Annotated in this window: 45 protein-coding genes and 1 pseudogene (1 of these 46 only partly in view); 23 read left to right on the forward strand and 23 right to left on the reverse strand. The window is 46.2% G+C overall.

Annotation, left to right across the window (positions count from 1 at the left end; all coding sequences use genetic code 11):
* Positions 1-628: 628 nt before the first annotated feature.
* Both ACK5NH_RS09680 and ACK5NH_RS09685 read right to left on the reverse strand, forming a co-directional pair.
* Positions 629-1,480 (reverse strand): alpha/beta fold hydrolase, encoded by an 852-nt coding sequence (locus ACK5NH_RS09680; protein ID WP_416919586.1) that lies wholly within the window; start codon positions 1,478-1,480, stop codon positions 629-631.
* A gap of 82 nt (positions 1,481-1,562) precedes the next feature.
* The gene (locus ACK5NH_RS09685) at positions 1,563-3,485 is read right to left on the reverse strand and encodes an alkyl sulfatase dimerization domain-containing protein (RefSeq protein ID WP_416919588.1); all 1,923 of its coding nucleotides are present in this window, start codon (positions 3,483-3,485) and stop codon (positions 1,563-1,565) included.
* Positions 3,486-3,597: 112 nt separating this feature from the next.
* Here ACK5NH_RS09685 and ACK5NH_RS09690 point away from each other — a divergent pair, with 112 nt between their 5' ends.
* Positions 3,598-4,494 carry a LysR substrate-binding domain-containing protein gene (locus ACK5NH_RS09690; RefSeq protein WP_416919590.1) on the forward strand — a complete coding sequence of 299 codons (897 nt, stop codon included), beginning with the start codon at positions 3,598-3,600 and terminating at the stop codon, positions 4,492-4,494.
* Between the two features lie 612 nt (positions 4,495-5,106).
* Here ACK5NH_RS09690 and ACK5NH_RS09695 read toward each other — a convergent pair.
* The 7 genes and pseudogenes from ACK5NH_RS09695 to nadK all read right to left on the reverse strand — a co-directional run bounded on the left by ACK5NH_RS09695 (position 5,107) and on the right by nadK (position 15,366).
* Positions 5,107-6,029 (reverse strand): annotated as a pseudogene (locus tag ACK5NH_RS09695) (IS5 family transposase).
* Between the two features lie 172 nt (positions 6,030-6,201).
* Complete coding sequence (locus ACK5NH_RS09700; RefSeq protein ID WP_416919592.1) at positions 6,202-6,771, reverse strand: LutC/YkgG family protein; 570 nt, start codon at positions 6,769-6,771, stop codon at positions 6,202-6,204.
* Between the two features lies 1 nt (position 6,772).
* The gene (locus ACK5NH_RS09705; RefSeq protein ID WP_416919595.1) at positions 6,773-8,167 is read right to left on the reverse strand and encodes a lactate utilization protein B; all 1,395 of its coding nucleotides are present in this window, start codon (positions 8,165-8,167) and stop codon (positions 6,773-6,775) included.
* A 10-nt stretch (positions 8,168-8,177) separates the two neighbouring features.
* Positions 8,178-8,921, reverse strand: coding sequence for a (Fe-S)-binding protein (locus ACK5NH_RS09710; protein WP_011626788.1), 744 nt, complete (start codon positions 8,919-8,921; stop codon positions 8,178-8,180).
* 303 nt (positions 8,922-9,224) lie between these two features.
* Complete coding sequence (locus ACK5NH_RS09715; protein WP_416919597.1) at positions 9,225-12,029, reverse strand: FAD-binding and (Fe-S)-binding domain-containing protein; 2,805 nt, start codon at positions 12,027-12,029, stop codon at positions 9,225-9,227.
* A gap of 63 nt (positions 12,030-12,092) precedes the next feature.
* Positions 12,093-13,736, reverse strand: a complete 1,644-nt coding sequence (locus tag ACK5NH_RS09720; protein WP_416919599.1) for an L-lactate permease — start codon at positions 13,734-13,736, stop codon at positions 12,093-12,095.
* 751 nt (positions 13,737-14,487) lie between these two features.
* Positions 14,488-15,366 (reverse strand): NAD(+) kinase, encoded by an 879-nt coding sequence (nadK, locus tag ACK5NH_RS09725; protein ID WP_084789193.1) that lies wholly within the window; start codon positions 15,364-15,366, stop codon positions 14,488-14,490.
* A 99-nt stretch (positions 15,367-15,465) separates the two neighbouring features.
* On the opposite strand from nadK, the gene grpE reads away from it, so the two are divergent.
* Complete coding sequence (gene grpE, locus ACK5NH_RS09730; RefSeq protein WP_416919601.1) at positions 15,466-16,086, forward strand: nucleotide exchange factor GrpE; 621 nt, start codon at positions 15,466-15,468, stop codon at positions 16,084-16,086.
* A 137-nt stretch (positions 16,087-16,223) separates the two neighbouring features.
* On the opposite strand, the gene dxs is transcribed toward grpE, so the two are convergent.
* Genes dxs through xseB form a run of 3 tightly spaced genes read right to left on the reverse strand, consistent with a single transcriptional unit; the run spans position 16,224 to position 19,237 of the window.
* Positions 16,224-18,092 carry a 1-deoxy-D-xylulose-5-phosphate synthase gene (gene dxs, locus ACK5NH_RS09735; RefSeq protein WP_416919603.1) on the reverse strand — a complete coding sequence of 623 codons (1,869 nt, stop codon included), beginning with the start codon at positions 18,090-18,092 and terminating at the stop codon, positions 16,224-16,226.
* 21 nt (positions 18,093-18,113) lie between these two features.
* Complete coding sequence (gene ispA / locus ACK5NH_RS09740; protein ID WP_416919605.1) at positions 18,114-18,995, reverse strand: (2E,6E)-farnesyl diphosphate synthase; 882 nt, start codon at positions 18,993-18,995, stop codon at positions 18,114-18,116.
* Positions 18,996-18,997: 2 nt separating this feature from the next.
* Complete coding sequence (xseB, locus tag ACK5NH_RS09745) at positions 18,998-19,237, reverse strand: exodeoxyribonuclease VII small subunit (protein WP_416919607.1); 240 nt, start codon at positions 19,235-19,237, stop codon at positions 18,998-19,000.
* Positions 19,238-19,551: 314 nt separating this feature from the next.
* Here xseB and pomA point away from each other — a divergent pair, with 314 nt between their 5' ends.
* From pomA to thiI, 3 genes are all read left to right on the forward strand, one after another.
* Entirely contained in the window at positions 19,552-20,319 is a 768-nt protein-coding gene (gene pomA, locus ACK5NH_RS09750; RefSeq protein ID WP_416919609.1) for a flagellar motor protein PomA, read from the forward strand.
* Between the two features lie 3 nt (positions 20,320-20,322).
* Complete coding sequence (locus ACK5NH_RS09755) at positions 20,323-21,243, forward strand: flagellar motor protein MotB (protein ID WP_416919611.1); 921 nt, start codon at positions 20,323-20,325, stop codon at positions 21,241-21,243.
* 216 nt (positions 21,244-21,459) lie between these two features.
* Positions 21,460-22,914, forward strand: a complete 1,455-nt coding sequence (gene thiI / locus ACK5NH_RS09760) for a tRNA uracil 4-sulfurtransferase ThiI (RefSeq protein WP_416919613.1) — start codon at positions 21,460-21,462, stop codon at positions 22,912-22,914.
* A gap of 114 nt (positions 22,915-23,028) precedes the next feature.
* Here the strand turns inward: thiI and ACK5NH_RS09765 are convergent, their stop codons facing one another.
* Positions 23,029-23,262 (reverse strand): hypothetical protein, encoded by a 234-nt coding sequence (locus tag ACK5NH_RS09765; RefSeq protein ID WP_416919615.1) that lies wholly within the window; start codon positions 23,260-23,262, stop codon positions 23,029-23,031.
* A gap of 176 nt (positions 23,263-23,438) precedes the next feature.
* Between ACK5NH_RS09765 and ACK5NH_RS09770 the strand changes: the two genes are divergently transcribed.
* The 4 genes from ACK5NH_RS09770 to rlmM all read left to right on the forward strand — a co-directional run bounded on the left by ACK5NH_RS09770 (position 23,439) and on the right by rlmM (position 26,721).
* Positions 23,439-24,350: a transcriptional regulator GcvA gene (locus tag ACK5NH_RS09770; protein WP_023268106.1), complete on the forward strand. Its 912-nt coding sequence runs from the start codon at positions 23,439-23,441 to the stop codon at positions 24,348-24,350.
* A complete protein-coding gene (locus ACK5NH_RS09775) occupies positions 24,331-25,002 on the forward strand; it encodes an alpha/beta fold hydrolase (RefSeq protein ID WP_416919618.1) in 672 nt (223 codons plus the stop codon). The genes ACK5NH_RS09770 and ACK5NH_RS09775 overlap by 20 nt, the downstream gene beginning before the upstream one ends.
* A gap of 87 nt (positions 25,003-25,089) precedes the next feature.
* Entirely contained in the window at positions 25,090-25,482 is a 393-nt protein-coding gene (locus ACK5NH_RS09780; protein ID WP_416919620.1) for a DUF423 domain-containing protein, read from the forward strand.
* Between the two features lie 153 nt (positions 25,483-25,635).
* A complete protein-coding gene (gene rlmM, locus ACK5NH_RS09785) occupies positions 25,636-26,721 on the forward strand; it encodes a 23S rRNA (cytidine(2498)-2'-O)-methyltransferase RlmM (RefSeq protein ID WP_416919622.1) in 1,086 nt (361 codons plus the stop codon).
* A 134-nt stretch (positions 26,722-26,855) separates the two neighbouring features.
* Here rlmM and ACK5NH_RS09790 read toward each other — a convergent pair whose 3' ends face one another.
* Positions 26,856-27,866 (reverse strand): isocitrate dehydrogenase, encoded by a 1,011-nt coding sequence (locus tag ACK5NH_RS09790; protein ID WP_011717756.1) that lies wholly within the window; start codon positions 27,864-27,866, stop codon positions 26,856-26,858.
* Positions 27,867-28,120: 254 nt separating this feature from the next.
* Here ACK5NH_RS09790 and ACK5NH_RS09795 point away from each other — a divergent pair, with 254 nt between their 5' ends.
* Positions 28,121-30,937 (forward strand): prolyl oligopeptidase family serine peptidase, encoded by a 2,817-nt coding sequence (locus ACK5NH_RS09795; RefSeq protein WP_416919624.1) that lies wholly within the window; start codon positions 28,121-28,123, stop codon positions 30,935-30,937.
* A gap of 329 nt (positions 30,938-31,266) precedes the next feature.
* Here ACK5NH_RS09795 and ACK5NH_RS09800 read toward each other — a convergent pair whose 3' ends face one another.
* Entirely contained in the window at positions 31,267-31,980 is a 714-nt protein-coding gene (locus ACK5NH_RS09800; RefSeq protein WP_416919626.1) for a FadR/GntR family transcriptional regulator, read from the reverse strand.
* Positions 31,981-32,397: 417 nt separating this feature from the next.
* On the opposite strand from ACK5NH_RS09800, the gene ACK5NH_RS09805 reads away from it, so the two are divergent.
* The 3 genes from ACK5NH_RS09805 to ACK5NH_RS09815 all read left to right on the forward strand — a co-directional run bounded on the left by ACK5NH_RS09805 (position 32,398) and on the right by ACK5NH_RS09815 (position 35,888).
* Positions 32,398-33,639, forward strand: coding sequence for an OprD family outer membrane porin (locus ACK5NH_RS09805; protein WP_416919629.1), 1,242 nt, complete (start codon positions 32,398-32,400; stop codon positions 33,637-33,639).
* A 177-nt stretch (positions 33,640-33,816) separates the two neighbouring features.
* The gene (locus tag ACK5NH_RS09810) at positions 33,817-35,478 is read left to right on the forward strand and encodes an FAD-binding protein (RefSeq protein WP_416919631.1); all 1,662 of its coding nucleotides are present in this window, start codon (positions 33,817-33,819) and stop codon (positions 35,476-35,478) included.
* Between the two features lie 68 nt (positions 35,479-35,546).
* Complete coding sequence (locus ACK5NH_RS09815) at positions 35,547-35,888, forward strand: cytochrome c3 family protein (protein ID WP_416919633.1); 342 nt, start codon at positions 35,547-35,549, stop codon at positions 35,886-35,888.
* Between the two features lie 102 nt (positions 35,889-35,990).
* Here the strand turns inward: ACK5NH_RS09815 and ACK5NH_RS09820 are convergent, their stop codons facing one another.
* The 5 genes from ACK5NH_RS09820 to ACK5NH_RS09840 form a co-directional block, all read right to left on the reverse strand.
* A complete protein-coding gene (locus ACK5NH_RS09820; protein WP_416919635.1) occupies positions 35,991-36,419 on the reverse strand; it encodes a DUF3192 domain-containing protein in 429 nt (142 codons plus the stop codon).
* Positions 36,420-36,530: 111 nt separating this feature from the next.
* On the reverse strand, positions 36,531-37,313 hold the full coding sequence (gene xni, locus ACK5NH_RS09825; RefSeq protein WP_416919637.1) for a flap endonuclease Xni: 783 nt from the start codon (positions 37,311-37,313) through the stop codon (positions 36,531-36,533).
* 14 nt (positions 37,314-37,327) lie between these two features.
* Positions 37,328-38,683: a nucleotide 5'-monophosphate nucleosidase PpnN gene (gene ppnN, locus ACK5NH_RS09830; protein ID WP_416919639.1), complete on the reverse strand. Its 1,356-nt coding sequence runs from the start codon at positions 38,681-38,683 to the stop codon at positions 37,328-37,330.
* A 56-nt stretch (positions 38,684-38,739) separates the two neighbouring features.
* On the reverse strand, positions 38,740-40,296 hold the full coding sequence (locus ACK5NH_RS09835; RefSeq protein ID WP_416919641.1) for a diguanylate cyclase: 1,557 nt from the start codon (positions 40,294-40,296) through the stop codon (positions 38,740-38,742).
* 149 nt (positions 40,297-40,445) lie between these two features.
* Complete coding sequence (locus ACK5NH_RS09840; protein WP_416919643.1) at positions 40,446-42,608, reverse strand: tetratricopeptide repeat protein; 2,163 nt, start codon at positions 42,606-42,608, stop codon at positions 40,446-40,448.
* A gap of 140 nt (positions 42,609-42,748) precedes the next feature.
* Between ACK5NH_RS09840 and ACK5NH_RS09845 the strand changes: the two genes are divergently transcribed.
* Positions 42,749-44,560, forward strand: coding sequence for a M61 family metallopeptidase (locus ACK5NH_RS09845; RefSeq protein WP_416919645.1), 1,812 nt, complete (start codon positions 42,749-42,751; stop codon positions 44,558-44,560).
* 176 nt (positions 44,561-44,736) lie between these two features.
* Here ACK5NH_RS09845 and rdgC read toward each other — a convergent pair whose 3' ends face one another.
* Positions 44,737-45,651 (reverse strand): recombination-associated protein RdgC, encoded by a 915-nt coding sequence (rdgC, locus tag ACK5NH_RS09850; RefSeq protein ID WP_416919647.1) that lies wholly within the window; start codon positions 45,649-45,651, stop codon positions 44,737-44,739.
* 291 nt (positions 45,652-45,942) lie between these two features.
* On the opposite strand from rdgC, the gene ACK5NH_RS09855 reads away from it, so the two are divergent.
* The 5 genes from ACK5NH_RS09855 to ACK5NH_RS09875 all read left to right on the forward strand — a co-directional run bounded on the left by ACK5NH_RS09855 (position 45,943) and on the right by ACK5NH_RS09875 (position 52,625).
* Positions 45,943-46,887 carry a porin gene (locus ACK5NH_RS09855; protein WP_416919649.1) on the forward strand — a complete coding sequence of 315 codons (945 nt, stop codon included), beginning with the start codon at positions 45,943-45,945 and terminating at the stop codon, positions 46,885-46,887.
* Between the two features lie 185 nt (positions 46,888-47,072).
* A complete protein-coding gene (gene phoB / locus ACK5NH_RS09860; RefSeq protein ID WP_011623460.1) occupies positions 47,073-47,762 on the forward strand; it encodes a phosphate regulon transcriptional regulator PhoB in 690 nt (229 codons plus the stop codon).
* 80 nt (positions 47,763-47,842) lie between these two features.
* Positions 47,843-49,141: a phosphate regulon sensor histidine kinase PhoR gene (gene phoR, locus ACK5NH_RS09865; protein ID WP_416919652.1), complete on the forward strand. Its 1,299-nt coding sequence runs from the start codon at positions 47,843-47,845 to the stop codon at positions 49,139-49,141.
* Positions 49,142-49,365: 224 nt separating this feature from the next.
* Positions 49,366-50,337, forward strand: a complete 972-nt coding sequence (locus ACK5NH_RS09870; RefSeq protein ID WP_416919654.1) for a PstS family phosphate ABC transporter substrate-binding protein — start codon at positions 49,366-49,368, stop codon at positions 50,335-50,337.
* Positions 50,338-50,807: 470 nt separating this feature from the next.
* A complete protein-coding gene (locus tag ACK5NH_RS09875; RefSeq protein ID WP_416919722.1) occupies positions 50,808-52,625 on the forward strand; it encodes a M1 family metallopeptidase in 1,818 nt (605 codons plus the stop codon).
* 595 nt (positions 52,626-53,220) lie between these two features.
* On the opposite strand, the gene ACK5NH_RS09880 is transcribed toward ACK5NH_RS09875, so the two are convergent.
* Positions 53,221-53,706: a glutathione peroxidase gene (locus ACK5NH_RS09880; RefSeq protein ID WP_416919656.1), complete on the reverse strand. Its 486-nt coding sequence runs from the start codon at positions 53,704-53,706 to the stop codon at positions 53,221-53,223.
* A gap of 147 nt (positions 53,707-53,853) precedes the next feature.
* Between ACK5NH_RS09880 and ACK5NH_RS09885 the strand changes: the two genes are divergently transcribed.
* The 3 genes from ACK5NH_RS09885 to ACK5NH_RS09895 all read left to right on the forward strand — a co-directional run bounded on the left by ACK5NH_RS09885 (position 53,854) and on the right by ACK5NH_RS09895 (position 56,465).
* On the forward strand, positions 53,854-55,224 hold the full coding sequence (locus ACK5NH_RS09885) for a magnesium transporter (RefSeq protein ID WP_011626763.1): 1,371 nt from the start codon (positions 53,854-53,856) through the stop codon (positions 55,222-55,224).
* 28 nt (positions 55,225-55,252) lie between these two features.
* Positions 55,253-55,762 (forward strand): GNAT family N-acetyltransferase, encoded by a 510-nt coding sequence (locus ACK5NH_RS09890; protein ID WP_416919659.1) that lies wholly within the window; start codon positions 55,253-55,255, stop codon positions 55,760-55,762.
* 163 nt (positions 55,763-55,925) lie between these two features.
* Positions 55,926-56,465, forward strand: coding sequence for a YfaZ family protein (locus ACK5NH_RS09895; protein ID WP_416919661.1), 540 nt, complete (start codon positions 55,926-55,928; stop codon positions 56,463-56,465).
* 59 nt (positions 56,466-56,524) lie between these two features.
* Here ACK5NH_RS09895 and ACK5NH_RS09900 read toward each other — a convergent pair whose 3' ends face one another.
* Complete coding sequence (locus ACK5NH_RS09900; RefSeq protein ID WP_416919663.1) at positions 56,525-57,376, reverse strand: DMT family transporter; 852 nt, start codon at positions 57,374-57,376, stop codon at positions 56,525-56,527.
* Between the two features lie 197 nt (positions 57,377-57,573).
* On the opposite strand from ACK5NH_RS09900, the gene ACK5NH_RS09905 reads away from it, so the two are divergent.
* On the forward strand, positions 57,574-57,671 hold the start of the coding sequence (locus ACK5NH_RS09905; RefSeq protein WP_416919665.1) for a diguanylate cyclase. 1,570 nt of this gene lie beyond the right edge of the window; 98 of the gene's 1,668 nt are visible here — the first part of the coding sequence; the start codon lies at positions 57,574-57,576; its stop codon lies beyond the right edge, outside the window.

Raw genomic sequence — 57,671 nt, forward strand, 5'->3', positions numbered from 1 at the left:
CTATAACTGGAATCATCTGTATTTCTACAGAGCAGCAGATCCTTGATGTTACTGTGTTGATGAAGATGATTAGGCACCTAATAGCGACAAGCTAGCAGTAACCCTAGTCATGTATAATTACTGATAAATGCATGTTTTCAGTATGGTTACCCCTCACTTCTGCTATCTTCCTCTTTGCAAATTACATATTAGTTCAGATTTGTGAATAATTTTATTTTATTTCGCAATTAAACTGTGAGGGCTATAACATTAATAAAAAGTTCATTTAGCCAGCGTGCTGATATGCTTGTTATCGCTTTGGGTTCGATCATTTTAGTTGGTGTGACTGATATATGACACTAAATGTCCGTTATTACTGGAGCCAAACACTTAGTGAGATGTTCAAAAGTATTGGCTCAGCTCTATGTAAATAGTGAAGCAGTTTTGGGTAAAAATTAACAGGAACAGATCTGATTTTGATGTTTAGCTATCAAATGATATACAAGATCATGAGTATTGCGTTTACCATTTTAGCAGTATAAAAACTTGGTAAAGCTTAGAAAAATATCGCTCACTTTGAGAGTTTACAGCCCTTATCTGTGAATCCCTGTTTAGATAAGGGCTGCGTTAGAACATCTGTAGTGAAGCTTTAAATATGTTTAGCCGTAAATTTTAGTAATAGTTCATTGACTTCATCTGGCTTATCAAGCTGTACCCAGTGTGTAGCATCATTGATTCGAGCATATTCAAAGCTAATCTTTCCTGCAAAAAATTCCGCCGTATCTTTCATCTGTTTTTCACCACAATAGTAGTCAAATTCAGACCAGATACCTAGGCAAGGTGCTTTTATTTCGCCAATGTCTTCCGGTGTCATAGGGCTCTCTAAGTCAACCGCATTGCGATACCAGTTTAACGCTGGAACGATATCTTTAGGTTCTTTAAAGGCATTTTTCCAATGTTCCCATTCTGGATGATTACGGATCCATTCTTTAAATAGCTGCCAGTCATTCGCTGCGAGCATGTCTTGTGCAAAGGGGAGTTGGAACAAGAGTACATACCATGACATTTCACGTTGGCGTATTTCTGGCGAACCTAGTATCACAAATGGATGGCCTACTGAGATAATGCTTAGAGACTTTGTCTTTTCAGGATAGTTTCCCGCAAATGCTTGGGACACAACAGAACCCCAATCGTGTCCAACGACATGAGCTTTTTCAATATTTAAATGATCCAATACTGCTTTAACATCAGAGGCCAGTATCTTAACGTGATAATGCCCTTTTCCTTCTGGCTTAGAAGTATTACCGTAGCCACGCATATCTAGAGTCACAACACGGAAACCTGCATTCACAAATGGATTGATTTGGTTACGCCAGGCATTTGCAGAGTCAGGAAATCCATGTACAAAAATTATCGGTTCGCCTTGACCTTTTTCATATGCTTGAATGGTGATATCACCGTTTTTAACTTGAAAGCTTCGGCCTAGATTTGATGTATTCATAGAGTCTCTCCAAATTAGTTTTAGTAGCCGCAATTAGCTACTAAAACTAGTTACAATGACTTATTTACTTAGTAGTTGCGGCTTATTTGCTCGACAGTTTTTGAAGGTATTGCAACCCTTTGTCATTTTGCCAATCATACATTGGGTCAAATAAGCCCATTAGCTGAACAGCTTTGGCTTCATCACCTTGAGTTATTTTGATTTTTCCTGATTTTAGCAAGTTATCCAGCGTTGCTGTGTTGTTGTAAATTTCTGCCCATACCTCAGGCTTCATTTGCATCGTAACGTCTGCTTTTGCGTTCTTGATTTTCTTGTTGTCTAGGTATTTGACAACAGCCCGATTAATTTCAAGTCCAAACACATTGTCACCGCCAAAATCAAACTGCATGGTGGCCTGTGTATTACCTGAACGTTCTGGGTTAATACGGATACGATAGTAGTTAACAAAGTCAGCAATGTTTGCGACGACTGATTCTGGATTTGAAGGCACATTAGTGATGATGCTTACTTCCCCTCGTAGATCAGCTGCTTGTGCTAAGTAGAAAGAACGCGAGTTAGTTGATGTTGTACGGTAGCCCATTTGCTCCAGAGCATCAGCTTTTAGGTCTTTGTTTGCCTTAGTTGGGTTTGTTTCTACCAAATAATCAGCAACTTGAGCTGACCATAAGTAGTCACCATTATTGAAAGCTTCTTTTGCTACTGCATATGTTTTTTCTTCCCCTCCCATAGCTTTAACCATGCGCATAGCTTCATCTTTGGGGTGCAGTTTATTCAAATGAGCAGCATCACGATCAAACTGACCAAATAATGCCGTAAAAATACGTGGTCCCATGAGTGAAATTTCTCCATAGTTTTGGACTAACAGAGGAGAATCTGCAAGATATTTCGGCAATTTTACGCTATAGCGAAGTTCGTCAGGACCTTGGCCCATAGCGATATGTTTCAATGACTGGTCAAGCACATAAGCTAAGCCGTCACGATAATAATCGAGGCGGGCTTTAATCTTATCTTTACCAACTACAGTAGTAGAGTGGGTTGAAAGCAAAATTTCAGGATTTAATTCTTCAATCTTGGTTACCGCCGCAGCCCATTCATTAGGATTTCGATAGCGGCCTCCACGCGCACTGTAAATATTGGGGAACCAACCCCACATCACATTATTTAGTAACACTTTTTTACTGGGAACATAAACCATTAATTGGTTCGAGGTGTCAGTTCCGATGCCCTCAATATAAAAAATCATGTCAAGGCCAGCTATGTTGATTTTTTGACCGTCATGAGTCGGCGATAAGTTAACAGGAATAAAGCCGGTCGCATCTACGTGTACAGTATTTTTAAATCCTGCGTTGTCACCAGTATTTGGTAGATAGAAATTAAACTGCTCGATACTACGAGCCATTAACACACCACTTGTTTCAGGGTGGATTGATGATAAACCACCATTTTTTGCAATCGAGCCGTTAGTATTGGGGTGACCTATAATTTTTATATCTTTGTTACCACGTTTTGCCTCTTGTTCTAACAGATAGCGTGTACCAAACGTGTAATGTTCATGTGAATAAACAATCGCAGCAATCGGTTTATCCGTCTCTTTGCGTAGCATCGTATAGAACTCTTCTGCATCCTTTGCATTATCTCCGGTATCGAAAATAATTAGGCCTTTAGGTGCTTCAATTGCTTGCATATTGACAAGTGAAGGTGAACCAAAAGTCCAGATACCCTCTGCAACTTTTACCGTAGTAAGTTCATCATAAGATGCTCGTTGTTCGCTATTTTTAGCGAGATTCCAATATCTTGCAGTTTCTTGATTGACTTTAGCTTTATTTCCATTTTCAGGTAAATTAACTAATGGCGTACCTTTAGCATTCATATAAGGCGAGCTAAAATCTACATCATTGACAGCAAATGACGCTGTTGTCGTCAAACTAAGTGCTGACAATAACGAAATGTTAATAATCGTCTTTTTCATCGCAATATTACCTATGCTATTGAAATCCATTTTCATCGCTTTATCACCTGTGTTGTTAAGAACTTTTATCAGTATATGCTTGTTATTCTAATTTTTCATAGTTAATATGTTCTTGCGTTTTGATCAAGATGGCTGAATGGAGCTGCGAATGGAATTGCCACCAGCGTTTACAGATTTGTCTTTAGATTTGATGAAAACAATGGTTCTGCTTAATCGTTATCGTAATTTAAAAAAAGTTGGGCAAATTCTTAATAAATCAGAAAGTGCAGTTAGCAGAGATGTCACCAAACTGCGTGAAAAAATAAATGACCCTATTTTTATCCGCAGTGCACAGGGAATGGAACTTACTCCTTTAGTACAAGAAATTGCGCCGCAAATAGAAAAATGTTACAACCAAATAGCCTATTTATTAAAACAGGCTACGATAACAAAATTAGACTTTTCTCAATATTCAAAACCAGTTGTAGTTGCTCTCAACTCTTATTTTTATCAATACGCTACTGCAAAAATTGCTACAGTGTTACTTCAACATTTACCGCAGGCCAGAATCCATATACAACGCTGGAATAGCAATACGATAAATGAAATTAGCCAAGGGCAGGTGGACATTGGAGTTCATTTTACTGATGTGGAAACAAATAAGGATATAACTCAGAAAAATATTTCTAATCACCATGTTTTTTTAGCAAGCCATCCTGATATTTATATTAATAAATTAGATGATGTAATGGATCATTTATTGGTTGTGGCTAAATTGCCTTCTTGGAATGAACATCGATACCGCCTATTAGAAAGGCTGAAAATTCAACCCAATAAAGTTCTTTATGTCGACTCGTTATTGTCAGCATTCGAAATTATTCAAAATGTTCCCGCAGTTTCCTTTTTGCCGGATTACATGTGCAATAATACTAAAGTCAATATTTGGGATTTTGAAGCTATGGGCAGCTATTCCCTTTCGTCATTTTTTAAACAAAGTTATCGCTCTGCTCCATTAACATCATTTCTGCATGAGCTAATAAAGTCAGTTCTGGTAGTTACCAAATAATCATCACTTCATTGTAGTTGAGTTCATAAGTTGAGTTTGTGCAGTATGCTAAGTGCCACATTGGTGTTATCTAAACAACTAGCATTTTAGGTTTTTTATTATTAAAGCCATTGCCACTTAGTGGTAAGTTATTGTTCCTCTGACATAGACACAAATATATCTGTCCCTGCTATATATTGCTCTATAGTAAGCATTTTTCTGCGGATTACCCGGTTGAATATATCACAATGGTGTTCTTTGATATTGTTAATTATTCTTGTTTTTCAGTGGTTTGGCCTTTCATTGGCATGATGCGTAGTTTTAATTCCTGCTCCAAGTAAATTAGGTAAACACACTAACGGTTCCGATGATAGCCAAAATCTGTTCAAAGCAACCATTGTTTTAGTTGCTTGTTAACCGTATCAATCAATCTGCAATTAGACATTCTAATGTGAGTTTTCCAATAAAAGTGATAATCGCTTCTACTGATTTGAACGCCTGAAAAGCCAATGTAAATGCTTTGCTGCTAATGCACCTTTTACCATCTCGCAGCGTTCAGGTGGCATCATCTCTGATGAGGCTTTGTTTCCTAAATCGACTCAGCGAACAAAGCCCCTCATAATTGTTCAAATTTCAAATTACATAGTGAGTTTCAGGCATACCTAGCCCTGTGAGCTTGTTCAACGCCCTTATCATCGCGTAAGTTTCTCCTACCTGACCGTTATAATTTCGCAAGCTTAATCTGCCACCTAATAGTTGCTTCACCCTGTACATGGCAGTTTCTGAGATCGACCGACGATGATACCCATAGCGCTTCTCCCACTGTTTATTTGAACCAGAAGTTGTTGCCAACTGACTGCTAAGTTACGTGGATGTCCTGATTCCCAGAGTGCGGCACCTTCCCTCGGTGGAATGAGTACTAAAGCGCGTTTTCTAAGAACGGCATCGTGACAGGCTCTTGTGTCGTAAGCACCATCACCTGAGATAATGCGGATTTTTCGATGGGTTTGTTTGAGCAAATTCGGCATGACTTCAGCGTCGGTCACATTTGATAAGCTGAGTTCTGCACCAATGAGCTCGTGAGTATGTGTATCAACGGCAATGTGTAGTTTACGCCACACTCGGCGTTTGCCATCTGTACCATGTTTCTTCACTTTCCACTCACCTTCGCCGTAAACCTTTAAGCCTGTGGAGTCGATAGCCAAGTGCTCGATGATGCCGCGAGTCTTGGTTTTAAAAGCAATATTGACCGTTTTTGCGCGTTTGCTGATGCAAGTGTAATGTGGACACATTAGCGGAATGCCACCCAATTTAAACACCGAGTTAATGAAGCTTTGCAGCGCTCGCCGTGGCACAGAGAAAACACGTTTAACCATCAGCGCAGTGGTAATGGCTAAGTCGCTAAACACGCGAGGGCGACCTTTCCCAGGTTGCTCTGCATTGGCCTTCCACTGGGCAATAGCGCCTTCATCAATCCAGAAGGTAAGTGAGCCACGATTGATTAAAGCTTGATTGTATTGCTTCCAGTTGGTTGTTTTATAGCGAGGTTTTGGCACGGTTGAGGGGGTAGTTGATAGGCTGTGTCGATCAGATCAGCGGCTACAGCTTTAGTTCAACCGATTTAGGAAACAAAGCTCTCGATAGTCTCAATTAGTCAAATTTAAAGATTTATCCCAATAAAAAGCCGCCATTTAAGGCGGCTTTTAGTGGTTTATAGCGTGCTAGCAATTAAACCAGATACACATTTAAGCTGCAGGCACCATGGGCACCGACGACAAGGGCTTGCTCGATATCGGCGGTTTTCGAGGGGCCCGCGATAAACACACCAAACTCACCGGCATCTAAGTTAATGTCTTTTGCGGCTTGATGCATATTGGGGACAATTTTAGTGCTCGGTAGCGCTAAGATCAGGTTTTCACAGATAAAAGGCGTCACTCTGTGGCCTATATTCTTATTGTTCACCCAAATGGCACCATTTTCGGCAACGCCAACATCCCCAGGAATTACCGCATAATCGATATCCCTAAGTTCGTGGGCGGTTGGCGGTACTTCACGGTTCGCCGTGACGCCTTCAACGAGGGAGATAACCTGTAAGCCTTGGGCGACAAGCTCATCCACTTTGGCTTGCAGCGCCGCAAGACCGCCTTCGCGATGCAGCGTGCCCGCCACGGTTTTAAGATTGGTTTCAAACTGGCTAACCAGATCTTCCACCCTTGGGGCTACATCGATGCTTGGCATTGGATGGTTTGTTAAAGCCGACAGTTTGAGCGCATTGAGAATTTCGTGCTTACTAGACATCTTATAGGCTCCTGTGTTTCTTAAACCAAGCTTCGAAGCTGGAGTTAGGGGCGACTGGCAGTTCCCGGTATTTACCCCAGGCACCGCTAAAGGGTTTGAGCAGACTGCCAGGCAGAATGCGCAGGGCGGTACGGGCCGCACCCATTGAGCAATTGAGCAGGGTAGTGCTTGCCATAAATTTACCCACTAATGGCATATAACCATTTTTGCCATAGGGGAGTTTTCCTGCTTCGGCCTTAAGGCGTCGATGGTGGAAAATAATCTTATCGAGCGGCACCTTAGTCGGGCAGATATAAGTACAACTGCCACACAGGGTACAAGCCCAAGCGATGGAGTTAGTGTCATCATGCTTGGCACCTACGGCAATCCCAATCGGGCCGGGAATAGTGTAGTTGTAACTGTAACCACCGGAGCGGCGATACACAGGGCAAGTATTTAAACAGCCGCCGCAGCGAATACATTTCAATGATTCGGCAAGGATTTTATCCTTGAGCATCTCTGTACGGCCGTTATCGACGATGATGACATGCATCTCGCCATCGACCTGTGGCCCACGGTAGAAGGCGCTATAGGTGGTGACGGGTTGACCGGTTGCGTTACGCGCTAGGGTGCGCAGTAACACGGCGGCGCTGTCGATATTGGGGACAATTTTGTCGATACCCATTGAATGCAACTGCAACTTGGGCAGGTTCGCGCCCATATCGGCGTTACCTTCGTTGGTACAAACGACCACGGCGCCCTTATCGGCAATCGCCATGTTTACCCCTGTCATGGCGGCATCGGCGCTGAGGAATTGCTCACGTAAATGAGCACGGGCAGCGCGGGTCAAATAAAGCGGATCGGACTCGCCTGTCTTAGTGCCTAATTTGTCATGGAACAGATCGCCCACTTCTTCTTTCTTCATGTGGATGGCGGGCACCACAATGTGCGAAGGCGGCATTTTTGCCAGCTGAATAATCCGCTCGCCCAAGTCGGTGTCGATGACTTCAATTCCACGTTGCTCTAAGTAAGGATTGAGGTGACATTCCTCGGTGAGCATGGATTTAGACTTAACTAACTTCTTCACTTTATGGCTAGCTAAGATGTCGTGCACGATACGGTTGTGCTCGGCGCCATCCTTTGCCCAGTGGACTTTGATACCATTGGCAAGGCAGTTTTGCTCGAAGGTTTCAAGGTATTGTGCAAGGTTGGTTAAGGTATGCAGCTTGATTTCGGAGCCTAACTGACGCAGTTGTTCCCACTCGGGTAAGCTGCCTGCGGCGCGGTCACGTTTTTCCCGCAGCACCCAAAGGGCTTTTGAGTGCCAGTCAACACGGGTTTCATCACGGCAGAAAATATCGGCCTTGTGGGCGTGAACCTGTGAACCCGTTGCCTCGTGATTATGTTGATATGCCATAGTGGGTCTCCTAGAGCGCGGCGTTAAGCACTTGCGCTATGTGGCGAATTTCAATTGGCAATTGTTGTCTGCGGATCATGCCATCGAGGTGTAATAGGCATGAAGGGTCGAAGCCAACCACATATTGCGCGCCCGTTGCCGCGTGGGCTTGGGCCTTATCTTTACCCATCTTGGCGGATACGGCGCCTTCATCAACGGCAAAAGTTCCACCAAAGCCACAGCATTCGTCGCGACGGTCTGGATACACAATGTCGATTCCGGCGATATTGGCGAGCACGGCTTCTACCTTGTTGAATCGTGGGCCCATTTGCTCGCTCGGTGTGGCAAGGCTCAACATACGAATGCCGTGGCAGCTCAGTTGCAGGCTGATCTTATGGGCAAAAGGCTTGTTGAAGGCGGGGATTGGGGCGACATCGTGGAGGAACTCGGTCAGTTCATAGAGTTTGTCGATAACGGCTTGGGCTTCAGGGCTGTTGTCAAACTCGTGGAAGTTCTCTTTGGCGGCCACTAAACAAGAGGCGGCAGGGCAAACAATGGCATCACATTCCACTCCCTTGAAAGCATTGAGTAATTTCAAGGTAGTACTGCGTGCTGCATCGAAGCAACCCGAGTTGGTCATAGGTTGGCCACAGCAAGTTTGGCCTGCGGGTAGAATCACTTGGTGTCCGAGTTTTTCCAGTAATTCCAGGGTTGCAATCGCCACGTCTGGCATCATTTGGTTAACGAGACACGGGATGAAAAGAGCGATTTTCATTGTGTTTTTCTCTTTCTTGTTAGTGAACGACATTGCCTTGCATTGTGACCCCAAAGTCCACACAAATGCTAAGGTAGTTGATCAAATATAGGCTTATCTTAAGTAAATAAGTAGCGCTAATTTAGTAAATGACCCTGTTGATTTTTTCAAAAATGAGAATATTTTAATATATTGATTTTTAATTATTTATTTAGGTTTTTATTTTGTGGTTTGGCTCCTGTTTTTATTGTGTTAGTCGATAAATGAGAATAGTTTTCTTCTTAAGAAAAACGGGGCTAACCCTAGCCCCGTTTATTCAGTGTTTTAGCGGCTGCACTCTTCGAGCAGATACGCTAAGTGGCGGTAGGAAATGCCACTGTGCTGCGTTAAGCCGACCTCACACATACGGTTGGCGTAATAGCCTTCCTTAATCTCGACAGGAATGAGCTTTTTGATATTACGCAGTGCGCTGGCGTTGATTTCTGGCTTATACAGGCCTTTTTCACCGGCGTAACCACAACAATCAATGCCCGCAGGTTTGAGTACTTGGCTCGAACAAGCATCGGCAATGGCTTGCATCTTAGGCTCTAACTTCATCTTACGAGCACTACAACCTAAGTGCAGAGCCACATTGACCTTTTTGTTGATGCTCAGCTTATCCAGCAGCTTGTCGTGCATAAACTCAACCAAGTCGGTGATTTGCACCTGAGGGTTACCCGTGAGGGTACGATAGGTACAAGACAGAGCATCGACTAATACTGGGATTTTGCCGCCATTACTCATCTTGCTGACCACATCGATAAGCTCTTGGCGTTTAGCGTCGGCGTTTTTAAAGTCGCCCTTAGATTCCCACATCTGGCCGCAGCATAAATCGCGGGTCTTCTCTGGGGTAATAACGTTATAGCCCGCACGTTCAAGTAGCGTGACGACTACCTCAGGTAAAGTGCGATTATCGGGATCCTTCGGTGTTGGGCCAAAGGTGCGACCACCACAGGCAGGGAAGTAAACCACGGTTTCTTGACCTGCTTTGGCGGGCGACGGTTTAGGCAGTTTACCGCCTTTCGGGAAATCAGGATTCCAATAGGGCACTTCTTTGGAGAGTAAGCGGCCGGTTTTCATCAGCGCGTTGGTGATACCATCGCCAGTGATTTTATGGATGACTCCCAACACATCAAAGCCTGTGCTGATCACTTGGTTGACGGCGCCGAAGTGTTTGGCTTGGAAATCCAACACTTTTTGCTCAGTGGTGCTGATATAAGGCGTGCGCAGCTTACGCACTAACTGACCCATGCTGTTGTCGACAGGGCAGGCGATAGTACAGAGCTGACAAGCTGCGCAGGTATCAATCACATCATACTTGGCATCGGCACGCATTTTATCGGCGGCGACTTTATCGCCAGACTGCTCTAAGCGTTCAATTTCACGCAGGGTGGCGATCCGTTGCCGCGGTGAGAAGTTCAGCGCCGAAGTCGGGCAGGTCTTTTCGCAGAAACCACACTCGATACACTTATCGACAAAGTCATCGACCACAGGACAAGGCTTGATGTTTTTGACGTGCACTGTACTGTCGTCGTTCAAGATCACGCCGGGGTTGAGCAGGCCTTCTGGGTCGAAAATATGCTTGATGCGTTTCATCAGAGTGTAAGCATCGGCGCCCCATTCCATTTCCACAAAAGGTGCGACGGCGCGGCCAGTACCGTGTTCGGCCTTCATCGAGCCATCGTACTTATGGATCACCATTTCGGCCACATCTTGCATAAAGCCTTGGAAGCGCTCGATATCGGCTTGGGAGGCGAAAGTCGGGGTGATAATAAAGTGGAAGTTACCCGCCAGTGCATGGCCGTAAATTACGCCTTCGGGATAGCCGTGCTTATGGAATAGCTCGGTTAAATCGGCGGCTGCGGCGGCTAAATGCTCAACGTTAAAGGCCACGTCTTCGATAATGACTGAGCTGCCCTTTGGTCGCTCGCCACCGATAATGGGGAACAGGCCTGAGCGCATTGCCCAGTATTTACTGTACACGTTGGCGTCGCTACTGAAGCTAATCGGGCGCTCGGTTTTGATGTGCGCGAGTTTGGTAATCACATCTTGGGTATAGCTTTCTAAGGTTTGGGCATCGTTAGCGCGGGATTCAATCAATAGAATCGCCGCGCCTTCTGGCAGCTCATTGAGCCAGTCTGGCATGCCTTTTTTGCCGGTGACGGCCTTGATGGATGCCCAGTCGAGTAATTCGGCGGCGGCAACGCTATCGCCAATAATCGGCGGAATGGCACTCGCCGCATCCACCATGTTGAAAAATACCGCCATGGCCGAGGCTTTAAACTTGGCTTCATCGACCGTGTGGTAAGTGACTTCTTCGACGAAGGCTAAGGTACCTTCGGCGCCGACGATGAGGTGGTTAATCAGATCGAACGGGTCTTCAAAATCCACGAGGGCATTGATGCTATAGCCAGTCGTATTTTTGATGGAGTATTTCTTGCGAATACGCTGCGCTAATACTTCATTACTGCGGGTCAGCTTAGCGAGGGAGGTCAGAGAATCGAGTAGCTCGCCGTGGCTTTGAGTAAAGGCGGCCTTAGACTTATCACAACCCGTGTTGAGCTCAGTGCCATCGGCAAACAGTAGTTTAGCGGACGCGATAGTCTGGTAACTGTTTTGCGCGGTACCACAGCACATGCCAGAGGCGTTGTTAGAAACGATACCGCCGACCATGGCCGAGGCAAGTGTTGCGGGATCGGGACCGATTTTTTTATTGAGTGGCTTGAGCGCCGCGTTGGCATCGGCACCAATCACCGCCGCGCCTAAAGTGATCTTATTGCTGTCAGAACTGATTTCTATGGTTCTAAAACCATCGTGGCCCAAGATCAATAAAATCCCTTCACCAATGGCTTGTCCCGATAAACTGGTACCCGCCGCACGGAAGGTTACTGGCACTTTATGGGCGCGGGCGATGGCTAAGGTCTGTTTGGCTTGTTCTAGGGTATCTGCGTGAACGACGATTTCTGGCACAATACGGAAATAACTGGCATCCGTTGACCAAGCAAAGCGGCGCACAGGGTCATTTGAGACGGCTGACTCACCGAGTTGTTGAATTAGTTCTTTATAAACAGCGTCATAATTAATAGACATAAGTTACTCTCTCAACGCTAAAAATGACTAAGGCCGCCAACGCGGCCTTAGGTTTAGATTGGCTTAGAAGCCACCCCAAAGTGTTGCGATAGTGCCTGCAAGTAACGCGTAGCCAATGGCAACAGGCATAGTTTTACGGATGATTTCAGATTCTCTACCCGCCATACCCACAACGGTCGCAGCTGCCACCACGTTCATTACACACATCATGTTACCCGCGTTAGCACCGATACCTTGTAGTGCTAATACCAATGTGTGGTTCATGCCAATGTTGTCGGCCACACTATATTGTAGGCTGGAGAACATCATGTTGGAGAAGGTGGCTGAACCTGATAGGAACGCACCAAAAATCCCCACAATCGGTGCCATCCATGCCCAAACAGCGCCCATAGATTGGCCTAACATATCAGCTAAGGCGACTGGCATAGACGCAAGACCAGCACCATTAACACCTGAGTTTAAGAAGATTTTCACCATAGGCACGGATGCGCCTAATGAAATGATAGTCGGTAACATAGACTTGCATGAAACGCCGATGGATTGCTTAATCGCAGGGCTTTTCATCTTGAATAGGAAGAAACCTAAGATACACACGGCCACGAAGAAGGCGCCAGGAGCATATAAGGTTGCAAAACTGGCTTTAAGCTCAGTGCCCATTAGGCCTGTCCAGCTGATGTTGAAACTGGATAACCAAGCTTTTAGTGGCGCAACGGTACGTGATAACACTAATAGCGCAGCCATGATGATATAAGGTGTCCAAGCGGCAATTTGTGAGAACTTAGCAGTAGTCTCTATTTTTGCGCCTTCTTGAGTATCATTTTCGGCAAAGTCATTCCAAGGGGTTTTTGGTAATAGGTAGCCTTTACGGGCAACAGGGATGACTAAGGCCATACCGACCAATGAACCGATAACAGATGGGAATTCAGGACCTGCAAGATAGTTGATAATCCATGCTGGGACGGTAAAGGCAAGACCGGCGAAAATCGCAAATTTCCAAATCGCTAAACCTTCTTTAAAAGATTTATTGCGGCCAAAGAATCCTGTCAGTATGGTCACCATGACCAGTGGGATTAAGGTACCTGTAACTAAGTCGATAGTGATCATATGCATCACGATAAAGCGAGCATAACCAACGTAGCTACCGCCATGGGCTGCGAACTGCTCAGCTGCCAAGCTTACACCGCCTTGGGTTAAACCTTGCTCCATACCAAATAGCACTGGTAGACCGATCGCTCCGAAGGATACGCAGGCTGAGTCGGCAATCAAGGCCACAACCGCGGCGGCAACTGGGGGAACACCCAGTAATACTAGCAGCGGCGCACCAATCGCGGCAGGAGTCCCAAAGCCAGCACTACCTTCAATAAAGGCTCCGAATAACCAACAGATGATGATCACCTGCACACGGGCGTCGGCACTGATGTTAGTGAAGCCCGCACGGATAGTATCCATGGCCCCCGAGTATTTCAGGGTGTTGAGCAGGAATACCGCGCCGAAGATGATGGTTAAGGGAGTGATGGCTGACAGCAGTCCTTCGAGAACCGATGCGGCTAACAGCGTGGTATCCATTTGCCAAATAAACACGGCGGCAAGCGCTGTGATTACCATGGAGATGGGCATAGCTTTGGACGCTGGCATTCTGAGTAATACGAGAAAGATCATTACACTGATTACTGGCGTCAAGCTGGCGAGGAGTTGAAGTATTGTCATGCTTGCCTCTACATAAAGTGGTCTGTCTTATTATTTATATTTGGAGCTTGCTAGTGTTTTCCTGTCAGACTCTCCGACTGATAAATCAGCAGTTTTCACTGCCAATACCATGAGTCACAACATTCTGTGGTGTGTACTAGACGCTATTCGGGGCTTAACTAATATGATCTAGATCATTTTGGCTGCTGTATAAAATGCTAATTTACAGTGCTGCGGGAGGCTTCTCTCATGGGATTTTCTTAACTGTGATCCATATCACTTGAAGGCAGTTTTTTATATTTCGATATTGGGATTTTTTGCTAACTTCTATTCCTTCAAGTTCTAAAAATCGACATATTCGCTAAATTAGCTATCAGTATTGCAATTAACTGATCCATTTATTTCATTAATGAGCGCTTAATGAATTTTTAAGACAATATTAAGGTGTGATTTGCATCTCGTTTTTATATGGCGCAGAAAATATCTCGGTTGAATGATATTTGGTAACCTAATGAATTTATCAGTTTTTATTTGGCTTTGTGCAGCGAAAAATAATGAGATCGCGATCAAGTTTTAGTGATAACTAAATTTCACGTGATGAATGTCACTTAATGAAATTTGTTTTAATTTGAAATTTAATAACGATTAGTAAAGCTGTTTACAGCCTCGCAGCCGTTAAGCTCCATAGTGTTAACAACAGCTGTTAGCCATTATCTTTTGTGATTTACAATGAAAGCCCAGCGCGAGTTGGATGGGCTTTAATCTGGTGAGCTTAAAACAACTTACTGCCCCAGCCGAGTTTGCTTCGTAACACATGGAAGTAATTATGACCTTTAGGATGGATAAGCCTGAGTTGCTCAGAACTACGGCGCACTATGATTTCATCGCCGGGCAATACAGCTAAATGCACGTGGCCATCGCAGCTTACCTCTAAATTTTCGCCATTTTCAGGGGAAACGACCATCTTAATGGTGCTGCAGGCATCGACCACAATAGGGCGACACGACAAGGTATGCGGAAACATAGGCACTAGGATTAATGCCTGTAGATTGGGAGTGAGGATAGCGCCACCTGCCGACAGGGCATAGGCGGTAGAACCTGTCGGCGTTGAGACTATCATGCCGTCGGCGCGCTGGCTGTACATGAATTGATTGTCTATATAGACTTCAAATTCAATCATATGGGCGATTTTACCCGGGTGCAGCACCGCTTCATTAACGGCGGTATTGCTCGCTTTTAACATGCCATGGCGATAGACCTCGGCCTCGAGTAAAAAGCGGTGCTCGGTATCAAATTCCCCATCGAGCACTTTGGCGAGCGCTTCTTCAAAGGCATCGGGAGGTAAATCCGTTAAAAAGCCCAAGTTGCCACGGTTTACACCAATCACGCCCACATCGAAGCGGGCCAGCACTCTGGCGGCGCCAAGCATATTGCCATCGCCACCCACGACTATGGCTAAATCGCAGCGTGCGCCAATCTCTAATAAATCGACCGCGACGATATTGGTCCCTAACTCGCTGGCAACGCGCTCTTCCACGAGGACTTCATACCCTTGCACCGTCAGCCAGTGGTGCAGACGTTTGAGGGTTTGATTTGTCCCTGGGTGGTGCGGTTTGCCAATCAGGCCAATGGTGTGGAACTTTGTGGTCATATTTATGCTAGATCTGGCCTTAGGCCTTGAAACGTCAAAATTGATCCCCATAATATGCCCAGAGTATTTAGAAACAAAGCATTTTTAGCTGGAGTGAAAATGAGCAACGAGTCGATTAAAGCAGAACAGGATCTGATCCAAGAGGGTGTAGAGTCTGAAGTTTCTACCGAAGAAGCGAGTCTGATTGACGAGCTTACCCAAGCCAATTTCCGTATTGAAGAGCTGGAACAGTTACTCGCTGACGCTTTGGCGAAAGTTGAAGAGCAAAAAGATTCAGTTATCCGTGCTGCTGCCGAAGTAGATAACATTCGTCGCCGCGCTGCGATGGATGTGGAAAAGGCTAACAAATTTGCATTGGAGAAATTTGCCAACGAATTACTGCCAGTGTTAGACAATATGGAACGTGCGCTGCAAGGTACTAATCCACAGGACGAAACCACCAAAGCGCTGTTTGAAGGTGTTGAGCTCACGCAAAAGAGCTTCTTGACCGCCGTGGCTAAGTTTGGGGTAAAACCTATCGATCCACAGGGGCAAGCCTTCAACCCTGACCAACATCAAGCTATTGGTATGCAGCCAAGTGCTGAATTCCCTGCCAATACTGTGATGTTAGTGATGCAGAAGGGTTATGAGCTAAACAGCCGTTTATTGCGTCCAGCCATGGTTATGGTGTCACAGGGCGGCCCTAGCCAAGAATCCGCTTCAATTAATATCGAAGCCTAAGTTAACGCGTCGAGTGTTAAGCGTTAAGTAATAAAAAGGACTGCCGAGGTAGTCCTTTTTATTTGTCTGTTATTTGCCTGCTAATCGCGATTCATCACGCTTTGCATTGTTGCTGGGAGCTTAGCCCCCATCAACACTCAATCGGCAAGAAAGGCATTAATCTGCGCTAACATGCCTTCGGCATCGAGTTGTAAATCATGGGTCACTTCTTCCGGTGAGCCGTGTTTAATAAACTCATCGGGTAGGCCGATTTGTAGCACAGGTTTTGGCATTTTAAGCTTTTGCAGCAGTTCTAATACACCAGAGCCTGCGCCGCCCATAATGGCGTTTTCTTCCACTGTGACTAGCACATCGTGGGTTTGCGCCATCTCTTTGACTAAATCCGCATCTAATGGCTTAACAAAGCGCATATCGACGACGGTGGCATCTAAGCTTTCTGCGGCGGTTAAGGCGGCAGCTAAAGTGGTACCAAAGTTCAGCATGGCGATACGTTTGCCTAAACGCTTAATCACGCCTTTACCGATCGGCAGTGCCGTCATGGCTTCTACCTGAGTCGCGCCAGTGGCGCTGCCCCTTGGATAACGCACCGCGCTCGGGCCTGCATCGTAGCAATAACCGGTATACAGCATCTGGCGACATTCATTTTCATCCGATGGCGCCATGATCACCATATTCGGAATGCAGCGCATAAAGCTTAAATCGAACGCTCCTTGGTGGGTTGGGCCGTCGGCACCGACGATACCGCCACGGTCAATGGCGAACAATACAGGCAAACGCTGTAGTGCCACATCGTGGATCAGCTGGTCATAACCCCGTTGCAGGAAGGTCGAGTAAATGGCGACCACAGGCTTAAAGCCTTCACAGGCAAATCCGGCACCTAAAGTCACCGCATGCTGCTCGGCAATGGCGGCATCGAAATATTGTTTCGGGAAGCGCTGCGAAAATTCCACCATGCCCGAACCTTCACGCATGGCAGGGGTAATGCCTAAGACTTTTTCGTCCTGCGCGGCAATATCACATAACCATTTGCCAAACACTTGGGAGAAGGTTGGCAGTCCCGGCTTAGTGGCTGGCTTTTTAAATTGTGATGGGTCAAATTTAGGTACCGCGTGCCAACCGATAGGGTCTTTTTCGGCAGGCTCATAGCCGCGACCTTTTTTAGTCATGATATGCAGCACTTGTGGACCCTTCAGAGAGCGCATATTGCGCAGGGTTTCCACTAGGGCGTCGACATCGTGGCCATCAATTGGGCCGATATAGTTAAAGCCTAACTCTTCAAACAGGGTGCCAGGCACTACCATACCTTTGAGGTGCTCTTCGGTGCGCTTGGCCATCTCTTTGATGACTGGCATGCCCTTGAGCACTTTCTTACTGTTTTCACGGATCGTGGTGTAGAGGCGGCCCGACATTAGTTGTGCCAAGTGATTGTTGAGCGCGCCGACGTTTTCTGAAATCGACATTTCGTTATCGTTCAGCACCATCAGCATATCGTTGTGCAAATCACCCGCGTGATTCATGGCCTCGAACACCATACCGCCCGTCATGGCGCCATCGCCAATCACGGCGACCACTTTACGGCCTGCCTGTTCTTTTTCGGCGGCAACGGCCATGGCTAATGCGGCACTGATGGATGTGCCAGAGTGACCCACGCTAAAGGTGTCGTATTCACTTTCTTCCCGCCAAGGGAAAGGGTGTAAACCGTTCTTTTGCCTAATGGTATGCATTCTGTCACGGCGACCGGTGAGGATTTTATGGGGATAGGCTTGGTGGCCAACGTCCCAAATCAAACGATCAAACGGGGTGTTATAGACATAATGCAGGGCGACAGTCAGTTCGACCGTGCCGAGTCCAGAGGCAAAATGTCCGCTGGACATGCCAACGGACTTAAGAAGAAACTCCCGTAACTCATCGGCCAATTGAGGTAACAGGGCCTGAGGAAGCTGGCGGAGTTCATTAGGAGTGTTGGCCTGAGCCAACACGGGAAACTGTGAAATGTCCAAACTCATAGCGAGATACTTCGTCTCTTATTATATTCTTCGCTCAATGATATAGCGGGCGAAGTCTGCGATTAACTGGCTATTGTATGGCAATTTAGCCAGCGCTGATAGTGCCTCTTGGATCAGTTGCGCGGCGGTATCTTTGGCGCCTTGCAGTCCAAGTAGTTGCGGAAAAGTACTCTTATTGGACTCGGCATCAGAGCCTTGGGGTTTGCCGAGTTCTTCCGTGGTGGCAATGATGTCCAGAATATCGTCTTGCACTTGGAAGGCAAGTCCTACCGCATGGGCAAATTCCATCATAGTCTGATATTCATCTTTTGGCGCATTTGCGGCGATTAGGGCTAACTCAACGGCGCAGCTGATAAGGGCGCCCGTTTTCATATTATGTAGTTGAGTTAGGGCCTTAAGGTCAATGAGCTTATCGGTAGAGGCTAAGTCAATCGCTTGGCCGCCACACATACCACGATAACCCGAGGCTTTTGCCAGCGCTCTTACCATAGCGATATGCTGCTCGCTGCTGATCCCTGACACAGCTTCGGTAACAATTTCAAAGGCTAAGGTTTGCAGTGCATCCCCAGCAAGAATTGCGGTCGCCTCATCGAAGGCAATATGCACTGTGGGCTGACCACGACGAAGGTCGTCATCGTCCATGGCGGGTAAATCATCATGGATTAACGAATAAGCATGAATACACTCAATGGCGGCGGCGCAGGCGTCGAGTTTTTCTAGCGGCACGCCAAACATTTGCCCCACGCTGTAAACTAGGAAGGGACGGATACGCTTACCGCCTAACAGCGCGCCATGGGTCATGGCGGCTTTCAATTGCGGCGCTGTGTCTTCGAGTGTGCTAAAACGTTGTTTTAATTGGTCATCAACCCGTAGTTGATATTCTTTTATTGCATTGACTAACACGCTTATTCGCCCTCAACGGCATAGGGAGATAGGGGCGCATTTTCATCCTGTTTGAGTAAAATGCCCACTTTTTGCTGAGCTTGCTCGAGTTTTGCTTGGCTGTTACGCACCAGATTGATGCCACGTTCAAATTGTTTTAACGCATCATCCAGAGAGACGTCGCCCTGTTCTAATTCGGCAACGATGCGCTCGAGTTCACCAAGGGATTCTTCAAAACTGAGATTTTCGGGTTTCTTCGCCACGTTAATAATTCCTTTGAAAGAGCGGACACAAGGTATATCAGGGCGACTCAAGGGTCAAATTCAGTCGACGGTTATTTGCTCAATAGCACGCTTTGTTGCTGAATTTTTTTCAGAAAATTGAAATTGTCGCTAAACTTGCTTAGTGCTTGTCCGATAAATGACAATAATAGCATTATGCTTATAATCATCCTTTGACATCATAGAATAAGGCTCAGGTTAAAACCAAAGTGTAACCCGTATGCGGGTGACATTTTGTGTTATTTTGCGAATAGAGTCAGTATCATGTCGTTTATACCGAATATTGAGGAGCCGTTGTGGATTTAGCTACAGTTATAGGACTAGTCGGGGGCTTTGGTTTTATCATTTGGGCTATGGCCACCAGTGGCGGCATTGCAATTTTTATCGACGTGCCCTCTATCTTCATCGTATTTGGTGGTTCCTTCTTCGTCGTCATGATGAAATTCAATCTTAAACAGTTTTTTGGTGCGGTAAAAATTGCCGTCAAAGCCTTTATGTTTAAGATTGATAAGCCTGAAGATCTTATCGAGCAATCTGTCACTATGGCCGATGCCGCCCGTAAAGGCGGATTCCTAGCCCTTGAAGAAGCGCAAATTTCCAACAGTTTTATGCAAAAAGCCGTCGATATGCTGGTAGACGGTCACGATGGTGAAGTGGTGCGTGCCGCACTGGAAAAAGACATCGCCCTCACCGAAGAACGTCACCGCAATGGGATTGCGATTTTCAGGGCCTTTGGTGATGTTGGCCCTGCGATGGGGATGATTGGTACCCTTGTGGGTCTAGTGGCCATGTTATCCAATATGTCAGATCCTAAATCTATTGGTCCCTCCATGGCGGTTGCCTTGTTAACGACGCTGTATGGTGCCGTGGTTGCTAACATGGTGGCTATTCCTATCGCCGATAAACTCACCCTACGTATGGGTGAAGAAATGCTTAACCGTAGCTTGATTATGGATGCGGTGCTGGCGATTCAAGATGGCCAAAACCCGCGGGTGATTGAAGGCTTCTTAAAGAATTATCTTGCTGAAAAACAGCGGAAAATCGATACAACGGACGGAGAGTAGCCCATGGCTAAGTGCAACTGTCCACCCCCCGGAGCACCGCTCTGGTTGGCTACATTTGCCGATTTGATGTCCCTCTTGATGTGTTTCTTCGTGCTGCTGCTGTCATTCTCCGAAATGGATGTGATGAAGTTTAAGCAGATCGCAGGCTCGATGAAGTATGCCTTCGGGGTGCAAAATAAGGTCGAAGTCAAAGACATTCCTAAGGGAACGTCAGTGATTGCATTGGAGTTTCGTCCTGGCCGTCCCGATCCCACGCCGATTGAAATCATTAACCAACAAACCAATGAAATGACCGAACCCGTATTGGATTTTCAAGCGGGCGAAGATGATAGCGCGGGTGGTGTGCAACAGCAAAATGGTTCGCAGCGGGGCGGCGAAGCCTCGGCGACGGCCCAAGAAACGGCGGATGCGGTTAAGGCTGAAGCTGCTGCGGCGCAGGATAAAATCAATCAGCAAGTGAAGAAAATGGCGCAGGAACTCAATAATGAGATCACCGATGGGGCGATCGAAATTGAGTCACTTGGGCAGCAAATTATTATCCGTATCCGCGAGAAAGGCTCATTTGCCTCGGGATCGGGCTTCCTGCAACCAAGGTTTAAGCCTGTAGTGCGCTCGGTGGGTGAGTTGCTAAAAGATGTGCCAGGAATTATTACAGTATCCGGTTACACCGATGATATGCAGATAAGCGATGAGCTATACAGCTCGAACTGGGATCTCTCCAGCAAACGCGCTGTGGCGGTGGCCGATGTGCTGCTGCAAGTGAAGGGCTTCGATCCTAAGCGGATGAAAGTGGTCGGTATGGCGTCGAATAATCCCATCGTGCCCAATGACTCACCTGAAAACCGCGCGCGAAATCGCCGCGTTGAGATTGCGATTGAACAGGGTAAAGCTAAAGAATCCGAAGAAATTCAAGTAGGTAAATAGCTTTTAATCCAAACCTGTAATTCGATAAAAACGCCGTGACTTGCTCACGGCTTTTTTATTTGTGATTTTTTGACTATAAGTTCAACTGTGCATAAGCGCACGCCACGAGCAGCTCGAGTGTGGAAACAGGTGCGCCAATCGCCGTGAGTTTGTTATAATCCGGCGATTATTCTTTTAACCAATTTTGCTGTTTACAAAATTGCCCGCGGAAATCCCATGAAGTTTATTGTAAAGCTGTATCCAGAAATCATGATGAAGAGCAAGCCCGTGCGCATGCGCTTCACCAAAATGCTTGAAACCAACATCCGTAACGTGCTCAAAAAAGTTGATGAAGATGCCAAAGTGCAACGTCAATGGGACCGTATCTGGGTAAAGGTGCCAAATGATAAACCTGAATTAGCTCAGGCCTTTGGTGAGCGTTTAGCCTGTATTCCTGGGATCGCCCATGTGGTGCAAGTGGATGAATACAGCTTTACCTCTGTTGACGATATCTACCAGCAAGTTTTACCCGTATATCGCGACCAAATTGCCGGTAAAACCTTCTGTGTGCGCGTAAAACGCACTGGCTCACACGATTTTAACTCTATTGAAGTCGAGCGTTATGTCGGTGGTGGTTTAAACCAGTTTACCGATGCGATTGGCGTGCGTTTGAAGAACCCAGAAGTGACAGTTAACCTCGAAATCGAGGGCGATAAACTGTATATGGTGACTAAGCGTATCGAAGGCTTAGGCGGCTTCCCTATGGCGACGCAGGAAGATGTGTTGTCTTTGATTTCAGGCGGTTTTGACTCAGGCGTGTCGAGCTACCAATTTATTAAGAAGGGCGCTCGTACCCATTATTGTTTCTTCAACCTCGGTGGCGCGCAGCATGAAATTGGTGTTAAGCAGGTTGCTTACCATTTGTGGAAAACCTATGGTGAATCCCACAAGGTGAAGTTTGTGTCTGTACCGTTCGAGCCTGTGGTGGCCGAGATTTTAGAGAAAATCGACAACGGTCAAATGGGCGTGGTGCTCAAGCGTATGATGATGCGCACCGCGGCGCGTATTGCTGAGCGTATGGGCATTCAGGCGATTGTCACAGGTGAGAGTTTAGGCCAAGTATCGAGCCAAACCTTAACTAACTTGAACGTGATTGACCGCTGCACCGATATGCTGATCCTGCGCCCGCTGATTGCCATGGACAAGCAGGACATCATCAACGAATGTCGCCGTATCGGCACCGAAGATTTTGCTAAATCTATGCCCGAGTATTGCGGCGTGATTTCGCAAAAGCCAACCGTGAAGGCGGTACTGGCTAAGGTTGAGGCCGAAGAGACCAAATTCTCTGAGGACTTGATTGACCGTATCGTTGAGCAGGCTGTTGCCATTGATATCAGGGAGATAGCAGAACAAATGAATACGCGTATCACTGAAACTGAAACCGTTGTTGCTATCGACACCAATGAAGTGGTGATTGATATTCGTGCCCCTGAGGAAGAAGAGAACAAGCCGCTGGAGATTGAAGGCGTGGAAATCAAGCGCATTCCTTTCTTCAAATTAGCGACTCAGTTTGCCGATCTCGATAAGCAGAAGACTTACCTGTTGTACTGCGAGCGTGGTGTGATGAGTAAATTACAGGCGCTATACCTGATTGAGCAAGGTTATCACAATGTTAAGGTTTTCCGCCCTTAAGCGATAGCCAGTAACGCGCATTAATTGGGGCCTCGATGTGCCAATGAGCAGGTAAATTAATACAAAAAAGCCGCATCGGAATGCGGCTTTTATTTTACTGATCAGCAGTGCAATTTATTCGGTCTTGACCACTTGCTGGGCTGGTAACACTTCATCGGCAAGCAATAAGGTAGGATCCTGCAGCGCTTCTTCATGCATTTTTTCCATCGTCGCAGTCAGTTCGGCATTGATGCTTGCCTGTAAATCACTGGTGTCGATGATAATTTCTGCATCGATAACATTTGCGCTGACATTGGCACTGAGTGCGGTGACTAACACTAACGCAAAAGCAGATTTTAAATTGAACATAGTCGCCTCCGGGCTGACAAAGTATTGCTGTCAGACATTCCCATCACCCGTTCGAGATTGTCCAACTCATGTGTTTCGTTGGCGCAAAATTTAATCAAAAATGCTGGCCTTTACAAACGATTAAATGTAACAATACGGATTAGAAAAACTAATTAAAAATTGAGATAGAGATCACTATGTCAAGACGCTTACCACCACTGAATGCGGTTAAAGCATTTGAGGCCGCCGCACGGCATTTGAGCTTTACTCGAGCGGCTGAAGAATTGTTTGTGACTCAGGCTGCGGTGAGTCATCAAATTAAAGCGCTGGAAGATTTTCTCGGATTAAAATTATTTCGCCGAAAGAATCGTTCGCTGCTACTGACCGAAGAAGGCCAGAGCTATTTTCTCGATATTAAAGATATCTTCACCCAACTGGCAGATGCGACCGACAGGCTGCTTGCACGCAGCGCCATTGGTTCGTTGACCGTGAGCATGTCGCCAAGCTTTGCTATTCAGTGGCTGGTGCCGCGCCTGTCCAAGTTTAGTGAAAAAAATCCCGATATTGACGTACGAATTAAGGCGGTAGACACAGAGGCCAGCTCCTTAACCGACGATGTCGACGTTGCCATTTATTATGGTTTAGGCAATTGGCCAGGGCTTCGCGCCGATAAACTCCGTAATGAAGTGCTGATCCCCGTATGTTCGCCCATGCTGTTAAACGGCCCTAAGCCCTTGTCTAAGCCGGAAGATTTAAAACACCACACGCTGCTGCACGATATGAGCCGTCACGATTGGCAGGCCTGGTTTAGACAATGTGGCATTCACGATATCAACGTCAACCAAGGGCCGATTTTTAGCCATTCCTCCCTCGTTTTGCAGGCGGCGGCCCACGGCCAAGGTGTGGCGCTGGGCTATAGCGTACTCGCTCGCCCCGATATAAAGGCGGGTCGACTGGTGTGCCCATTCCAAGAAGTGTTAGTGAGCAAAGATGCCTATTACCTCGTCTGCCAACAGAATCATGCCGAGCTGGGTAAAGTGGTCGCGTTCCGTGAGTGGATGTTAGATATGTTTGCCGAGGAGTCACGCAGTGAGTTGTTGCCCGGATAAGCCCTTGGTCAACGAGGATGTTGCGCCAAGTGCCTATGTGTTAGAAGGCGAGCCCTCAGAGACCTTGATTTTATTTGCTCACGGCGCGGGAGCAAATCGAGATTCAGACTTTATGTGCCAAATGGCCGCAGGTCTTGTCGCAAAGGGTTTTCAAGTGATGCGCTTTAACTTTCCCTACATGCAGGCCAATGCCCTAGATGGTAAAAAGCGCCCGCCTGACAGAGCGCCAAAGCTGCTTGTCTGTTTTAGTGAGATGCTCGATGTGGCGCATGCTCAGCCTAAGGTTAAGCGTGTGGTCTTGATGGGCAAATCCATGGGCGGACGCATGGCGGCGTTACTAGCCTGCGATAGCGCGCAAGCGAGCCGTATCGATAGGGTCATTTGCTTAGGTTATCCCTTTATTCCGCTTAAGGGTGGTGAACCTAGGTTAGAACCCCTAAACGACTGCCAAGTGCCGGTGTTAGTGCTACAGGGTGAGCGGGATAAGTTTGGCACTCAGGCGCAGATCCTAAGTTGGCCACTTAACAGTGATATACAAATTGAATACTTAGCCGATGGGGATCATAGTTTTGTCCCAAGAAAGTCGTCAGGTACGACCGAAGCGGCTAACCTTGCATTGGCTGTTGATTTATCAGCAAAATTTATTGGCTAATGCTTATTCTTGATATGGCCTAAAGCGCTCAGGCGTAACAGCTAGAGCGTCGTCTGTTGTAAAGCCTATTGGTTTTTGGAGGTAAAAATGCGTAAAGGATTGTTGTTACTCGCCGCGGTAAGCGGATTTTTTGCTGTCGCGCTAGGCGCCTTTGGTGCCCATGGACTCAGGGCTGTCGCGCCGCCTGAGCTGATTGATGTGTTTAATCTAGGCGTGCAATATCACTTCTATCATACCTTTGCGCTGATTGCCGTGGCCTTTGCCGGGCAGTGGTTAACCTCACGCTTGCTAGATTGGGCGGCGTACCTGTTTATGGCAGGCATAGTGCTGTTTTCTGGCTCGCTCTACGGTTTAGCACTGGTCGGTAGCAAATGGTTAGGCCCTATTACCCCAATGGGTGGTGGCTGTTTCCTGTTAGGGTGGTTATTGCTGGCCGCGGCCGTATGGCGCCATAAAGTGGTGGATGGCAACGAGTCATAATGCTTGTGTGGCGTAGCCACTGCGCCGTGCGTTCATGCTGCCAATAACACAAAAGCCCGATAGCAAATCGGGCTTTTGTGCATTGAAATTGCTATACTGGCGCCCAAATCGATAGTCGGCCATGTTTATGGCTTGGATTTCTTAAGGATCTCCATGAAAAACCTATTTTTATTTTGCCGTGCAGGTTATGAGAAAGAATGCGCAGCAGAAATCCAACAGCGAGCCGCCGAGCTCAATGTGGGTGGCTTTGTTAAGGCCAACAACAACGATGCCTACGTGGTATATCAATGTTTTGAAGAAGACGGCGGCGATACCTTAGTGAAGCAATTGCCGTTAAATTCGCTGATTTTTGCCCGTCAGATGTTTTCCGCAAGCGAGCTGCTGGCCGATTTACCCGAGTCTGATCGTGTCAGCCCGATTGTGGCGGCGCTCGGTGAGGTGAGTAAAGCGGGTGAGCTGAGGGTTGAAACCCCTGACACCAACGAGGCGAAAGAGCTGTCGGCATTTTGCCGTAAGTTTACCGTGCCTTTGCGCCAGCATTTGAAAAAATCCGGCAGTTTGCTGGCACAGGAAAATCCTAAGCGTCCGATTATCCACGTCTGTTTTATCGGCCCAGGTCGCGCCTACGCAGGTTATTCCTTCAGCAACAACAGCTCACCCTATTTTATGGGGATCCCGCGCCTGAAAATGGCTGCCGATGCGCCGAGTCGCTCAAGCTTGAAACTCGATGAAGCCTTCGCGCAGTTTGTGCCTAAAGAAGAGCAAGAAGTGCGGGTTCGCAGCGGCATGAATGCGGTGGACTTAGGTGCTTGCCCTGGCGGCTGGACCTATCAACTGGTGCGTCGTGGCATGATGGTCTCCGCGGTCGATAATGGCCCGATGAACGAAAAGCTGATGGAAACCGGGCAAGTGAAACATTTTCGCGAGGATGGTTTCCGCTTCGAGCCACAGCGTAAAAACATTTATTGGTTAGTGTGTGACATGGTTGAAAAACCCGCGCGCGTGGCTGAGCTGATCGAAGCTTGGGCCATCAATGGCTGGTTTAAAGAAGCGATTTTCAACCTCAAGCTGCCGATGAAGAGCCGTTATAAAGAAGTGATGGCGATTTTGAATACCATGCAGGAAATCCTCAAGGAAAACGGCATCAACGAATTCCAGTTACAATGTAAGCACTTATACCATGACCGTGATGAAGTGACTGTGCACCTGTGGATTAGACCGAGCCAGGCTTGGAACTAATCAGCGGTTTTTGGCCGTTCTGTTAGTAAGTGAAGCCCCAAGTCATATCAGGGGCTTTTTATTTGGCTGTTCAGCTAGATTGCGGCCATAAAAAAACGCACCCTAGGGTGCGTTTTTTGTTTTGCGCAAAGCGATTATGACAGACGGTCAAGCACCGCTTGAGTGAAGTCAGTCGTGCCGTGGGTGCCGCCTAAATCGCGAGTCGTACGGTCGCCTTCTTCAATCACTGCCGATACGGCTTTACGGATCAGATCGGCTTTATCAGCCATGCCTAAGTATTCCAGCATTTGGATAGAGGCTAAGATCACTGATGTTGGGTTAGCGAGGTTTTTACCTGCGATATCGGGCGCGCTGCCGTGAACCGCTTCGAAAATCGCAGCATCACGGCCAATGTTGGCGCCAGGAGCCATACCTAAACCGCCAACTAAACCAGCACACAGATCCGACAGAATGTCACCAAACAGGTTGGTGGTCACGATGACGTCGAAGTTTTCTGGGTTCATCACTAACTTCATGCAAGTTGCATCGACGATCATTTCTTCGGTTTTGATGTCTGGGTAGCGTTGGCTCACTTCACGGGCCACTTTCAGGAACAGACCTGAAGTTGACTTCATGATGTTTGCTTTGTGCACGATAGTGACTTTCTTACGGTTTTCTTTGCGGGCCAGTTCGTAGGCGAATGTCGCGATCTGCTCAGCGCCTTGGCGAGTGACGATACTGGTGGCTTCAGCGGTAGTGCCGTCTTCAGAAACCTTTTGACCGTGGCCTGAGTACATACCTTCGGTGTTTTCACGCACTGTGATGATATCAATGTTTTCATAACGAGCTTGTGTGCCTTTGAAAGACAACACTGGGCGTACGTTAGCGTACAGGCCGAATTTCTTACGTAATGTGACGTTGATAGAGGTGAAGCCTTCACCCACAGGTGTAGTCAGCGGGCCTTTCAGGGTGATGCGGTTTTTTTCGATAAGTTCTAAAGTACGCTGCGGAAGTAGTTCGCCTTGCTTCTCGAGAGCGGTTAAGCCTGCATCGGCAAATTCATATTCAAAATCACAACCAGCTTTATCAAGAATTTTTAAGGCTGAATCAATAATACTTGGGCCAATTCCATCACCTGGAATTACGGTTATCGTTCTTTTTGACATGGAGAAGTCCTTCCACGGTTCGTCGTTACTGCAATTGTCCGACCCGGGATAAGCCGGGTAACATGACTATGAATTTGGTATTTTTTCTCCCCATTATTTTAACCATCTTTGGTCAAACTTCACAGGAAATAGTGAGCAATATCACGATTTTTTATTGGGTAAAACTTGTAAAAATACTGGGTTATAACGATGATGGAGAGCCAATGGTTAAAAAAGTCTACTTTAGTCTAACAACTATATAAAAGAGGAAGACATTGAAGTTATTACCTATCACATCGCTCGTGCTGTTATCCCTCGGAATATTGCCGAATGCCCATGCAGAAACTAGCACTAAACCGCTTACCCTTACCGACATTATGCATTTTGAGTCCCTCGAAAAGCCCGTTATCGCTGACAATGGTCAAGTGTTGGCGGTCGAGGTGGCGCCGGATCGTGGCGATAGCCATGGTTTGATTAAGAATTTACAGACAGGTAAAGCGTTCCAAATTGAAGGTGGCTCGGATCCTATCGTGAGTCACACAGGCCGTTATGTGGCGATGGCGGTTAAGCCCAGCTTACTCACCGTTGAAACCAGCGATGCTAAAGCGAAGAAAAAGCTCAAGGCCGATATGGTGCTGCTCGACACCCAAACTGGCACCCAAACCAAATTTGAGCGGGTAAAGGAATTTGTCTTTAGTGACGATGGCGCGCATTTAGCCATTTGGTTTGAAGCCGACGAAGAGGCCAAGAAGGACGCTAAAGAGAAGACTGAAGGCGCCGAGGACAAACCCAAAGCTGAGAAGGTGAAGGTCGATAAGTTCGATCAGGGGCGTCGTTTTAGCCTAGTGAATTTATCTTCGCTGTCCCAGCGTGTGGAGCTGGAGCATGTGACCGCCTATCACTTCGATAAAGACAGTCGCCGCTTGGCTGCCGCAGTCAATGATATCGAGGCCAAGCAACATCAACTGCAACTGATTGATTTAAAAAACTACAAAAAATCAACAGTATTTGAGTCCCAAACCCAACAAATTGGTGCGGTTTCACTGTCGAAAAATGGCCGCTGGCTGGCCTTTACTCAAGGGGATGCGAGTGAATTACCCTATGGCCGCAGCTATGAGTTAAGCCTAGTCGATATCGCTTCAGGCAAAATTCGCCCAATGCCAAACACTAAAGAGTGGACGTTAAACCGTTACGCCAGTTTAAACTTCTCGTTAGACAGTGAGCGACTCTTCTTTGGCCGTGTGCCCGAGGTGAGCCAGCAGCTTAGCCTGAAGAAAATCGCAGAAGAAAAAGACCTTTACGACAAAGAGATAGTCACAGGCCAACGTGGGCTTAAGGTCTGGCATGGGGACGATCCGCGGATTAAACCCCATGAAATCAAGCAGTATGATAAAGAGCAAAAGCGCACTTATTTAGCTGTGCTGCATCTAGGTTCAAACAATGTGGTGCAGCTTGGAGATAAAACGGTACCGGATGTGACCCAGTCGCAACATAAGCGCTATATGTTGGCAAGCTCAGACTTACCCTATCGCAAGATGATTACTTGGGCGGGTTTTTATCAAGACTATTACTTGGTGGATATCAATACGGGCCGCAAGTTGCCACTGTTAACCCAACAGCCAAACGATTCTGAACCGAGCCTATCGGGTGATGGCAAATATGTTGCCTATTATCAACAAGGTAATGTGTTTTTATACGATATTGCCGAAGGTCGTCGCACCAATCTGACCAAGTCTTTAAAGGTGAGTTTTGCCGATGAAGACCATGATTATCCCTCCAATGCACCGGGTTATGGCTTTGGCCCTTGGCTTAAGGACGATGCAGGTTTCCTCGTCTACGACAAATACGATGTGTGGCAATTTAATACTGCATCGAAAAGCGGATTTGCCTTAACTGCGGGGCAGGGACGCGCTCAAAAAATCCAATATCGTGTTGAAGGCTTAGTCGATAATCCCGATGAGCCAACCACACTGCCCTACAATGCCACTGTGCTGCTGCATGGTTACAGCGATAAGACCAAAGCCGACGGTTTTTATCAAGCCACCTTAGGCGAAGCGGGCGTTAAGACCTTGATGGATGGCGAGTATAAGCTCACTGTGCTTGGGCGCAGTAAAGATGCGGATACTTTGGTGTTTTCTAAGGAGCGCTTCGATCTGTTCCCTGACTTATATACCGCAAGTTATCAGGCTCCACAAAATGCTGTGAAGCAAACCGATTTAGATAAGCAGCGCCAAGCCTTTAATTGGAGCCAAGCTGAATTAGTGCATTGGACCAATGGCGATGGCAAACCGCTCGATGGCGTGTTGATAAAACCGACCAACTATCAAGCGGGCGAGCGTTATCCTGTGCTGGTTTACTACTATCGCTTTATGACCGACAGACAGCATGCCTTCCCGCAAATGAAGGTTAACCACAGACCTAACTTCGCTTGGTATGTGAATAATGGTTACGCGGTATTCTTGCCAGATATTCGCTTCGATATCGGTTATCCCGGTGCCAGTTCGGTTCAAGCGCTAACCTCTGGCGTACAGAAACTGATTGATATGGGCATTGCCGATGCTAATGCCATTGGATTACAAGGACATTCTTGGAGTGGTTATCAAACGGCTTTTGCCATCACTCAAACTAAGATGTTTAAGGCCGCCGTTGCCGGTGCACCTGTGGCGAACATGACCAGCGCCTACAGTGGTATTCGCCATGGCACTGGAATTGCGCGCCAATTTCAATACGAAACTGGTCAAAGCCGCATAGGTGAAAGCCTCTTCGCTGCGCCGCAAAAGTATATTGAGAACTCGCCGGTATTCTATGCCGATCGTATTCAAACGCCGTTGATGATTATGTTTGGCGATAAAGACGATGCGGTGCCTTGGGAGCAAGGTGTTGAAATGTACTTAGCCATGCGCCGTGCGGGTAAAGATGTGGTGTTTTTACAATACGAAGATGAACCACATCACCTGAAGAAATACCCTAATAAGCTCGATTACAGCATTCGCATGATGGAATACTTCGACCATTATCTTAAAGGTAAACCGGCCCCAGCTTGGTTAAGCCAAGGCGAAGCCTATGTCGAATATAAAGCCGATGATGAGTAATTCTCTGCTTTAGTTTCGTGAATAAAAAACGCCACCTTAAGGTGGCGTTTTTTATGGGGAAGGAGGAAGTCTTTACTGTTTCTCTATTCCCGATAAAGAGTTAGCAAAACTGAAGACGAGAATTGATAAGACAATTAGTTCGCCATTCTTCTATTCCCCAGCCAGTACTCGATATCTTTGGGGCAGTGTCGACGCATAACTAGTACCCACTGATTTATGGGTACTATAAGAGGTCTTAATGACATCAGTATATGTATTGAATTCACGCCCTCGTAAAGCAAAATCCCGAACTAATTCGGGATTTGTAGAAAGATAGGTCGTACCAAAGGTTAGCGCTCTTTGTACTTACGCTCAACCTCGGCCACTCTTTCGCAAAAATCTTCCAAGTGAGCGCGCATTTCAGCTTCAGCTCTGTCTTCATCCCCATCAACGACAGCCTGAACCAATTTATCATGTAATCCAGCGGGATGGATTTCGTCTGTAGGCGGTTCAAAGGTTATAGAATTCTGACGTAATAATAACAGCAGTGACTTACTAATGGCTTCTAAGCAACGATTGCCGCAAATTTCAGCCAAGACAAAATGTACCTGGGAACGCAAAAACACTGTGGTGGGGTATTCTAAGGTATCGTTTTCATGTTGATTGGCATCAAGTAATTTTGCCGCTTGTTCGGCCGTGCAGTTTTTCGCAGCTAAACGAGCAACCTGTGGTTCGAGCAACATTCTCACCTGGACAATTTCAGGCAACGACATTTTACCCATAGTGAGTAGATCTTGACAGGAATCGCTTAAGCGCTCGTAGCCAACCTGTTTAACAAAGGCGCCTCCCATGGCTCCCTGACGAATCTCAACTAAACCACTTGCTTCGAGGATTTTTACGGCCTCTCTGACGACAGTGCGGCTGACCATAAACAGATCGATTAATTCCCGCTCCGAAGGAAGCTTATCCCCAGCTTTGTACCTGCCGTCAAAAATGGCTTCTTTTAGTTGCTGTCCAACTTCTGTCGATGCTCTTAGCTGCTTAACGGGTTTAAAGGTGTTCAAATTGTCATCTCGAATCAAAACTAGATTGAAATCTTAACATAAATTAGGCGAATGTCTGAATTTTCATTAGGTTAAGCCTGACATTTATGTACTCAGGAGAGTCCTCGGTTTAAGGTCATATTCAATCTGCTGATTTTCGGATAAGACTTTGAATTAAATTGATTTTAAAATTTAAATATCCAGTTAAGACTAGCATCTCTTTTCGTCTATTTTGCAATCAACCAACAGCTACATTAGAGATTAAAAAACATTCATTTTTGTTGATCTAAGTTACATCTCTACGAATTTCGTAACTGAATTCTCATATCTCGAAACATGCCATTGATGACATTGTTCATACGTCATACATTTAACGTAAAGCTTTTGCGGCTTTTTAAAAGCCTAAAAATTGCTTTAGGCTACTAATAATAGGAAGAGATGATGATGAAAAAGTCTTATTTATCCTTGGTCGTTTTGTCAGCACTAGCGGTACCTGCAATCGCTGACACCACGATCGACAAGATGTTCAGTGAAGGCACTGTGAAAGGTGAGTTACGTCTTTTAGATTTCACCAAAGATTTTGATGAAGGTACCACTACCCAGCACACCACATCACTAGGTGGTCTGTTCTATTACAATACTGCAAAAGTGAATGGCTTGAGTATCGGCACTAGCTTCGCCTCTGCTAACCCGATTTGGGTTAACGATTCTGACGCGGTTTACAACTTAGTCGGTCGGGATGCCAATGGTGATCACCAAAGTGTCAACCGCATGCAGGAATACTATGTTCAAGGTGACTGGTGGAATACCCAATTCAGATTAGGTGCCCAAGAGTTGCGCACCCCAATGATGAATCCCCATGATATCCGCGCCATACCTCGTACCTACCGTGGCTTTTCAGCCGAAAACCACAGCATCGATAATCTGACACTATCGGCACTCTATATCACCGATTCTATGGGGTGGACCGATGAACGCTTTATCTCTGTGAGTGAGGCTGTAAAAGCTGAAGTCAAACGTAATACCGGCAATGTCGTTGATGTAGAAGACAATCCAATGTATGCCGTTGGCGCCAAATATCAACTGCCATTTGAAACGGTGAAAACCCAATTCAACCTCTGGCAATACTATATGGAAGATGTATTCCAACAGACCTATGCCAAGGTAAATCTTTCGACCCAATTGGGTGCTGCTAATCTGTATTTCATTCCTTCCTATCTCAATCAACAGGCAACGGGTAATAAATCCGCTGGTGAGCTGGATACCTATCAATATGGTTTCCATCTAGGGGCTAAATTTGCCGGCGTGGATGCCACTTACATGTACGCTAAAACCGGTGACGATACTGTGCTGACGCCATGGGGTGACGACAAGGTTGTGATTCAACAGGTATACCAATCTGCACTCGCCAATGAAGAAGTCAACGCCTTAAAACTGGAATACGACTTCGGCCAAGTCGGTGCTAAGGGCCTAAGCGCCTATGCCTTCTACGGCGATTATGACTCTCCCGAAAGTCTGAATGACTTTACCGAAACTAACTTCTCTGTGACCTATAAGTTTGGCGGTGTCTTTGAGGGCTTAGGTGTGAGAGCACGCTATGCAATGGTCGATTTTGACCAGAAGGAAGATCTCAACGATCTCCGCTTATACCTGACTTACAAGTTCGCTTTAGGTCATTAATTCGCGCGCTCCCATGCGCCTACTTACAGGGTGTATTAACGTCCTTTGGATACACCCCTTTTTTTAGGCCTTTGTCACTTGGCTAACGAGCCGTTTGCCAGTATGACCCTTGGCCAAATCTTATGTCGTTATTCAGAGCGAATATCGCCTAACGATATAGTCAACGGAGTAATGAAAATGAGTAAAGAATCGAGAGAAATTGACCAATATACCGCACATGTTTTGCAGAATGGCCTATCACGCCGAAGCTTCTTAACCCGCGCCGCTATTGGTACCGGTGGCTTAGCCTTTGCCGGATTAACAGGTTCTGCTAGTGCTTCACCAGTTTCTACACACGCCCAGGAATATGCGCAAATCGGCCACGCAACACTGGAGTTTATGCCTAAGCCAAAGGCGATTCCTGACAGTGAAATTGCTTCGACCCAAACCTTCGATGTGGTTGTGGTGGGTGCCGGTGCCTCTGGTGTTCCAGCTGCATTATCGGCAGCAGAAAACGGTGCTAAGGTTGCCGTTCTTCAGAAACAAGCCATCGTTGTCGCACAGGGGAACACTGGCTCTGGTTTAGATCTGAAAAAGAGCGATAAAGCAGGTATTGAAGCTCTGGTAAACCGCCTAATGGCCGACAACGCCCACCGCAGCAACCCTGCACTACTAAGAAGCTGGGCCTACAATTCAGGCGAAGCCGTATCTTGGGTTATCGATCGCGCGAAACAAGGCGGTGCAACGGTTGTCGACCAAGGTACTAAGCCACAGCACGGTATCAAGGGCATTACCGAATATCCACTGGAGTTTGTGACTTCATTCTTTGGTCCTAAGCCTTATACCGCTGGTGACGGTATGCGTGCTTTGGCAAAAACGGCTGAAAAAGCAGGGGTCAAATTCTTCTTTAACACTCCGGCTAACCAACTGATCCAAGATGCCACTGGTAAGGTGATTGGGGTCATCGCCCAAAATCGTGATGGTAAATATCATAAGTTTATGGCCAAAAAGGGTGTGATTTTGGCCGCAGGTGACTACCAGAATAACAAAGCCATGTGTGACTTCTTCATCCCCGATCTGAAAAACTTCGAGCGCAAGCAAATGGATAGAACCGGTGACGGTTTTGTCATGGCGTATTGGGCGGGCGGCGTGATCGAACCTGCTGGCCACACTAAAATGCTCCACGACTTTGACGCAGGTCCGGCGGCAATGTGCGATATGCCATTCCTCGTGGTAAATCGTAAAGGGGAACGTTTTGTCAACGAAGCAGTAGAAATGTCACTGATGAATAACTACCTGCGCAGTGAAGCAGACCAAGGTTGTTACTCTCAGGTTTTCGATTCTAACTATATGGAACAAGCCAAAAACTGGCCAGGTAAAGCCTATACACCTGAAGAATTGAAGAACTACATGCCTGAAGATCCTTCTGAGAAGAAAGGTGTATTCCCATCACAAATCAATACCTTCGTGGCTGACACCCTAGAAGAATTAGCGGTGAAATTAGGTTGCGATCCTAAAACCTTCGTGAAAAACGTTAACCGTTACAACGAGCTATGCAAAACCGGGCGGGACGAGGACTTTGGTAAAGCGCCAAGCAAAATGGCTCCTGTGTTAAAGGCTCCATTCTATGGTATTCACCGTCGCATGCGCCTATCGGCAATCACTTCGGGCGTATTAGTTAACGAAAACCATCAAGCCCTCGATGCGGATGGTAAACCCATTGGTGGCTTGTTCATCGTCGGTAACATGGGGGGCGGTTTCTACGGTGGCGTTGATTATCCATTAACGGTATTTGGTCTGTCCTTAGGTCGTTGCTACACCTTCGGCTACTTAACCGGCAAGTATGTTGCCAAGTTATAAGCCATAACGTCATCAATAGTGGTGCCTGCACATAAGGCATCCTTCAAAATGAAAAACGGAATCAAACCATGAAGAACTTAACTATTATACTTTCACTGGTATTATGCCTATTTGCAGGCAGCACCTTTGCCGCAGAGCAGTTACTCGACCAAACTCACATGGCCAAAGGTCTAAAATGTACTAGCTGTCACCAAGGGGAAACCCGTGAAGCCGTGCCTATGCTGAAATGTGTGCAATGCCACAATACCGCTAAGTTAGCGGTAAAAACAGAGAATTTTAAACCAACAAATCCACATAACAATCGTCACTTTAGTACCGAAACTGACTGTGCGAAGTGTCATCATGTGCATGAAAAGTCTGAAAATTATTGTCAAGGTTGCCATTTGAAGTTTGATTTTGTCACCCCATAATCAAACTCTTAAAAACCGCTAGTGACTAAAAAAACCACCTTCCCTGCAGAGGTGGTTTTTTATGTTGAGTATTGGTGAATTATGGGAGCTGCCTAGGTAAAGTTAATTTTTGCCTGAACTTTCAGCCTCTTTGGTGGTGCGGCTGACGATATCTGTTCCGGCTTCGAGGTACTGTTTATAGGTGTCATCGCCCCAAGCAATGAGTTTATCGTCTTTAAACATCAGCGGGGTGCACTCTTCTTTGGTGGTCACACCGTCGGATTTTTCATGGTGAGTACGATAAAAGAGCACTTGTAGTTGGCCATCCTTAATGGATTTTGCCTCTGAGAAGTCGGCCTTACCAAACATCGTTTTGACGGTGGCAATATCCTGCCCGAGCGTTAAATCATTTAATTTCTGGCTGTTATAGACTTGCCTGTCTTCCCAATCCATTTCATCTGGGGTGGGTTCATATACGAGTACCACTACAGCAACGAAGGCGACATAGGCGGCAAATATACTACCAATAATGACAGAAGCTTTTGATTTCATTGAATCTAATTCCTTTGCATATCCAATGTTTTATTTGGCAAGTCAATAAAATACGCCTTTGATGCGCCAAGGTAAACGGCTTTATTGCAACTTAGTGTTAACAACAGGGGGTTATTCGGCCAACTGCGTATTGGCGGGGCCATTGACCCTAAAATCCTTTAGGTTGATATTCAAGGGTAAATCGGTTTGTAGCTGGGCTAATTTATAACTGAGGCGCGCCATATCTCGCCCTTCGGCCAGTTTCTTGGCTTGTTTCGCACCGAGATTGGATAGAGAGGAAAATAGTGTCGCTAAGGTTCTGAAGGTTCGCAGTAATTCGGCCGCCGATTTGGGGCCAATGCCTGCGATACCGGGGATTTTATTGCCGCTATCTCCAGCAAGTGCCATTAAATCAAGAAATTGGTTTCGATCAACACCCAGTTTTTGCTCAAGTTCAGCAATGTTTAGGTATTGCTGATTAAAGTGATCCCACTGGCTGATCCGCGGATGATTGAGCTGACTAAACCCCTTGTCTGTCGACACGATAACGGCTTCGCCTTGAGCTTTGGCGGTTTTCATCGCTAAGGTGGCGATAACATCATCGGCCTCGGCGGCGGCATAAATCGATTGGATTTGTAAGCTCTTAAGCTGTTCCTGCAGTGCCGATAAGCCAGCTGCAAGTGGCTCAGGCATAGGTTTACGGCCCTTTTTATAATCGGGGTAAAGCTGTTTTCGCCAAGACATCTCATCACCATCCCAGACGATAGCGACATGGGTGGGGTGGTGAATGCGCAGCAGTTTAGTACAGGCAACGCTCACGCGCTCCGTTAAACTGTCCATATCGTTCTCATCTGGGATCGCCGCATAAATGCGGCGAACTAAGTTGAGACCATCGATAATTAAAAACTTATTCATTGGTGGTTATTGTTTTACTTCACTATTTGATAGCAGGGAACATAAGCACTTCCCGGCAGTTTCATCCTATGTTGGGCTACAAAGGCCCCCAGCAAATTGTCCATCAACTCCATCAAGTGCGGATCCCCTTTAATGTGGAAGGGGCCTAATTCTTCTATCTGTTTGATGGTGTCTGATTTTACATTACCTGCCACTATACCCGAAAACGCTTTACGCAAATTGGCGGCCAGCTCTGCTTTATTCGATTGAAAATGCAAATCTAAGTTTGCCATCACCTCATGGCTTGGAATAAAGGGCAGTTGGAACTCGGGTTCTATCTTAAGTCCCCATTGATATTGATAGGCATCGCCGGTAGCACGGCGATGGTTTTTCACTTGATCCATACCTTGCTTCATCACTCGGGCGACTTCGGCGGGATTGTCTACGATAATTTGATATTTTTGCTGCGCCTCTTGCCCTAAGGTGGCGGCGATAAACTCATCAATTTTAATAAAATAGTCCGCACTCTCGCTGGGGCCGGTTAGCACCAATGGGAAGGGGGTTTCTTGATTTTCTTTATTGAGTAAAATCCCTAAGATATACAGTAGCTCTTCGGCGGTGCCAGCACCTCCGGGGAAGATGATAATGCCGTGGCCTAGGCGGACGAAGGCTTCGAGGCGTTTTTCGATATCGGGTAAGATCACCAGCTCGTTAACAATCTGATTGGGCGGCTCGGCGGCGATAATACTGGGCTCGGTGAGGCCAATATAACGGGCGTTTTTAATCCGTTGTTTCGCATGACCAATCGCGGCGCCCTTCATCGGGCCTTCCATCGCACCCGGGCCACAGCCGGTGCAAATATCTAATTCCCTTAAGCCAAGTTGATAGCCCACTTCACGGGTGTATTGGTATTCGACAGCGTTGATACTGTGGCCGCCCCAACAGACGACTACATTCGGGTCTTTCATCGGTGCAATGGCGCGGGCGTTACGCAATATATCGAACACTACGTTAGTAATGTGGCTCGCGTTAGTGAGGTTGATATGTTTTAGGGTGTCGTACTTGTCGCTGATATAGAGGATATCCCTGAGCACCGAAAACAAGTGTTCTTGGATCCCTGTAATAATTTGACCGTCGACGAAGGCTTGCTCGGGGGGATTGATAAGCTCTAGCTTAACCCCGCGCTCACGTTGCAACACATTGATATCGAAGCTTTGATATTGCTCGAATAGCGCTTTAGAGTTGTCGGTCTTGAGGCCTGCGGCGAGTACGGCGAGTGAGCAGTTTCGATACAGTTGATATAGGGCGCTCTTGGCGCTTTTTTTGAGTCGATCAACTTCGAGTTGTGAAAGCTGATCCATGCTGCCCTTGGGGCTAACTTTTACTATCATTTACCACTCCTTCGTCTCGACAGGAGTGATAAGAAGCGACGTATAGGCTGACTTAATTATACGTCAATCACAACCCTGTCTCTGCTTTCATGTTTTGCTTTGTAGAGTGCTGCATCGGCGCGCTCGAAGGTTTCATGTATGAGCTCGTTCCCCATAACCTGCGCAGCCCCTATAGATACTGTAACTGTAATTCGCTGATTTTTAAATTTAAATGGAATATTTTTTACTTTTTCACGGACTCTGTTTAAAAGTTGAGCAATGTCACCACCACCAATATCTGGCAGGATGAGCACAAACTCCTCGCCGCCGTAGCGGGCGACAAACTCGGTATCCCGTAGGGAGTTCTTTAATGCCATGGCGATGACCTGCAGGGTTTTATCGCCTGTGCTGTGCCCAAAGCTGTCATTGATACTCTTAAAGTGATCTATATCTGCAACCGCGATCCACAGCGGGGTTTTATGGCGCTGATAATTGCGATACTCAAGCTCCATGCGTTCTTCGAGGGCGGCACGGTTAGGTAATTGGGTTAAGCTGTCCAATAGATTGAGTTTTTGTTGCTCAAAGAGTCGCTCTTTATAGGTGTTCGCCTCGTTGCTTAGCTCATTAAGCTCTTTGCGCATCGTCTCCATCGACTTACGTAGCAAGGCTTGCTCCCGCTGCTCTAGCGCCTCTTTGCGGGCGAGGGCAGAGCGAATCGAGTTGAGCTGCTCGGTCAATTGCGCTTTCAGGTCAACAATATCGTCGGTGTCGATAATGGCTTCACCCACATTATCCACGCGAGAATTAATTTCCCGATTGAGTTGGGTCTTAAGTTGAAAACTTCGTTGATTGTGATTGTAGGATTCACTCACTACTTCACGCACAGCGGCTAAGGCATCGTTTAACGCGTATAAAAATTCTTGCGAGGCCGATTTTTCGCGGGCGATGTTATCGAGCAGCAGGGATAAAATGGTTTGGTAAGCTTCGAGCAAGGTATCGATTTCGACTTCCGATGCCAGCAGTTCTTTTATTACGAGCACTTGGTCGCGTTGATCTTTACGAAACTCAATTTCCGAAATCATCTGCGCGAGTTCGTGGGCAAGTTGCCTGTGCTTTGGCAATACATCTAACTTTTCAGTCTCATTGAACTGTTGCTGCAGGATAATATCGTAGAAGCCAATGATTTGTTTAACTTTAGGGATATATTCCCAAACTGTGTGGAAGGGTTTGGAGAGATCCTGCTTAAAGTAATTAACTTCTTTTTTGAGCTTTTCTGGTGCCGAGTTAACCCGTTGGATCTGGCGGACGACCTGTGCAAGCCCTGTACGGCTTTCTTCAAGTTGCACCATCACATGGTTGTACTGACCCTTTAAGAGACGTTCAACATCAACCAACTCCGGTAATGCTTCATCGACTCGCTCAAAGGTATTTAAATTATGGCGAAGTTTGGCAAGTTTATTATCCAGTTCTAAATTTTGCCCTTTGCAGGCAAGACTTAAATGGCCAATAAATTGGAGTAGTGTTTGTAACTTAGCATTCCTGTCTTCGTTTACTTCCTCGAGGGCCAATTTTGCCGAGTGAAGTTTTTGCTGAAGCAATGCCAGCTGTGTCACTGTCGCGTTGGAATCCTTCATCCGGAGTATTTTCCTAACTCTGTAGGGCTAAAAAGCATGACGTCCTCTGTCCAGATTAGCGGTAAACTCATATGCTTCTAATGTTATAACAATGGCGATAGAGTGCAAATTGCTTTACCTACGCCACAGTGATTAATTGTCGATATTGATCAAATATTTTCTAATAAGTGTCGATCTTGGTTATTTTCCCAGCTGGGCCAAATAATGTCTTCCTTGGTTGCATTGGTGTCGACTCTTATCAGTCCTCGTTCAATCCCTTTTTCGAGATGCAAAAACAGCGGATCGGCAAAGAGTGTCGGCGGCACAAAATCTAAGGCTCTGAGACTCACATAATGGCTAGCATCGTTCGGTAAACTGCGTGCTCCCGCGAGGGCCATTTGGAGCGTTTCAAGCAGCAATTTAGGGGCAATTTTGATTTCCGCTTTGGTTAACAGCGGCAAGCTGATAAAGCCAATATTAAAATGATAGCCCAGCCCTTGATTATCAAGCTCAAGGCGCAATTTTTGTAACACCCGCTGTGGTTCCTCTGCCTCGGTAAATCTTACCGCAAACAAACCCTGACGGATCACATACACGGGCATAGATAATGCATTAGTGATATGGCTCGTTAACTGACGCGTGATGGCATTGGCAAAGTATTGACCGTGATTCAGGTCAGTACTGACATGCTCGCGAAATTCAATTAAGGCGAGTGCACTAGTGGATATATTGGCTGGATTTTGGGAGAGATCCTTTAATAACGCCGCATATCCTTGGTGGTGAGTAAAGGGCTCCTGCGAACTTAATTTTAGTAAAGCCTCATTTTGGCGGCTATTTTTGCGACGTTGGATGAGTAGGAGAATGATCCCCACTAAGAGTACAGTCGCAATCAGACCACTAAAGGCGAGCAACTTGTTAGTATTTTTAGTGGTTTCAACGGCATCGTTCAGTTTGCCTTGTAACATACTGAGCTCTAGCTTGAGTTGCTGCTCGGCCAGAACTGAGGCGGAAACCGATGGATCTTTGGCTGTGCTTTCAAGCGCTTCGCTCAATTCGATAATGCGCTTTTGTGTGCTAATCACTTTGGCTTGATCGTTGAGCTTTTCCGCAGACAGGGCGATTTGTGTCAGAGCCGATTTTTGCTCGTCCTGCAATTTTAAATCGCTTGCTAAGGCTAAGGCATTTTCGGCGTGGCTCATCATCAGCGGCCAATCTTCTTTCGATTGGGCAATCTCACCGATAAGCAGTTCGTTATAGACTAAATAGTGATGGCTTTGTTTTTCTTGAAATATCTGATTCGCCATCAATAAGTATTTGAGGGCGTTTACCTCATCATGTAAGTGTGAATAGGCTTGGCCGAGATTGTGATAATTCAGCCCTTGGGCGATGTAGTTACCGCGTTTGGCGTCGAGCTGCTGGGCATTCAGGTAGTAATCGATGGCGCGGTTCCAATCACCTTGTTCGCCATACACCATGGCGATGACCGTCATACAGCTTGATAAATAAGTGTCGTTCCCCAGTTTTTTAAAGCCAGCGGCGGCCTCATGGGCATTCTTTAAGGCTTCATTCCATTGTTTTAAATCCCGATAGACTTTAGCCAGTTGCAGCTGTAGGTGGGTTTTCATCGAGGGATAATTGGAGCGATTAGATAGGCGAATAGCTTCACTATAGTGTTGTAATGATTTAGTGAGTTGTTGATTTTTATTGTAATAATGCCCAAGTTTCGATTCGGCCGCCGCGATGAGGTAGTCGTTTCTTAGCTTGTAGGCGATATCCCTATAGGTATGAAAATGCATTAACGCAGGCACATCTTGGCGGATGACGAGGTGCAGACCGCCTAAATGTTCATGAATGGTGTGCTTTAGCAGCATGGATTCCACATCATAACTGTCGTTAATCCGTGTTAGCGCCTCATTATAAAATGCGATGGCCTCTTGGTATTTTTGCTCAGTGCGGCCAATATAACGTCCCTTCAGCATGGCTACAGTTGCCAGCTCAAAAGGCGATTGAGCGATACTTGCCAAGAGTTCGATGAGGCTATTGGCATCTTGAAATCCTACCTTAGATTTTACATTTGGCTCGAGATTTAACCGCGCCAGTAGTTGCAAAATATGCTCAAATTCATCGCTGCTGTAACCCTGTTCTTGGGCTGCGCGTTCAAATTGTTCACGATTCTTAAAAGATATAGGAAAAGAGATCGACTGGTTAAGTCTGTCATACATCTTCTGCGGCGTTTCACGCAATTCTATTTCTTCGGCCTCGATATCGGCTGCCTTTGTTTGAAAAGAAATAGATATCAACAAGGTCACGAAAATAACAATGAGTTTATGCATGTGCAGGTGGCCCTATATTCCCTAAGTCAAGGAACTTATTTTGTTAGCTTTTGTTAGCGCCTAATGAGGATGCTACATCGACTTGTTATACTTGGAAAAAATATAAGAAGCATAATAACAGAAGACGGAAGGAAGTAAGAGTGAAACCCAGTAGATTATCTATTTTGGTATTAAGTGTATTAGGGTCGGCTAACGTATTTGCCGATGTGGGTTACAAAATTGATTTAAGCCAACCAGAACATCATCTTGCGCAGGTGAGTGTGACCTTCCCAGAGGCTAAAGCGGGCGAATTCAGTGTCAATCTTCCCGTGTGGCGTACGGGTAAATATCAAGTGTTACCTTTATCCGACGGTGTGCGTTTATTTACCGCTAAAGACAGCCATGGTAATTCACTGCCATGGAAACGCACCGCCAGTGGTGAATGGCAAATTGCCCTCGATAAACCCGCCAGTGTGACTGTGAGTTATCAGCTCTACGCCAATGAATTGGGCCAACGTGTACGTCATATCGATGCTAGCCACGCTTATTTAGATGCCAGTGGCGTATTTATGTATAGCCCGCAATTTCGGACTGACCCAGTGACCGTACAATTAACTGTGCCCGAAAATTGGCAGAGTTATTCCGGCATGTCAGCAGGTAATGTGGTGCACTCTTTTATTGCTCCTAACTATGATGTGCTAATTGACTCTCCCATCGAAACAGGGGTGAGTACACACAAAAAATTTAGCGCCGATGGTAAAGGCTATGAGTTAGTGTTTTGGGGCGAAGGCAACTACGATGCCGATAACATCGTGAAAGACTTAACCGCATTGAGTGGCCAAGCCAAGGCGATTTGGGATGGTTATCCCTTTGACCGTTATGTGTATATGGTGCATGCAACCAACGGTGCTGGTGGTGCGACCGAGCACTTAAACTCAACGGTTATCCAGTTGCCGCGGTTTAGCTTTCGCGAGCGTAAGGACTACCTGCGCTTTATTAGCACAGCTTCCCATGAGTTTATTCATACATGGAACGTTAAAGCCTATCGTCCTGCGGGTTTGGTCCCTTATGATTATCAGCATGAAAATATGACGGAATTACTGTGGATTGCCGAGGGCTCAACCAGTTATTTCCAAGGTCAGTTACTGCTGCGCGCGGGTGTGATGACACCTAAGGAGTTTTTAGAAGATCTCGCCAAACGCATCGAGAAAAGTGAGCTGACACCAGGACGTGAAATTCAATCGGTTGCCGAGGCCAGTTTAGGCGAGTGGAGCAGCATGGGTGGTGATTATGCGATTAACCACAGTGTGAATATTTACTCTGAAGGTTATTTAGCCTCACTGGCGCTGGATTTCTCCCTGCTGACGGACTCGAAACTCGCCCACTCGTACCGTGATGTACACCGCAAATTGTACCAAGATTACCGTGTGCCTAATGGCTACACTGTGAGTGATGTAAAGCAGATCCTGAAGGACTTATCGGGTAAGGACTATGGTCCATGGTGGCAAAGTCATGTGAATAGCCCGTTGAGTCTTGAGTTTTCAAGCTTGCTGTCTCAGGCTGGGTTGGTAATGTCCTACGGTAAAGACTCCAAAGCCGAGCCTTTTACGGGCATGACCTTAAGCAGCGAACATGGCTCTTTGGTGCTTTCTCAAGTCTTGCGAAATGGCCCCGCTTGGCAGGCGGGTATTGTCGCAGGGGATGAGATCCTAGCGATTAATGGCTTAAAGGTGACTGCTCAAGGTTTTGATAAGCGTATCAAAGACTTTAAAGTGGGTGATAAAGTGGAAGTCACCTTATTTAACAACGATAAAATCAAGCAAGTGGCCTTAACACTCGGTGAAAATCAAAGCGGTAAGCTAGTGCTAAAAGGCGATGCGAAGGCGACTAAACAACAAAAAGCCTTCTTCAATGCGTGGCTGGGCATTGATTGGCCGTTGGATGCTAAAGGTGATATTGCGGCTAAAAGCTAACTCGTTTGATACCTGAGTGAGTCGTTATCTGAAAGTAGAGGATTTACTCGAATCGCGCCATACGCTTGGCCTAAGTGAAGAGATAAAAAAGGCGCCGCAGTAAACTTAGAGTCCAACTGCGGCGCCTTTTACTTTCTTTAGCTTAAGCTCGCTTGGAGCGTTAGCTAAATAAAGGATTAAGCTTGGGTCTCTTCGAGGCCACCTAATGCCGAAACCAAGGCGTGCATCAGCGCGACTAACTCACTACCCATTAAAGCAAAGTCAGCGTCCAGGCGTGCCATCGGATCGTCGGTGCCAACTTCATCGTTACCCGCTCTAAACTCTTCAGAGAATTTTAAGCGTTTTACACTGGCATCGGATTGCAGTAACAGGGCTATCGATTGGCCAAAGTGCAGGGCGAGTTTATGTACTTCTTTACCCGTTTCGAGGTGTGCAAGCACTTCATCTTCTTTAAGATCTTGCTGCTTAAAGCGCACTATACCGCCTTCATCTGCGGCTGACTTCAGCTCGGCTTCATCTTGCATTTCAAAGGGTAATGGCGCGCTGCCATCCTTTAACCATTGAGTGAGGTTTGATTCAACTGGTGCTTTAAAGCTTAATGGGATCACTGGCAAGCTGCCTAAGGCCTTACGTAATAAGGCTAATAATTCCTCTGCCTTAGTGGCGCTGGAGCTATCTACGAGGATCATTTCCAACTCTGGTAAAATCAGTGCGCGCGTTTGGCTGCGGCGTGAAAAGGCTCGTGGCAATAGGCTAGTGATGATTTCATCTTTCAGCGCATCTTTTTCTTTTTTGGCGAGTTTACGATTTTCTTCGTCTTCAATTTGCGCCACTTTTTCTTCTAATGATTCTTTAATCACTTGGCCAGGCAGAATTTTTTCTTCTTTGGTGACACAGATAAGGTAACGATTGTTAGCGCTGTGCACTAAGGTGCTGCCTTGTTTGCCTAAGGCATTGGAAAATCCAAATTTGCTGACGTCTTGGCTGCCGCACGGGGAAAATGTGAAATCGGCGAGTGCGGTTTCAAGTGCTTCTGTCTCGATGGAAAAAGGTTTATTGAAACGGTAAAGAGTAAGATTTTTAAACCACATAAGATGCGCTCATTGGAAAAATAAAGTCGCAGTTTACGGCATAGTTGCTGCGGGGTAAACCTACCTTAAATCGTTAAATTTTGCCCCAGTTGTAGAATTCATTAAAATGTAATATTGAAAAAAATCTGGCTGTAACCCTTGGTGTATATGGGTTTTGTCTTTTAAGAGGAAGGCGGTTTTATGGTGGTTGACTCAAGTTGTCACATTTGAAATAAAACTGAAACAGATTCATTGCAAACTTTCGGTCGTTCCAAACCAATAACCAAGACGAACAAACGTCGAAAGGATTAAATGATGAACGTTTTTTGTAAAACTCTACTTGCTTCTGCGCTAGCTTCTGCAACTCTGGCTTCTGCTTATGCCGCGGAGCCACTGACTGTTTATGGTAAGTTGAACGTTACCGCTCAATCAAACGATGAGAAAGGTGATTCTACAACAACTATTCAAAGTAATGCTTCTCGTTTTGGTGTGAAGGGTGATTTCGAACTGTCTAGCTCGCTGCAAGCGTTTTACACAGTTGAATACGAAGTGGATACTGGCGCAGATTCTAGCGACAACTTCAAAGCTCGTAACCAATTCGTTGGTTTAAAAGGTGCATTTGGTTCTCTCTCTGTGGGTCGTAACGACACTCTGTTAAAGATTTCTCAAGGTAACGTTGACCAGTTCAACGATTTATCAGGTGACTTAAAGAGCCTGTTCAAAGGTGAAAACCGTTTAGGTCAAACTGCTACTTACCTAACTCCCTCATTTGGTGGTTTCGTATTCGGTGCAACTTATGCTGCCGAAGGCGATGCTGACCAACAAGCTCAAGACGGATTCAGCTTAGCCGCAATGTATGGTGACGCTAAACTGAAAAAATCACCTTTCTACGCCGCTATCGCTTACGATTCTGACGTAAAAGGTTATGAAATCCTGCGCGCATCAGTACAAGGTAAAATCGCTGATTTAACCTTAGGTGGTATGTATCAACAACAGGAACAGACTTATAAAAACGCTTTACCTGTTAACACTGACAGCGTAAACGGTTACCTGTTTAGCGCCGCTTACGATATCAATGCTGTGACCTTAAAAGCGCAATACCAAGACATGGAAGACTTAGGTGATTCATGGTCAGTGGGTGCGGACTACAGCTTAGGTAAGCCAACGAAAGTGTTTGCTTTCTATACCAACCGTTCTATGGAAGCGTCTAACGACGATGACAAATACATAGGTGTTGGCTTAGAACACAAGTTCTAATCTCAGCATTAAGGTTGAATTAAGGAGGCTTAGGCCTCCTTTTTTATTGCGATAAACAAACAGTTATATAAACTTAATATGACAATTATCGCGACAATATCGCTTTTGCGGCACGCTTATTCATAAATCTGTAATAAAAATGACTAATAATAACCGTGTTGACATTCACTGACAGAAAATCACTTATGACTGCAAGGATATTGATAGTAGAAGACGAGTTAGCCATCCGCGAGATGCTGACTTTTGTAATGGAACAGCATGGGTTTACAACCTCTGCGGCGGAAGATTTTGATTCGGCCATTGCGCTGCTAAAGGAGCCTTACCCCGATCTGATTTTGTTGGATTGGATGTTTCCTGGTGGAAGTGGTATTCAATTGGCCAAACGCCTCAAGCAGGATGAATTTACCCGTCAGATCCCCATTATTATGTTAACCGCTCGCGGTGAAGAGGAAGATAAGGTTAAGGGCCTCGAAGTGGGCGCCGACGACTATATCACTAAACCTTTTTCGCCCAAGGAGCTGGTGGCCCGAATCAAGGCCGTGTTACGCCGCAGCGCGCCGACCCGTCTTGAAGAAACCATCGATGTACAAGGATTGTTACTCGACCCCGTAAGTCACAGGGTGAGTGTTGGCGATACTGTACTCGATATGGGACCAACGGAATTCCGTTTATTACACTTCTTTATGACGCACCCTGAGCGTGTTTACAGCCGCGAACAGCTGCTCGACAACGTCTGGGGAACCAACGTGTATGTAGAAGATAGAACCGTAGATGTGCACATCAGACGCCTTCGTAAGGCCGTAGAAGAGTCGGGCCATGACCGCCTAATTCAAACGGTTCGTGGGGCTGGTTATCGTTTCTCTACACGCATTTAGTGCCAAATAAGAGATAGGCACAGGTTAGCTTTTAAGCTATCTTGTGCTCCTCTTATTTAGCCTGATGTTTGGGTTTATTTATGTTCGACTCTTATTCAGGGTACCGGTTGTTTTCGCGCTTAGCGGTGTTCTTACTGCTTTGTTTGCTAATTGGTTTATTGGTAGGGAAACCCCTCTGGATACTTATCATTGGCTTGCTAGGACTGATGTTCTGGCATTACCGTCAGTTAGCTCGTCTCAATTTTTGGTTATGGCGTGATAGAAAGTTAACTCCTCCACAGGGCAGTGGTAGTTGGGAAGGTGTGTTTAACGGCATTTATCGTCTGCAAGGTAAAAACCGTCGTAGAGTAGGGCAATTAGCTGCCTTGTTGGGGCGATTTCGCCAAGGTGCTGAGGCCTTGCCCGATGCGGCTGTCGTGCTCGACTCTGAGCACAATATCTTATGGTGTAATAGGTTAGCTCAGCTGATTTTAGGCTTTGTGTGGCCGCAGGATAATGGTCAACGGATTGATAACCTGATCCGCCACCCGGATTTTTCTGCCTATCTTAAGGCGGGAGAATATAAGGAGCCCTTAGAGCTGGCATCGCCTGTCTCGGATAGGCGCCTACTCGAAATTCGTATCATGTCTTACGGCGATAGGCAGTTACTCTTGATTGCCCGTGATATTACGCGGATAAGACAGCTCGAAGGTATGCGTAAAGAATTTGTCGCCAATGTGTCACATGAACTTAAAACCCCGCTCACCGTATTACAGGGTTATTTAGAAATGATGCAGAGTATGGCGGAGCCCGATTCGATGAATGCTAAGCCTCTTGCTCTAATGCAGCAGCAGACTCGGCGAATGCAGTCGATGGTGGAACAGCTCCTGGTGTTATCACGTATTGAAGATGCGGTCGATATCAACCTTGAGAATACCGTGAATATGGCGCAGCTGATGGAGGTCTTAAAGGAAGAGGCCAAGGCGCTGGCGCAGGACAAGTATGAGCTTAGCTTCCATTGTGAGGCGGGATTACACTCCCATGGCAATGAGTTACAGCTTCGAAGTGCTTGTTCTAATTTGATTTCGAATGCGATTCGCTACACAGAGCCCGGTGGCAAAATTACCGTACAATGGCGCAGTGTGGCGACCGGCGGCCTCTTTAGTGTGACAGATACGGGGGAAGGCATAGCGCCGCAGCATATTAACCGCTTAACCGAGCGCTTTTATCGCGTCGACAGTGCCCGCTCAAGGCAAACGGGTGGCAGTGGGCTTGGATTAGCCATAGTGAAACATGCTCTGAGTCATCACCATAGTGAGCTCAATATCAGTAGCGAAATAGGCAAAGGCAGCACCTTTAGCTTTGTGATCCCGCATCACCTGATTGTTCGTAACAAATAACCGCTACGAGTTAGAGTATTATTTTTATATTTAAAACAGGCCATTAGGGCCTGTTTTGTTTTTATAAATGTATGATGGTGATCTTTTTTCAAAAAAGACGAAAAATGTCTTCTGTCATTTAAGTGTCACATCTTGGACATAGAATTGTCATTGTAGCGATTGATACTGGCTGCGTCTGAAGAAACTTAAGTTAGAAATTAGTTAGCTTATTACTGGAGCACATAATGAAACTGAAAAAGCTTGTCGGCGCGATGACCCTGACTGCCGCTGGTGTATTCTCTGCCACTGCCATGGCATCTGTTGATCAATCTCTGCCAACTTACGAGAAAGCAAGTGGTGTATCAGGCAACCTTTCATCTGTAGGTTCAGATACCTTAGCCAACATGATGACTCTGTGGGCTGAAGAATTTAAGCAGATGTACCCTAACGTAAATATTCAAATTCAAGCTGCTGGTTCTTCTACTGCGCCACCAGCATTAACAGAAGGTACTTCACAATTCGGTCCAATGAGCCGCAAGATGAAGCCTAACGAAGAAGAAGCCTTCGAAAAGCACTACGGTTACAAGCCAACTGCGGTGCGTGTAGCGATTGACGCTTTAGCTGTTTTCGTACACAAAGATAACCCAATCAAAGGCTTAACAGTTGAACAAGTTGACGGTATTTTCTCTTCTACTCACAAGTGTGGTAGCAGCGATATCCAACGTTGGGGCGATTTAGGTCTTGACGGTAACTGGTCAGCAAAAGACGTACAACTGTACGGTCGTAACTCAGTATCTGGTACTTACGGTTACTTCAAAGAGCACGCTCTGTGTAAAGGTGACTTTAAGGCTAACGTGAACGAGCAACCAGGTTCAGCTTCTGTGGTTCAGTCTGTGTCTCAATCACTTAACGCAGTAGGTTACTCAGGTATCGGTTACAAAACTGCTGGGGTAAAAGCCGTTCCCATCGCTAAAAAAGGTAACGACTTTATCGAAGCCACTGCAGAAAACGCAGCTAACGGTACTTACCCATTATCACGTTACTTATATGTATACGTGAACAAGCAACCAAACAAAGACTTAGCACCAATGGAAAAAGAATTCATCCGTTACGTGCTGTCTAAGCAAGGTCAGCAAGTGGTAGAAAAAGACGGTTATGTGACTCTGCCTAAGAGTGTAGTTGCTAAAGATTTAGAACAGTTAGGCATCCGCCTCTAATTCTTAATCGCTAAACCATTAAGGGTCTCTTCGGAGGCCCTTTTTGTTTTTGGGCGATGATTCACTGAAGCTCGTGGCTGAAAATTGGGCATAAAAAAAGCAACCTAATGAGGTTGCTGTAAATTCCAATTCGGAATCTGAGGACGGTCGCGCTAGAAACCATCTAAAGGAGAATGATGATGAACGAAGAAACTCATTGCAAAGATTCGGTTCATAATATCTGACTCGAGGGGGCGAAATTAGTTCAGACAGAATTGAAAAATTTTGTAAATATTTCTACTAATAACCTTTATGCATTGAAAAATATGTGAATTTTATTTTAAGAGGTTAACTTAAGTCGATTGTGGTAGGCATAGACTTAAGCATTGTTACAAAATGCAGATGCTAGGAAGTTTTATTCGATTGCGCATTGGTAAATCAGCGTCCGATAATATGGCTAGATAATTTACCGATAACAGGTTAGCTAAGTGATGCCGTTAGAAAATCAGCAAACGCGAGTTGAACCAACAGCATGGGATTTAACTCGAGATTACCATTCCTTTGCCAATAGCGACCAAGTGCAGGTAACGCACTTATCCTTAGCGCTCAAGGTCGACTTTGTGACTCGTACTCTGCTCGGAGAGGCGATGCTGTCACTTCGCTATTTTGAGCCACAGGTTGCCGAGTTATGGCTAGATAGCCGTGATTTACATATTTTATCGGTTACGACAAACACTCGAGCCCCCCTTGAGTTTATGCTTGAAGCGCCAAACGAAATACTCGGGCAAAAATTGGTGATCAAGCTCCCCGAAGAAGAGTGCGAGCGAGTCTGTATTCACTATCGCACCTCGCCAGAGGCTGAAGGACTACAGTGGCTTATGCCTGAACAAACGGCAGGCAAACAGTTACCTTATCTTTTTAGTCAATCTCAGCCGATTAATGCTCGCAGCTGGATCCCCTTGCAGGATACGCCAAAGGTGCGGATCACCTTCGATGCGCACGTCGAAGTGCCGAAGGGCATGCGCGCCGTGATGAGTGCAATGAACAACCCCGACACACCGCTCGAAGGTCGATTTCAATTCGAGATGGAAAAGCCTATTCCCACTCATTTGCTGGCCTTGGCCGTGGGTGATTTAGCCTTTCAAGCCATAGGTGCGCGCAGTGGCGTGTATACCGAGCCTTGTATGTTGACAGACGCAGCGACTGAGTTTGCCGATACTGAACATATGCTGGATGTAGCGCAATCGCTATTAGGTCCCTATGCATGGGGGCGTTATGACATGATCATTTTGCCACCGAGTTTCCCGTTTGGTGGGATGGAAAATCCCCGTTTAGCCTTTTTAACCCCAACCCTAATCGCGGGTGATAAGAGCCTAGTGTCAACGGTCGCCCATGAGCTGGCACACTCATGGACGGGAAATTTGGTCAGTAATGCCACTTGGCGCGATCTCTGGTTAAATGAAGGCTTTACAACCTATTTTACCAATCGGATTGTCGAAGAAGTCTATGGCAAGGAGCAGGCCGAGCTGGAATGGGTTATTGAATTTGGCAGATTACAAGAGGAAATGGCCGCTTTACCACTTCACAGGCAAACGCTGCCCGCCAATGTGCAACAGGCCGATCCTAATCTGGCTTTTAACCGTTTTACTTACGATAAGGCATCGATGTTCGTCCATGAGTTAGAGCATCGCCTCGGCCGAGCCGAATTCGATAAGTTCCTGTTCGCTTATGTGCAGCACTTTGCTTTTAAGGCGATCACCACTGAAGTGTTTGTCGAATATGTGAAAGTGGCTTTAGTCGAAGCCTATCCCGATAAAATAAGCGAAGCCGAGCTGTTGGAATGGATTTATGGCGAAGGTTTGCCCCAAGGTTACGCCGGGCCCACATCACGGAGCTTAGATAAAGTCGATACCGCCTTAGATGATTTTTTACAGGGTAAGGCGGCCTCAGAGCTTAAGGTTCAAGGCTGGCGTGTCCATCACTGGCAGTACTTTTTGACCCAATTACCCGAAGTCTTGTCTCAAGTGCAATTGATGGATTTGGACGATAGCTTTAAGTTGACCCAGTCTAGCAATGCCGAAATCGCCTGCGATTGGTTTAGAGTCGCTATCCGCAATCATTACGATCCCGTGCTACCCGCCTTAAGCGCGTATTTACAGCGTATTGGCCGCGGCAAGTTTGTCCGTCCGCTTTATGCTGAGTTGCAGGTAGCGGGTTACCACACTGAGTTACAACAAATCTATGCCAGTGCGCGGACGGGTTACCATCCCTCGATTCAAGTGCAATTGGATAGGATGTTGAAGGTATAAAATTGAGATAAAAAAATGGCAACCTAAGGTTGCCATAAAAGAATCAAAGTAGGATACAAAGGAATGCAGTGCGCTAGCGTGTATTCGATTGTTTCCCAAAAGGGAGATGATGAACGACCAACCAATTCGACTCTATGCAATAACCTGAAACTGTTTCATTGAATTAAACGGCGTATATTATCCATTTAATCCGTTGCTAAACTTTTCATTTAGCAATCAATTCTGCATTAAAGCGGATTTGTTAATCCTTACACATAGTCAGACTAGGAGCTTTTCGTAAAGTTCAGTTTGCGGCTAAAAAAATTTAAAATTATTTTTTGCCTTGCCGACATCAGTAAATTGAGCGGCTGGTGACTGGAAATATAAATTTTACATATGAAACATAGACATAAAAAAAGGCAACCAATCGGTTGCCTAGTGACCTATTCCTAGGTCAAGGGGGCTGCGCTAGAAGCCCCAGGGAGAATGATGAACATGAAAAAGACATTCGCTGTTCAATATGTTTGAGGGAGTTATAGGTATAAAGTTCCATCTAAAATAAAAAATAACTTAAATTTTTTATTTAATAAAAAATTTCAATGAGATAGCTCGCTCATTATTTTAAAAGCGTCTCTATCTTGTCACTAATTGCCTCAGGTTTTGTGGTGGGCGCAAAGCGAGCGACCACTTCTCCCTGACGATTAATTAAAAATTTAGTGAAATTCCACTTAATCCGTTCTGTGCCTAACACGCCGGGCGCGGCCTTTTTAAGGTATTGATATAAAGGGTGAGTGTGTTCACCGTTTACCTCGATTTTTGAAAACAGTGGAAAGCTCACGCCAAAGTTGAGTTCACAAAAACTTTGGATCCCTTTCTCATCGGCTTTTTCTTGGGCGCCAAACTGATTGCATGGGAAGCCTAAAACCACCAATCCCTGCGCTTTATATTTTTGATAGAGCGCTTCTAAGCCCTTGTACTGTGGTGTAAAACCGCACTCACTGGCGGTATTCACAATTAAGATCACTTTGCCTTGATATTGCGCTAGTGCCGTTGGATTGCCTTGAATGTCGTTTGCGCTATGGCTATAGATAGTCGATGTCATGATTACCTCCTTAGGTGTGGTGATTAGCATAAATAATAGTTTGATTGTTATCAATTGGTTTGTGTGCAATTTATTTTGCGGGTTTGCTAATCTTCTTCAATATCAATATAGTTACGCTAATTTTTATCTCAGCAGAAGGGCGTTTATGTGACTGAACATGAAGCCGAATACGAAACAAACACACAGGCCGATGTCGGGCAGGTTGTTCAGCAACTCACTGAAGTTGAAGGTGAAGAACAGGCTGAAGTGTTCAGTGAAATCTTAAATGAAGCTGAGCCTGGCACGGTTGCCTTAGTGCTAGAGTCCTTACCCTTAGATGAGCGTTACGAGCGTTGGCAACAGGTTGAGTTTAGTGACCGTGTGACAGTGCTGAGTTTAATGCGCGCCGATCCGCGTATGGGGATCCTAAAGCAGATGCCCGACAATGAGGTAGATCTGCTGTTCGCGCAGCTCAGTCCTGAGGATTTGATTGAGTGGAGTGATTATCTCCCCGAAAGTTTTACCGACCGTGCCTTGGCGCAGATGGGCGAACGTCAACGGCAGCGTTTCGAGCTGTACGATCAATATTCCGAAAATGAGATTGGTCGTTATACCGATCATCAAATGTTAGTGCTCAGCGATAAGGCGACAGTGGCTCAGGCGCAGCGGTTTTTCAGGCGTATTGAACTCGACTGTAACGACAACTTATTTATTGTCGATGAGGCGGATAAATACCTAGGTACGGTCAGACGTTATGATATTTTCAAGCATGATCCCTCTGAGCCGCTGATTTCACTGTTATCGGAAGACAGTCGTGCCTTAACTGCGGATACCACGCTACTCGATGCTGCCGAGGCGATAGAACATAGCCGCGAAATTGAGTTACCCGTTATCGATGAGGCGGGGGAGCTGATTGGCCGTGTCACCCTAAGGGCCGCAACTGCCTTAGTGCGTGAACATTATGAAGCGCAATTAATGGCTACCGCAGGTATGGATGAGTCAGACGACTTATTCGCTCCGATCATCAAAGGTGCACAGCGCCGTGCCGTGTGGTTAGGGATTAACTTACTCACGGCATTTTTGGCTTCGGCAACCATTGGATTATTTGAAAATGTGTTGTCTCAAGTGGTCGCACTTGCCGTGCTCATGCCGATAGTGGCATCTATGGGCGGGATTGCAGGCAGTCAGTCACTTACCTTGATGATCCGTGGTATGGCGATGGGGCAGATCTCGGCGGGTAACTTATTCTCTTTAATGAAGAACGAGTTAGGGATTGGTTTAGTCAATGGCACCCTGTGGGCGATAGTTATTGGACTGGTGGCGGGCTGGTGGTTTGCCGACAGCACCATAGGCATAGTGATAGGCTGCGCGATTTTGATCAATATGGCGGTCGCGGCGCTGGCTGGGGTGTTTGTTCCTATGGTTTTACAGCGGTTTAATCAGGATGCTGCGCTCTCTGGCTCAGTCATTTTAACCACAGTGACCGATGTGGTGGGCTTCTTCACTTTCCTCGGCATGGCGACGATACTGTATCTCTAAGTGGATGTTGGTTGTTTAACTCAATTGTATGAATCAAAACGATATTCAATTTTTCCTCTGCCAAAATGCAGCCGAATTAGCGGCTGCTGCGGCATTAATCGATCAACGGGATGACAACGCGCATCCCCTCGATCATCAGGCATTTGCTCGCTCCCGCGCCGTGGTATTAGCGAAAAACCTCGTGGGTGAGATTGTTGGCTGCGCGGCGATTAAGGCTGGTTCTGGCCCTGTGGGGGAGTTAGGTTATTTAATGGTATCACCGTTGTACCGACGCCGTGGCATAGCACAAGGGCTCACGCTTAAGCGGATTGAAGTGGCTAAAACGCTAGGGATTACTCTGTTATTTGCCACTATCCGAGATGAAAACGACGCCAGCCGAGTGAATTTACTCAAGGCCGGATTTCACTTTTGGCGTAACTATTTAAGTATTAGAGGAACGGGTAATACCGTCGGCTGGTATTACTTAGCCCTCGAAGATAAGCTGGATATTGACGGCATAATGCAATCCCTCGTCGGAGATCGGGTTCCTGCACCCTAAATGTTTTCGATTTGTTTAATTTAGGTTTGACTGATGTTTTTTAACGGTTTCCGTTTTGTTTTAAATTCAAAAATCTTTGCGACTCTCTGCTAAATATGCAGATTTTCTTTTTTTATTCGGTATGATCCGCGCCATTACCCACAGTCATTATTGAGGTGTTTTTATGGCTAAGTTCAGAGTAGCAAGTGTCTTATTATTGAGTGCAGCCGCGCTGCAGGTGAATGCGTCAGAATTTAATCTTGGGTTAAACAACGATGTGGTCTCTACCGAGTTAGAGCTGCAAGTGAATAAAGATGTCAATGCAGTATTAGGATATATTTATTCAGACGATAGCGGTCATATTGCCCAAGGTGCAATGCACATGACCCACGATGCGGGTGTGCATCATTTTGAAGTCGGCGCGAAATTAAGCCAGTTATGGGCAGACGATGCCCCAAATGGTAGCACTATATCCGTAGGTGGCCGTTATGCCTTGGCGTTAGGGCCAAATATCTCTTTGCATGCCGCCGCTTACTATGCGCCATCGGTGTTGTCTTTCGGTAATGTCGATGGTCAATACGAATTGGATTCTAAGGTGCAATACAACGTAAACCCTAATATGGCGTTTTATGTGGGTTACCGTAAGATTGCCTTCGAATATGATCACGCCCGTGATTTCACCTTCGAAGATGGCGTTTACATCGGCGGTAAGTTCCGCTTCTAATCTCGTCGCAATTTTTGGTGGCCTAATAAAGGCCAGATCGATTTAAAAGCCGGCCAAGGTTATCTTTGCCGGCTTTTCCATTTGGCTTTGAGTTCGCCATAGCTTGGGAGTATGGAGGAGAAGATCACCAGCCCAATGCCAATGCACACAACAATGCTTAAGTGTTCATCTAAAAACCACCAACCAAACAAGGCGGCAAAAATAAGACCCGTGTACTCCACAGGGGCCATTTGGCTGGCATCGGCGCGCCGATAGGCGTGGATGATGAGGTATGTCATGCCGATATAAAACAGGCCTAAGGTCAAACCAACCTGCGCGACGGGCAGGCTAAAATCGGCGCCTTCGTACCAGGTCGCTGGTATCAGAAAAACCATCGCAAAGGCATTAGACCAAAAGAGTGTTGAAAATGGATGTTCATGGGTTGAATATGCCTTCAAAATCAAGCTATTTGTTGCTGAGGTCATTGCGCCAAAAAAGGCTAAGCCAATATAGAGATTAAACTCAGTCGGTTGGCTTATCAGTAAAATCCCCGTAAAACCTATGATGCCCGCGACGGTGCGGCGATAACCTATGCGCTCATTTAAAAAGAAGGCCGACAATAACAACAGTAACAAGGGTGAGGTATATATCACCGCCGTGACGGTCGCGAGCGGTAAGTGTAATACCGCCAACATAAAGATAGCGTTACCCAAACCGATTAACAGTGCGCGGCTTAAGTGCACCTTATAAAAGGGGCTTAACTTAAGATTACCTTGTAGTCGCAAAACAAAAGGTAACACTAAGAGCGTGGCAAATAATTGGCGATAAAGTACCAATTGAAACACGGGGGCGTTAGTTTCAAGCAATTTAACCAATAGGTTACCGCTGGCAATCAACAACTGGGCAGCTAGAATCATCAATAAGGGGGCCATAGGTATCCATGTTAACGGCTGAGATTGTGGCTAAGGTAATAACCTGTAAATGAACGACTAAAATATCAGCATAAGATACCCGATTACCGACTAATTTAGTCTAATCAATTGTAAAAAATAAAATGTAGTCATAAAGTTAACACTCTAAAATGATTTTCTGTGTGGAACTAGACGCTGGTATATAAACCAAGATACCTATGAGCAAAACTAACTTACATAATTTCTGGTGCTTTTTGCTGCTTCTTTGGACATTTAGTCCGTTTGCCTTTAGCGCTGAAATTGCGTTGGATTCCCC

It is taken from the genome of Shewanella sp., assembly GCF_047975355.1.
GTDB lineage: Bacteria > Pseudomonadota > Gammaproteobacteria > Enterobacterales > Shewanellaceae > Shewanella.

Excerpts from the sequence above, each read along its gene's own strand:
- phoR (WP_416919652.1), top strand. The coding sequence starts at position 47,843 with ATGTTCGACTCTTATTCAGGGTACCGGTTGTTTTCGCGCTTAGCGGTG.
- ACK5NH_RS09685 (WP_416919588.1), bottom strand. The coding sequence starts at position 3,485 with ATGAAAATGGATTTCAATAGCATAGGTAATATTGCGATGAAAAAGACG.
- thiI (WP_416919613.1), top strand. The coding sequence starts at position 21,460 with ATGAAGTTTATTGTAAAGCTGTATCCAGAAATCATGATGAAGAGCAAG.
- ACK5NH_RS09720 (WP_416919599.1), bottom strand. The coding sequence starts at position 13,736 with ATGACAATACTTCAACTCCTCGCCAGCTTGACGCCAGTAATCAGTGTA.
- ACK5NH_RS09900 (WP_416919663.1), bottom strand. The coding sequence starts at position 57,376 with ATGGCCCCCTTATTGATGATTCTAGCTGCCCAGTTGTTGATTGCCAGC.
- ACK5NH_RS09710 (WP_011626788.1), bottom strand. The coding sequence starts at position 8,921 with ATGAAAATCGCTCTTTTCATCCCGTGTCTCGTTAACCAAATGATGCCA.
- ACK5NH_RS09715 (WP_416919597.1), bottom strand. The coding sequence starts at position 12,029 with ATGTCTATTAATTATGACGCTGTTTATAAAGAACTAATTCAACAACTC.
- ACK5NH_RS09770 (WP_023268106.1), top strand. The coding sequence starts at position 23,439 with ATGTCAAGACGCTTACCACCACTGAATGCGGTTAAAGCATTTGAGGCC.
- rdgC (WP_416919647.1), bottom strand. The coding sequence starts at position 45,651 with ATGTGGTTTAAAAATCTTACTCTTTACCGTTTCAATAAACCTTTTTCC.
- ACK5NH_RS09790 (WP_011717756.1), bottom strand. The coding sequence starts at position 27,866 with ATGTCAAAAAGAACGATAACCGTAATTCCAGGTGATGGAATTGGCCCA.
- ACK5NH_RS09890 (WP_416919659.1), top strand. The coding sequence starts at position 55,253 with ATGAATCAAAACGATATTCAATTTTTCCTCTGCCAAAATGCAGCCGAA.
- ACK5NH_RS09835 (WP_416919641.1), bottom strand. The coding sequence starts at position 40,296 with ATGAAGGATTCCAACGCGACAGTGACACAGCTGGCATTGCTTCAGCAA.
- ACK5NH_RS09680 (WP_416919586.1), bottom strand. The coding sequence starts at position 1,480 with ATGAATACATCAAATCTAGGCCGAAGCTTTCAAGTTAAAAACGGTGAT.
- ppnN (WP_416919639.1), bottom strand. The coding sequence starts at position 38,683 with ATGATAGTAAAAGTTAGCCCCAAGGGCAGCATGGATCAGCTTTCACAA.
- grpE (WP_416919601.1), top strand. The coding sequence starts at position 15,466 with ATGAGCAACGAGTCGATTAAAGCAGAACAGGATCTGATCCAAGAGGGT.
- ACK5NH_RS09875 (WP_416919722.1), top strand. The coding sequence starts at position 50,808 with ATGCCGTTAGAAAATCAGCAAACGCGAGTTGAACCAACAGCATGGGAT.
- ACK5NH_RS09870 (WP_416919654.1), top strand. The coding sequence starts at position 49,366 with ATGAAACTGAAAAAGCTTGTCGGCGCGATGACCCTGACTGCCGCTGGT.
- ACK5NH_RS09880 (WP_416919656.1), bottom strand. The coding sequence starts at position 53,706 with ATGACATCGACTATCTATAGCCATAGCGCAAACGACATTCAAGGCAAT.
- ACK5NH_RS09840 (WP_416919643.1), bottom strand. The coding sequence starts at position 42,608 with ATGCATAAACTCATTGTTATTTTCGTGACCTTGTTGATATCTATTTCT.
- rlmM (WP_416919622.1), top strand. The coding sequence starts at position 25,636 with ATGAAAAACCTATTTTTATTTTGCCGTGCAGGTTATGAGAAAGAATGC.
- phoB (WP_011623460.1), top strand. The coding sequence starts at position 47,073 with ATGACTGCAAGGATATTGATAGTAGAAGACGAGTTAGCCATCCGCGAG.
- ACK5NH_RS09780 (WP_416919620.1), top strand. The coding sequence starts at position 25,090 with ATGCGTAAAGGATTGTTGTTACTCGCCGCGGTAAGCGGATTTTTTGCT.
- ACK5NH_RS09805 (WP_416919629.1), top strand. The coding sequence starts at position 32,398 with ATGATGATGAAAAAGTCTTATTTATCCTTGGTCGTTTTGTCAGCACTA.
- ACK5NH_RS09815 (WP_416919633.1), top strand. The coding sequence starts at position 35,547 with ATGAAGAACTTAACTATTATACTTTCACTGGTATTATGCCTATTTGCA.
- nadK (WP_084789193.1), bottom strand. The coding sequence starts at position 15,366 with ATGACCACAAAGTTCCACACCATTGGCCTGATTGGCAAACCGCACCAC.
- ACK5NH_RS09755 (WP_416919611.1), top strand. The coding sequence starts at position 20,323 with ATGGCTAAGTGCAACTGTCCACCCCCCGGAGCACCGCTCTGGTTGGCT.
- ACK5NH_RS09820 (WP_416919635.1), bottom strand. The coding sequence starts at position 36,419 with ATGAAATCAAAAGCTTCTGTCATTATTGGTAGTATATTTGCCGCCTAT.
- ACK5NH_RS09855 (WP_416919649.1), top strand. The coding sequence starts at position 45,943 with ATGATGAACGTTTTTTGTAAAACTCTACTTGCTTCTGCGCTAGCTTCT.
- ACK5NH_RS09810 (WP_416919631.1), top strand. The coding sequence starts at position 33,817 with ATGAGTAAAGAATCGAGAGAAATTGACCAATATACCGCACATGTTTTG.
- ACK5NH_RS09895 (WP_416919661.1), top strand. The coding sequence starts at position 55,926 with ATGGCTAAGTTCAGAGTAGCAAGTGTCTTATTATTGAGTGCAGCCGCG.
- ACK5NH_RS09705 (WP_416919595.1), bottom strand. The coding sequence starts at position 8,167 with ATGGCATATCAACATAATCACGAGGCAACGGGTTCACAGGTTCACGCC.
- ACK5NH_RS09700 (WP_416919592.1), bottom strand. The coding sequence starts at position 6,771 with ATGTCTAGTAAGCACGAAATTCTCAATGCGCTCAAACTGTCGGCTTTA.
- dxs (WP_416919603.1), bottom strand. The coding sequence starts at position 18,092 with ATGAGTTTGGACATTTCACAGTTTCCCGTGTTGGCTCAGGCCAACACT.
- ACK5NH_RS09765 (WP_416919615.1), bottom strand. The coding sequence starts at position 23,262 with ATGTTCAATTTAAAATCTGCTTTTGCGTTAGTGTTAGTCACCGCACTC.
- ACK5NH_RS09690 (WP_416919590.1), top strand. The coding sequence starts at position 3,598 with ATGGAATTGCCACCAGCGTTTACAGATTTGTCTTTAGATTTGATGAAA.
- xni (WP_416919637.1), bottom strand. The coding sequence starts at position 37,313 with ATGAATAAGTTTTTAATTATCGATGGTCTCAACTTAGTTCGCCGCATT.